Genomic DNA, 56857 nt, shown 5'->3' with positions numbered 1-56857 from the left:
AAGAATTTTTATTAATTCCAATCACCATGTTTATTTTCTCAGTGCTTGGAGCAACCATGGGTATGTCAGAGGAGAGTATTATTTTTGTTCCGATTGGGATTGCGATTGCCCGTGCGATAGGATATGACGCGATTACTGGTACTGCAATGGTCAGCCTCGGAGCAGCGAGCGGATTTATAGGTGGTATGCTGAATCCATTTACTGTTGGAATCGCACAGGGCATTGCTGAGGTTCCGATCTTTTCAGGATTTGGTTTTCGCTTTGTGGTATACATTTTTATTCTTTCAGTGGCAATTTTTTATGTAATGAGATATGCAAGAAAAGTAAAAAATGACCCATCTCGCAGTGTCATTGCTGATCTTGAATTGAAAGCCAAAAAAGATGCGGAAGAGAAAATCAAGGAATCCGGACTTCCTTCATTTTCAACAAGGCATTTATTTGTATTTTTAATTATCATTGGTGGTTTAATTTTTAACGTCTTTGGTGTTTTTCAGTGGGGATGGTATTTAACTGAGCTTGCTGCATCATTCATTATTATTGGTTTGCTTTCTGGATTTGTAGGCGGGTTAAATGTGAATCAGGTATTTGATGCTTTTGTCGATGGTATGAAGCTTGTGGCATTCGGTGCGTTGATTGTAGGTTTTGCTCGTGCGATTCTTGTTGTGATGGAAAATGGCGTCATTATTGATACACTTGTCAATTCACTTGCAGCATTGATCAGTCAGCTTCCTCAAACGGTGAATGTAGTGGGAATGCTGGTGGTACAGACAATTACAAACCTGTTTATTCCCTCAGGAAGCGGACAGGCTGCCACTACAATGCCAATCATGACGCCTTTATCTGATCTGCTGGGCATTAACCGGCAAGTTGCGGTGCTCGCATATCAATATGGCGATGGTATCTCTAATTCAATTATTCCAACCTCTGCATCATTGATGGGCTATCTTGCTGTTGCTGGTATTCCCTATGAACGATGGGTTAAATTTATTTGGAAATTAATCCTTGGCTGGTTCTGTATCGCAGTTATTGCATTGATTGTTGCAGTACTGATTGGAGTCTCATAATGGATCAGCTGTGGCTTGAAAAGTTGTATAAAGAATTACATGAGATGGCAGAGGTAAGCTTTAAGGAAAAGAAAACAACAGCATACATTGCATCAGTGTTATCGAAATTTGACATACGCTTCCAGACATTTGAACATCATACTGGTTTGATTGCTGAAGTTGGAAGCGGCAATCCAGTGATTGGACTGCGTGCCGATATTGATGCGCTGTGGCAGGAAGTTGATGGCAAGATGAAAGCCAACCACTCCTGTGGACATGATGCTCATATGACCATTGGCATTGGTACGCTCCTTACCCTAAAAGAAAAAGAGTCACAATTAAAAGGAACTTTCCGTTGCCTGTTCCAGCCTGCCGAAGAACAAGGAAATGGTTCATTGAAAGTGATCGAAGCAGGTGCTGTTGATGACATGGAGACTTTGTTTGGTATTCACTTGCGGCCTAAAGATGAAATCAGATTTGGAAAAGCAGCACCTTCAATTCGTCACGGTGCAGCAATTTTTTATGAAGGTAAGATTCTTAGTGCCGATGCACATGGTGCGAGACCACATCAGGGGGTCAATGCAATTGATGCAGGATTTGCTATTCAACAGCGCCTTAATCAAATCAGGCTGTCTCCTATGACACCCCATTCAGTAAAAATGACTAAATTATTAGCAGGAGGAAATAGCCCGAATATTATACCAGGAAATGCATTATTCAGTCTGGACCTGCGCGCTCAAACCAATCATGGACTTCAGCAGCTTAAAAAAGAAGTGTCGATCACGCTAGAGGCAATAAAAATCATGTATCAGATAGAAATAGAAGGTGACTGGATTGATTACACACCGGGTGCAGAGGTTTCAACAGAAGCAGAAAGTATATTGAGCCTTGCGATTAAGGATGTACTGGGGGAAGATAATTGTGAAGCACCCATCATTACTCCGGGAAGTGATGATTTTCACTTCTACACAATTGAACGCCCGCAACTTAAAGCATCTATGCTCGCCCTAGGAGCTGATCTGACACCAGGGCTTCATCATCCACACATGACCTTCAACCTGAATTGTCTGAAAGTCGGGGTTGAAGTGTTAGAGAAAGCGGTGAGGGAAGTGATGAACAGTAGCAGTTAACTAAATTGAGTAATATAAAGAAAATGGACAGCTGGCCGATTCTGAAATGGAATACCTGCGCTGTAAAAATTGATGTGAAGAACCTCCTGGAGATAGGAGGTTCTTTTTAAATTGATCATATTAACCACCCATCCTATGTTAAGTTAAACATCATTCCCGTACGATTTAATATATGATATAAAATTAAACATAGTTGCGTAGAAATTGAATCTGGCATAGGGAATCGTTAAAAGAATTGTGTAAACCGACACAAACATGTGATGAAAAAGGTGTAGAACAGTTCTCCAGATGATCAGCTTATTTTTCTTTCTCACCTAGTTTTGTCCATATCGCGTGGCTCTCCCATTTCACCTTTTCAACTCAGGTGCAGATTGATCATATAATGCAAGCTTTTCTTTAATTTTCTTCAGATAATTGATTTGTAAACTGATATTCTCTTCCACTCTTGTTTTATGATTTTCTAACAGGTCTCTTCTTAATTGAAAAGACTGATCGCCATCTTCATACAGTCTGACATACTCTTTGATTTCTCTGACAGGCATATCTGTAGATCTTAATGCCTTGATAAATAAAATCGACTTGATATCCCGATCGCTGTATAATCTTAATCCGTTTTTGTCTCTTTTCACATAAGGCAGCAGTTTTTCTTTTTCATAATAACGAAGAGTCGGTGCTGATAAGCCTGTTTTTTGTGTAACCAGCTTCATTGAATACATATAATCATCCTTTAAAAATTCATTTTACTCTTGTGTTAAAGTGCACTTTAACAATTATAGTGTAATTGATCAAATTGATCACCTTTCATTTTATAAGCTCGAATCTTGCCTGAATTTAATAGCAGGCATAATACTCAAAAAAAGGATGATGAACATGAAAAGTAAAGTTGCAGTGATTACAGGTACTTCAACAGGTCTCGGTCTTGGATTAAGTAAAGCTTTAGCGGAAAACGGATGGAAGGTTTACGCTACCATGAGAGATGTCTCTAAAAGAGATAAAGTAACTGCTTTGAAGGAATCGGGTCTGGATATTGAGATCGTTCAATTAGATGTTCAATCACAAAAATCTGTTGATCAGGCGGTTCAATTCGTCATCGATAGAGAAGGCCAAATAGACTTGCTTATCAATAATGCAGGTGTTGGATTTATCAAAACAACAGAGCAAAGTACAGAAGAAGAATATCAACATGTATTTGATATTAATACGTTCGGACAGATCCGTTGTACAAAAGCAGTGCTGCCGCATATGAGAAAAAGAAATCAAGGGAGAATTATCTCCATTTCTTCAGTGGGTGGGCTGGTTGGACAGCCGTTACATGAGATCTATTGTGCATCGAAATTTGCAATTGAAGGATATTATGAGAGCTTAGCCACTTATGTGACGCCGTATTTTGGGGTTGAATTTATGGTCGTAGAGCCTGGAGGGATTTCTTCCGAATTTGCAAATTCAGTACTGGCAAACGTTGAAAAGTCGGGAGGATTTCCTCAAGATGATTTTGAACAGGTGTTAAATGATTTCATGGGGCAACGAACAAATCAGGACGAAGGTGTTTTCCAAACCCCTCAGGAAATTGCCGAAGTCATCTTAGATCAGCTGAATACAAAAAGGCTTCCGCTTAGAATGCGAACATCTGAATGGGCTTCAGGCTTTACAAAATATAAAACAGAGGCAGATCCAACCGGTCTATTGCAAACTGATTATGTCATATCCCGTATTTTGGGCAAGTAAGGTGGTAAAGGCAGATGGAGATGCCTGAATATTACTGGGTTATGATTTCACTTATATCAGGAATGCTGTTGTTGAGCGCATGGACATATCTATTCAGTCCAATCACAATTGAGGGAATCAGGGAATTGAGAATACCTGATTATATTCGTATCCAGCTCGCTGTTTCCAAAGTGATTGCAGCTGTCATTCTTTTAATTCCAATAGCACCGGATTTATTAAGACATTGGGCTTTTGCAGGTGCAGGGTACTTTTTTATAACATCAATTGTGGCACATATTGTGAACAGAGATACGATTGTCTATACGATGATTAACGTCATTTTTTTAGGGTTGGTTGCAGCCGCTCAAATCATTTTTTACAACATCAATTTATAAAAAACAGGATGCTCATGATAGCTGAGCATCCTGTTTTCATTAAATACTTTTATCCGTTTTTTTCTTTCTTCTGCCGACCTCCTGATTAGCAGCACGGAAGAAGGAATATCCCATTAATAATATGACGACTGAAAATGGAAACGCTGCAATAATCAATACATTCTGCAGACCTTGTGTGCCGCCAAAGTAGACAATAATAGCAGCCATTGAAGAAAGTGAAAGTCCCCAGAGAATCTTAACAGGGCCTTCCGGATTCATGGAGCCGGATGTAGATAACATCCCGAGTACAAATGTAGCAGAATCCGCTGATGTAATGAAAAAGATTGCAATGACCACGATTGTCAGTAATGACATGAGTGTGCCAAGTGGATAATGCTGCAGTGTTGCAAATGTAGCCGTTTCAATTGGGAATGACGAAATCTTTTCGATTCCAAGCTGTTCCAGATTGATTGCTGAGACACCAAACACTGAGAAAAAGATAAAGCAAACGATTGCAGGTACAAATAGTACACCAAGCATGAACTCTTTCACAGTACGGCCTTTTGAAATTCTGGCAATGAAAATACCAACAAACGGTGACCATGAAATCCACCAGGCCCAGTAGAATATCGTCCAGGCTTTAATCCAGGATTGATTTTCTTCATTAAGAGGTGCAACTCTTAAGCTCATATCAAAAAAGTTTGCAATATAACCTCCAAGAGAATCTGTAAACATATTGAATATGTATAACGTTGGACCGACAATCAATAAAATGATCATTAATAAAAATCCAAGAAACATGTTTATGTTACTGAGGTATTTGATTCCTCTACTGACACCAGACCATGCTGAGAAAATAAATAAAGCCGTAGAAATCGCTAAAATGATTAATTGAACTGTAAAATTACTTGGTGTATTAAATAAAAATGCCAGTCCCTCATTGATTTGAGCGGATCCAAACCCAAGTGTTGCAGCGACGCCGACAACTGTTGCTACAACTGCAAGCGTATCAATAATCGTTCCGGGCATACCGTTCATTCTTTTTTCACCAAAGACAGGAATGAGCGTGGCGCTGATCAGTCCGGGATACCCTTTATGAAACTTAAAATAAGCAAGTACAAGCGCGACGATCGCATAGACAGCCCATGCGTGAACACCCCAGTGGAAAAACGAAAATTGAAGCGCTTCTTTGACTGCCTGACTGCTGCCTTCTTCAGAAATCGGACTTGAAGTAAAAGCGTGAGAGATCGGTTCAGCTGTAGTCCAGAACACAAGTCCCATTCCCATTCCGGCACTAAACAGCATCGCAAACCATGTAGAAAGCTTAAATTCAGGCTTGTCATCAGATTTGCCTAATTTAATATTTCCAAATCGTGAAAAAATTAGATAGACACAAAAAATCAACATGATCATAACGATTAGTAAGTAATACCATCCAAACCAGGTAGATAAAAACCCTGTCACTTCAGCTGTGACTGTCTGAAGGTTAACCGGCGCGAGCACGCCCCATAATACAACGATCAGGCACACACCTAACCCATACCAAAAAACTGTTGAAACACTTCTCATAGATTCACCTCTTATTAAATTTCCGTAAACATGGTTGTAAGAAGGCCAAATTTACAGACTATGTTACTATTACATACCCTTAAAATGAAATGCAAATCAATCTAACGGCAATAGATGATTAATATTGAACATTACATATGAGTAGATGTAATCATTTTATTTATTTATAAAGAATACAAATTTCTCAACTTTGTGCTGCACAAAGTTCCTTATAAACAAACAAAGTTGTATCTGTCGCAGGGAGTAATACTGCCATACTAGATTAGTAGATTGTGCAAAAGGAGTAGTGTTTGAACCGACTTTTTTATGTTGAAAAACGTTTTGTTTTATTACGCTCATAATGAGCTCTAGCTTTTAAGCGATTTCCACAGGTCTGCATTGAACACCATTTCCGGCGACCCTTTTGATTAATAAAGTAGGCAAAGCATTCTTCATTTTGACAGGCAGATACTTTGCTTAATATACCCTCTTCTTTGTTTTTAAGCATATAAAAAGACAATAAAGCCATCAATCCCTTATTTCCTCCATTTACAGGTACAGGTAATAGTTTGCCCTCAGAAATTTCAAAAAATAGCTCCCCGCTGGTTAGCCTGCTAAGGTCATTCATAAATTGATCCTCGGGTATTTTTTTATCTAAATAAAGTCGGCATTGATCTCTAAACCTTGTGAGTTCATCTGCAGAAAATGATTTCTGCTTTAAAAAACTGAGTTGTTCGGTTGTTATTATTTCCCGTTGGTTAAGATAAATCAGCCAATCTATAATATCGTTTTCTGTTAAAAGCAAATCGTTTCTGCGCTTATGCTGATAATTAATTGTATTTACAAAATGAATAAATAGATATGGTGATTGAGCTGAACTTTCTAATGGAAGGGTCAATGTAAATCCTCCTCAAACTTTTTCGTTGACTATCAGTTTAACATAGATTAATATTCTAACCGTAATATATCAATTTAATGGTTAGGAAATAGATTGGAGGAGTTAACAATGTCAGTATTAAATGTAACTGATGAAAGTTTCAAAAATGAGGTCAAGGAAGGGTTAGTACTCGCAGATCTTGGAGCGCCGTGGTGTGGTCCATGCAAAATGATCGCACCGGTACTTGAAGAATTATCTGACGAGCTAAATGGGCAAGCTAAAATTGTGAAATTAAATGTTGATCAAAATCCTGAAACAGCACAGGAATACGGAGTGATGAGTATTCCAACTTTATTATTTTTTAAGGATGGAGAACTGGTTGACAAGAAAGTCGGTTTCAAATCGAAAGAGGAATTATCCGAAACGCTAGATCAGTTATAAATCTTAATTTTAATCAATACATTTATACGCAAAGCGGGAGATAACAATAGGTTAACTCCTGCTTTTTTGTGTGCTCTGATATTGAATAAAGTCATTAGACAAAGCTTATTTATATCAAATCGCTTAATGAATATTTTGTGACATGGTTGAAACTTGAGATAAAATTATATAAAGTGGACAAATAGTATCTATAATAGATAATTGACATCCACATTATGAAGAGGTGACGTAGATGAAATTAACAAATGGCGTAGAGCAGGCGATCTGCATTTTAGTGCTGCTTGCCACCCAGGAGAAGCAGATCCCTGTGGCAACGGATGTGATCAGCAAAAAACTTGAGGTATCTCCATCCTACTTAAAAAAAATCATGAGAAAGCTGGTTGTCAAAGACATTATCAAATCCGTTCCCGGTTCGAAAGGTGGGGTAACGCTTGCTAAAGATCCGGGAGAGATCACGATGCTTGATATTGTTGTGGCGATGGAAGGTGAGATGAAAATGTTTCCTGATAAAGGGCTCATTGAGAAAGTATTCAATGATAGTGAGAATGCTGGCAGGGGTCAGGAGATTTTCAGAAATGTATTTCACGGAGCAGATCAGCAGCTGGTTGAATATTTTTCTTCTATTACAGGTGAGGATCTGCTTAAGCAGGGCTTTGGTGATATGGAACCGCCGCACCTGGACTGGAATGAATTGACGGACGATGAGAAGAAATCAGGTGAATCGAAGTGAATATGTTTAAGTATGACTGGCAGTCTTTATTTAAAAATAAGAAAATGCTTGGGACTGCGATTGTCATGATGTTTATTCCGGTGATTTATGCCGGCATTATTTTGTCATCATTTTGGGATCCATTCAATCAGACAGATCATATGGCAGTCGCGGTGGTTAATGAAGATCAGCCGGCTGATGTTGAAGGGACAACACTCTCGATTGGTGAAGATCTCGTGGACGAACTGAAGACGAATAAAGATTTTCAGTGGCATTTTATCAGCAGGGATGAAGCTGAGAAGGGCTTTGATGACAATGATTATTATATGATGGTCGTCATTCCTGATGACTTTTCATCAAGTGCAGCGACTGCGCTCGATGATGAGCCTGAGAAAATGAATTTAACCTATAAGATCAATCCCGGGCGCAATTATTTTATTGAGAGTATCAGCAGTAATGCAGCAGATCAGCTGAATCAGAGCATTTCAGACCGCGTCACGGAAAGCTATGTCAAAGTACTGTTTGAAAATATTAATGAGCTTGGAAATGGTCTTGCAGAAGCAGCTGATGGTTCAGGCCAGCTTGAGGATGGTACGAATACCGCCAAAGAAGGTGCTGCTGAACTGACGAAGCAGCTTGCAAAACTGACTGATGGAACGCTCACGTTTCAGGATGGTGCAAATGAGTTACGTGTTGGGCTGAAGCAATTTGCAGATGGGGTGAACCAGTTGAACGCCGGAGCATCAGATCTGACAAACGGCATTCATCAATTTGCTGATGGAACAGGCGAGCTTGCCTCAGGCGCTTCAGCTTTAAAAGAAGGAACGACTGCTTATACAGCAGGTGTGGCGCAGATTGCTGAAGGTGCCGGCGCACTTTCTGAAGGAACGTCACAGCTATATGAGAAGTCTGCGTCACTTGTGAGCGGCGCAAATGATATAGCATCAGGTGTTCAGTCAGTTGATGAAAATATCAATAGAATACAACAGGAAGGCAGTGAACCGCTTGCTGCAGGCCTTGAGGAAATGCGGCAGCAGGCTTCTGTATTATCAGACAGTGAAGGGGTTTCTGCACTGACTGACGGGATTGGCAGCTTACAGAGTGGGTTGTCTCAGATGACAGAAGGGAGCAGCAATTTGACAGCCGGTTTGACGCAGATGCAGGAGCTTTCCGCAGCGCTCAGCCTGGCGATCGCAGAAGGTAACATGGAGCAGGCGGCCGCTCTATCTGATCAGATTGCAGCGCTCAATCAGCAGCTGATTCCAGGTGCTGAGTCTATTGAAGAAGGCATCAGCGGGATTGCGTCAGGCGGGACCGCACTCAATAATGAGCTGACTGCTTTTGCCGATCAGGTGCCTGTACTGATCAATGGATTTAATCAGGCAGCAGACGGCGCACAAGCGCTGAATGATTCATTGAGTCAGCTTTCAGATGGTACAGGTACGCTTGCAAATGGAGCTGAGTCGCTAAAAGAAGGCACAGTTGCTTATACGCAGGCAGTAGGAGAAATTAATAACGGCGCTGCAAACCTGACATCAGGTGCCCAGACACTGAACGGGAAATCCGATGAACTAAGCAGTGGAGCGCAGCAGCTTGCTGAAGGGTCAACTAAGCTGAATGAAAATACAGGCGCACTCGTTGATGGCTCAGACCAGCTGGCGTCAGGACTTGGTGTGTTGGCAGAGAATACACCTGCACTCACAGATGGCTCGACGGCTCTTTCGTCAGGCGCAGCAGATCTTTCAGATGGAGCGACTCAGCTGACAGACGGTTCGCGGGATCTTGGTGAAGGACTCTCTGAACTGAGCAGCGGTACAACAGAGCTTGCTGCAAAGCTGATTGATGGAGCAGAGGAAGCAGGGGGTGTTCATGCAGACGACAAGACGTATGCCATGATGGCTTCACCTGCTGAAACCTCCGTTGAAAAAGTGTCCAACGTTCCGAACTATGGACATGCACTCGCACCAAACTTTCTATCAATCGGACTCTTTATCGCAGCACTAGCATTTAACATGATCTTCCCGCTCGGTGAAGCTAAAATTCTTCCTGCATCAGGCAGGGAATTTTGGGTCAGCAAAGCAAGTATTGCAGCGGTTCAGGCAGTGATGAGTGCGCTGATCCTGGATGCAATCGTCATCTACGGACTCGGTCTTGAAATCGATCATATCGGTCTCTTCATTGCGATCTCAATTGTCTCGTCTCTCGCTTATATGTTCCTTGTCACGCTGCTCGTTGTCGGCCTTGGAAATCCGGGACGTTTCATTGTAATGGTCGGTCTCGTCGTGCAGCTCGCAGCAAGCGGCGCTATGTTCCCGAGAGAACTGACAGCACCATTTTTCGAAGCAATTAATCCATACTTGCCAATGACCTATGTCATTTACGGGTTCAGAGAAGCGATTTTCTCTGCAGAAGGTATGTATATGTATGACTTGAGCATTGGCATATTAGTGGCTTTGACTTTACTTTGCAATGTACTGTTATGGCGGGTATTTTCGAGAAAGACACACAGACTTGAATCAGCCGGAGTAACAGTTTAAAAATATAGAGTATTAAACGCCCGTATCAGATACATGATGTGGGCGTTTTTTAGTAAGAATTAGTGTTGAGTCCATTTAATGGGGAAGTTTACAAGCACCAGAGGTTCATCTACAATAGGGTTAATTTACAGGTATACAGGATTTTCCTGAGGTGAAACCTTGAAAAGTTTACAGGAGGAAAAGTAATGAACTTTAGAATAAAAAACAGTACTCTTTTGCAAAACGGAGTGAGCTCATGACTGAACGCAGGGTACTAATCGCAGGTGTATCAAGCGGTGTAGGCAAAACCGGTACCACCATCGGATTAATGGCAGCTTTGATAAAAAAGGGTCTGACCGTGCAGGGATTCAAATGTGGTCCGGACTATATTGATCCGTCTTACCACACCGCTGTCACGGGGCGTCCGTCGCGCAACCTGGACAGCTGGATGCTTTCAGCGGATGTGATGAAGGAAGTGTTTGTGAAAGGGAGTAAAGGCTCCGACGTTTCGATCATTGAAGGCATGATGGGGCTTTATGATGGTGAGTCCCCAACGTCTAACCGGGGATCAGCAGCGGAGGTCAGTACGATACTGGACTGCCCGGTGATTCTGATAGTAGATTGTTCCGCCATAGCCCGCAGTGCAGCGGCAGTTGTAAAAGGATTTCAGAGCCTGGATCCAAATGTATTGCTTGCAGGTGTCATTGCAAACAGGGTTGGAAGTGAAGGTCACTACAAGCTGATTAAGGAAGCAGTGGAACAGGAGTGCGGCATTCCGGTCTGCGGTTATCTCACAGAAAATGAAAATATGAACATGCCTGAGCGTCACCTTGGTCTCGTTCCATCAATTGAGCGTGGTGAACTTAATGATCAGCTTGAAAAATTAGGTGAAGCAGTTGCGGAAACAATTGATATAGAACGGATTTTTCAGATCAGTCAACAGCCGCCTTTTGCAATTGCAAATACGCTATTTAAGCAGAAAGATCCGATATCTGTCAAAGTAGCCGTTGCCTATGACCAGGCATTTAATTTCTATTATCAGGAAAATATTGAATTAATCGAAGCATATGGCGCTGAAGTGATTTATTTTTCACCGGTAAATGGAGACGTGCTCCCGCCCGAAGCAGACGGTCTTTATATTGGCGGTGGCTTTCCGGAGCAGTTTTTAGAAGAGCTTTCACAAAACAGTGAAGGTAAGCAGTCGATTAAAGAGGCAGTTGAAAAAGGACTCCCAGTACTCGCGGAGTGCGGCGGCTTAATGTATCTATCTGAATCAATCACAAATCTGGAAGGAAAGACTTATCCAATGACCGGCGTACTGCCCGGTAAAACAGAGATGCAGACGAATTTTGCAGCGCTCGGCTATCGTGAAATCTCAGGCGCTGAAGGCAATCCTTTTTTAAAAAGTGGAACGAGCTTACGCGGTCATGAATTTCATTATTCGACCTTTACACCATATGAAAAAATGCCGAGTGCTTATCATGTAAGCAGTCACTTTGGTTCAGGGGAAGAGGGATACTTATATAAAAATGTTGTGGCCGGATATACGCACCTTCATTTTGCGTCTGACCCTGAGGTGCTTGAGAATTTTTTAGTGGAATGCAAAAAGAGAAAATGTTAATAAATGTTTTTTGTATAACTATAAACCCGGACTCATTTTTGAAAGCAAGATTTTTAGCTATCAGAACAGAATGCAATATAAAAAATAGATTTTCTAATACTATCATGCTATACTCAAATTAATTAAAGATATCAAGAGTCTTTAATATCTCTTTTAACCCCCGGGAGGTTTATCATGAAATATTCAAATGCAACGAACTATGCACTCCATACAATGGTTTATTTAACGACTCAGCAGGGAGAAAAGCTTGTAGGTGTGCAGGAGTTAGCTGATATGCAGAAGCTTTCTCCAACTTATCTTTCAAAAATCTTAACAAAGCTTGCGAAGGCCGGACTGATTGAGTCGACACCTGGCGCGAAGGGAGGTTACAAAATATCAAGAACAAAGCAGGAGATTTCTTTTCTGGATGTCATTCATGGAATTGAAGGTGAGACGAGTTTATTTGACTGTACGATTCACCATGAGGGCTGTCTGATTGAAAATGTAATGAGAGAAGCGGAAGAGAATATGAAGTCTGAATTGCAGTCAAAGCTTTTAGTTGATATTGCGAAAGAGGCTGAAATGAATCAAAAAAATTAATTCATTAAAAGGAGTGTAGCGCATGATGTTAGATTGTGCTGTAATTGGCGGTGGACCAGCCGGACTGAATGCCGCTTTGGTGCTTGGCCGGTCCAGACGTAGAACAGTTTTGTTTGATGATAATAAACCGAGAAATGCGGTCACACAGGAATCCCATGGGTTTATTACCAGGGATGGTATCGACCCGCAGGAATTTAAGCGGATTGGGCAGGATGAATTAAGCAACTATTCTGATGTGCGCATTGAAAAGCAGCGGGTGCACAGGATTAAGAAAGAAGATGGGCAATACAGTGTGGAAACAGAAAGTGGAGAGGTATTTTATGCCAAAAAAGTAATTCTCGCAACAGGCTTTAAGGAAAGCCTGCCTGATATCCCGCGTGTTCATGAGTTCTATGGTAAGAGTCTGTTCGGCTGTCCTTTCTGTGATGGATGGGAAATAAGAGACCGCCCGCTTGCTGTGATTGCAGAGGATCAGAAGGCAGTTCACATGGCAAAGCTGGTGTCCAACTGGACAGATGATTTAATTGTATTTACGAATGGGCATCACGTTATATCTGATGAAGAAAAAGATTTACTAAGCAGCGTTGGAATTACAGTTAATGAAAAGAAAATTGTTTCGTTAATTGGTCAGGGTGGACAGCTTGAAAAAATTCAGCTGGAGGATCAGACAGAAGTGTTGCGTAAAGGTGGATTCATCGCTTCAGAATGGATACAGGCAGCAACGTTCGAATCTGATCTTGGCTATCAGTTAAATGAACAAGGTGGCATTGAAACGGACAGCATGCAGCGAACGAAAACGCCAGGCGTATTTGCATGTGGAGATACAAGAATTGCCGGGGCATCTCAGCTTATCATGGCAGCGAGTGAAGGCAGTATGGCTGCAATTGCTGTGAATGCAGAGCTGTTAGAGGAGAAATTCAACGGAATGAAGATGTAGAGAGGATGAGGTATATGCATCACGGGAAAGTATCTTATCTAGAAAGCGCTGAACGCAGAAAGGCATTTTCACCAGAGCATCTGCTTGATATGATTCCTTTAAATGAGTCGGATCACATGTTAGACTTTGGAGCCGGAACAGGTTACTTCACGATTCCTGCTGCAAAAAGGTTAGAAGGGAAAGTCTACGTAATGGATATTGATCCTGACATGCTTGAGATGATCAATGAAAAAGCGGTGAAGGCACAGCTCGATCATATTGTCACTGTAGAGGGTAGTATTGAAGCACTGCCATTACCAGCCGGTTCAATTGACGTCGTCATTGCTTCACTCGTCTTACATGAGATCCAGCCACTTGCACCATTACTTAAACAAATGAGAAATGTTTTAAAGAACAATGGTTATCTTATTTGTCTGGAACTTGAACCAAAGAAAAGTTCAGGACATGCACCGAGGATTACACAGGAGGGAATGAAGCGGGAAATGATTGAAGCAGGTTTTGAGATAAAGGAAGTATATGAACCGGCAGACTCTTTGTATTTGGTGATTGCACAAAAAGCTAAATAATTTTTTTATTTAATTAGAGATATTAAGTATCTTTAAAGTATTTAATAAGAAAACTGCAAGGGATGGGGGCCCTTGCAGTTTTTTCTCTATTTATTCGTAATTCGTCGCAATCTCTTCCTCAATTTTTCCTACGCCTTCTTCAAGCGCTTCAGCCGGGTCATCACCCTGCATAATAAAGGTCAGTGCATCAGCCATTGGCTGCCACACAGCTGATAGCTCTGCGATATTCGGGAATGGGCGTGCGCGCTCAAGCTGTACGGCAAACCCTGCAAGCATTGGATCTTCTGTGAAATCCGGACTGCTCAGAATTGCTGAGTTTGCAGGGATTTCTCCTGTTGCTTCAAACGTTTCTTTTAGTGATTCCTCACTTGTCAGATGGACGGCAAGCTCTGTTGCTTCTTCAGGGAACTCTGAGTAAGAAGAGAGCATCCAGCCTTTTGTGCCAAGGAATGTCTCAGGGTATTCACCGTTTTCAAGCTCTGGAAGTGGAGCGGTACCAAGGTCATCACCTAGCGCTTCTTCAAAATCATATCTTGCCCATGGTCCGTTGATAATGGCACCAGCCTGGCCATCCATAAATAATCCATTAGCTGCATCAATCGTAATACTCGGCGGTATGTATCCGCTCTCAAACCAGCCCTGAATTAAAGATGCGCCTTGTACTGACCTATCATTTGCGAGACCAACATCATCTTTTATATAACCATCACTGTCTTCATTAAAAATGTAACCGCCATACCCGGCCATAAATGGGTAAGAGAAGTAAAAATCATTTGCCGGATAAAGGAATCCAAACTGGTCATTCGCGTCATCAGTCAGATCAGCCATCGCAGCTTCTAAATCCTCAATAGTTTCAGGCGCCTCCGGAATCAGTGCCTTGTTGTAGTATAGAGCAAGTGATTCAACCACTGCAGGCAGACCATACAATTCACCATCATAGCTAAGCGCTTCAAGCGAACCTGCAGAATATGTATCAAGAATTTCCTGATCCACTTCAACAGGATGGACAAGTCCCTGAATAGAAAGATTCCCTACACCCGGCTGATAAAAGAGGTCAGGTCCATTTCCTGATGGTCCATCAAGTACAATCGCTTCAGTCTGATCATCCTGTGGCATAGACACAACCTCAATAGGAATGCCGGTTTCATCAGTGAACGCTTCAACCTGTGATTCAATTGCACTTAATTCAATGTCAGGCGCCCACACTAATAGCCCTTCTGATGATACATCTGAAGAAGCGGTGCCCTGATCCTGTGAACGCTCTGGCGCACAGGCTGCTAATATTAAAACCAATGACAAACTCCCTGCAGTTAATGTTAATTTATTCATTATATATCCTCCAAACATCAATTTTTTGAAACAAAACAGCGGAGAAAATCACCTCCTTAAAGATTTAGTTAATCGGTTAACCAATTATAAAAATATTCAACAAAAGATGTTAGTTTTCTTTTGTTGAACCACGTACGACTAACTCCACTGGCAGTTGAATAAGTGTTTTACTATGTTCAGATTGGTGCTGGTGCTCAATCGACTGAATCAGCTGATCAGCAGCGATTGATCCTTTTTCAAAAATGTTCTGCCGCACAGTCGTTAATTCAGGTGTGATGTACTGACTGATCGCCAGGTCATCAAAGCCGATGATTGAAAAGTCGTCCGGCACAGAAACGCCATGCTTGCTGAGACCCTTCATGGCACCGATCGCAATATGATCAGAAACCGTTACAGCGGCTGTACATGAGAGCTGCTCTTGAACAAATCTTACACCCCAGTCATACCCATTTGAAAATGTGAGATCCTTCAGTTCAAAAACCAAGTCTTCATTTACGTTTACATTAAACTCTTCAAATGCCCGCTGAAAGCCTTTAAAACGCATCTGCTCCACTGAACTGTCCTGCAGTGAGGTTGCCAGAAATGCAATCTCGCGGTGACCAAGCTCAAGCAAATGCTTAGCAGCCAGATAACCGCCAGCCTCATCATCAATTCTCACATTCACATATTGTTCAGCGTGCTCTTCATAAATATCAATACAGATAATCGGCAGCTCTACTTTGCGGATCACCTGATACAGCTCCTCTGAAAGCGAACCGATCAAAATGAGTCCATCGAGATTTCTCTTCTTTACCCAATTAATACACTCAACAGGATCCGTCACACCGGAAATCATCGTATCAAAGTGATGAGCTCTCGACACGCTCTCAACTCCGCTTAGAAAATGATCATAATACTGATTATTTTCAAAGACTGAAGCAGGAGCGTTGCTGATAAAGGGAGCCACAACCCCAATTAAATTCGATTTTTTCTTAGACAGGCTGATCGCTGTATAGTCCGGATAATAACCAAGCTCCTCAACCGCTTCATGTATGCGGCGGGAGGTTTCCTCAGATACTTTTTTTACATTATTTAATACATAAGACACCGTAGCCCCGGAGACTCCGGCAGCCCGGGCCACATCCCGAATCGTTACTCTATTCTTCATAAAACCTCCGTTTAACCGGTTAACTAGTTTTATTTAGATTATTTTATTTGATGGAGAATGTCAATATGAAATGTAAGGGTTTTCAAAAAGAGGTAATTCAAAAGTGGTACGTGTATAAATTTTTAACAAAATAACCTGATATAATGAAGTTTTTATTGCAAATACAACAAAATTAATTTAAATTAAAGGTATAGAAAAATATTGTATATGCAATAAAAAAGGAGACCCATATGACAGAAATTCTACGTGAAATAGGAATGATTGCCCGGGCTTTGGATTCCATCAGCAACATTGAATTTAAGGAATATGATCTGACAAAAGGTCAATATTTGTACCTGATCAGAATATGTGAAAATCCTGGTGTTATTCAGGAACAGATCATAGAAATGATCAAGGTGGACCGTTCTACTGCAAATCGTGCAGTTCAAAAACTTGTTGATAATGGGTTTGTTGAAAAAAGAGAAGATGAACATAATAAAAAGATTAAGAGACTTTATCCCACAGACAAAGGAAATACGATCTATCCATTTATAAAAAATGAGAATGAGTATTCTGAGAAGATGGCTTTGAAAGGATTGGCAGAAGATGAAGTAGAAATCGTACAAAAGTTATTGCAGCAAATTAGAAAGAATGTTGAAAAAGACTGGGATTTCGTTAAGAAAGGGAATAAACGAAACTATTAATCCTTGAAAGGAAGTGTTGATATAAAAATGACTATTGTGATAAGGAAATGTAGTATAGACGACTTGCAGGAACTTCAGAAAGTTAGCATTGAGACATTTACTGAAACATTCAAAGAACATAACTCTCCAGACCAATTAGAATCATATTTAAAGCGGGCGTATCAAATAAATCAGTTAAAAACTGAATTAGATAATCAGTTTTCACAGTTTTATTTTATATATTGTGATCATGAAATAGCCGGATATTTAAAAGTAAATGTTCAGGATGCTCAAACAGAAAATATGGGTGCTGAATCGCTTGAAGTAGAAAGAATTTATATAAAGAAAAAGTTTCAGAAAGCCGGGCTTGGAAAACAGTTGCTTAATCAGGCACTTGAAATAGCCAGCAATCAAAATAAAGAAAAGATTTGGCTGGGAGTCTGGGAAGAAAATAAAAACGCAATTGGCTTTTATAAGAAAAAGGGATTTGTAATAGCGGGAAGTCACTCCTTCTTTATGGGTGACGAGGAGCAGACTGACCTGATTATGGTGAAGGATCTTTAATGATGATTTGAAAGGTGATGGTGTCATATGTATATTCCAAAACACTTTAAGGTTACTGACTTCAGTGAAATAGAAGCATTTATTGAAGAACATTCATTTGGAACGCTTATATCCACAAAAAAGGGCAAGCCTATTGCAACACATTTACCAATGCAGTTATACAAAAAAGAAGATATATATTATATTACAGGGCATATGGCATATGGGAACCCTCAATGGAAAACATTCAAAGCCTGTGAAGACGTTCTGATAACGTTTCAGGGACCTCATGCTTATATCTCATCATCATGGTATGAAAAAGAAAATGTGCCCACATGGAATTATCAGTCTGTCCATGTATATGGTAAAGCATATTTATTAGAAGAAAAAGAATTAAGAGACGACCTGACCTATTTACTTCAAAAATATGAAAAGCATCGTCCGGATCCTGTCTTATGGGAGACGCTTTCCCCTTTTTTATTGGAAAAAGAATTAAAAGGAATTGTAGGTTTTAAGGTTCAGGTGAATGGAATACAGGCTGCTTATAAAATGAGTCAGAACAGAAATAAAGATGATTACGAAAACATCATTAAGCAATTGCAGAATGAAGGGAATCCGGAATCGAGTGGACTGGCTGAGCGAATGAAGAATAAAATTTGAACATGACAGAATGATAATTCAAAAGATGAAGAGGCAAACAAGGGGGATTTTAATATGAACGAATACGGCACTTTACATGAATCAGAGGGTCGCTATGTTATAAAATTTGCACGAGCTTTTCCCCAAAATATATCGGAAGTTTATCGTTTCCTTACCAGGCCTGATTGTTTTGCTCAGTGGTATCCATTTGCCACAGGCGAGATGGAGCTTAAAACTGGTGGTGAAATTGGCTTCGATGATGGAGAAGGAACAACTTATAAAGGAGTTATTGCAGAGTTAGAAAAGCCGGTACTTTTGAGTTTCGTGAAGAAGGTGATCTGATAAGGATCTCTTTAGAACAAAAAGAGAACGGTTCCCAAATGACTTTTACTCATACTTTTGATGACCATGCCTGGGCAGTTAATACTGCTGCCGGATGGCATCGCTGCCTGGATGTATTTGATCAAATCGTTAATGGGCATCACGTGGAGTGGAAAGAGAATGCCGTTGAATTAAGAGAGTATTATCAAACAGCATTCAATGAAAATTAAAAGACCGGGCCAAAACCCGGTCTCATTCAGTAATCCGATCAGCATGACTATAAATATTCAAACTGTTCCCTCTGATAAACCCACACGCCGTAATCCCGAGATCATGTGCAAGCTCAATCGCAAGCGTAGTCGGCGCTGATTTTGACAGTACGATTCCGACGCCGATTTTTGAAACCTTCAGGAGCACTTCAGAAGAGATCCTTCCGCTGAATACGATGACTTTTCCCCTTAGTGGAATCCGGTTCTTCAGGCAGTGACCATATATTTTATCAAGTGCATTGTGGCGTCCGATATCAGAGTGGGCGATGACGATATCATCTGTTGTACAGAGGGCCGCGTTGTGCAGCCCTCCTGTTTTTTGAAAATCGGTCGAGCTTTCCTGCATTTTTTTCATGAGCGTGAGACAATTTTTAACGGGAATGGTGGACTTCTTAGCAATGGTTTTCGCTGTTTTCACGTCATTCTGGAAATAGAATTGTCTGCTTTTACCGCAGCACGAGCCGATAAATCGCTTCGAGTGAAACTCCCTGCCTGCAGGGGTTTTATTCACAAGCTCAGTGTAGGCAAAACCGCGATCCTCATTGATTTCAAGCGACTCGATCTCATCCACTCTTCTGATCATGCCTTCTGAAGCGAGAAATCCGATGACCAGCTCCTCAAGGTGAGAGGGAGTGCAGACCATCGTTGCGAACTCCTCGCCATTTACATAGATCGTCATCGCGTATTCAGTCGCAATCTGATCATTTGTTTCACTCAGCGACTCACCATTATAGCGGATGATCGTTCTTTGCTCCATGACTTCTTCATTCACAGAAATCACCTCTTTAATTTGCTTCAGTTTCAAGGTCGTCAATGCGCTTTTCAAGATACTGTGTATCCTTGCGTGCATTGAAACGCTCAGCCTTTTCAACCGTTACAGTGATGTTATAATCCGGAATCCCTGCGTACTTCTCATAGCGTCCGCGTGGAAGGAGGAAGTTACCTTCTGGGAAATGGACTTCAAGATTGCCTTTTGCAATATCAACGAATTTCGCACGGCCCTGGAATACGCCGAATCCATTATAGACGACAATGCCTTCGCCTTCAGCAATACTGAGTCGTCTTCCATCCTCAGCATTCATTAATACGTCATAACGACCTGCGTTGTTAAACGGATCCTTTTCTTTATAGACCATTGAGTTGAACTGCTTACCGCGGCGTGATGTGACAACGAACTGTCCGTCTTTTTTGCCGAGGTCAGGAATATCAACAGAGATCAGATTCCCTTTACCGTCAGGCGTTGGGCAGATCCCGTCTTCACATAACCAGGCGCCGCCCCACTGGAACACGTCTCCCTGCTTTTTCAAATGCTGAACGCCATCATAGTTTGTGTTGGCTTTTGCGATTTCTTCACGGATTGACTGTCCATCTTTGAAATCAACGAGATGAGCTGTTTCAGGCTTCACGCGTTTTGCAAGATCAATATAGATTTTCCATTCAGCGCGCGCTTCTTCGACCTGATTTTTATTACCTTCAATCTCAGGTGAGAAGTAGACCATGCGCTCAGTTGACGTGCTCGTTCCGCCGCCTTCCTGTTCATAGCGCGTTTTAGCAGGGAGGACGATGACGGCTTCTTTCGCATCAACAAGCGTACTTGTATTTAAAATAATATCCTGATGCACACGGATATCGAGTTCGGATAGTGCCTGTTCAACAAAGTCCGGATCAGGCATTGTTTCAAGGAAGTTCCCGCCTGAAAGGTAATACATTTTAATTTTGCGTTCGTGATCCTCAGGGAGTACAGCATTTTCAAGCGTCACGCCGACAATGTCACCCTGCCATTTTGGGATCTCGAAATTCCACAGCTTTTCCATGCGTTCAATATTGGCATCGTTAAAGTCACTGCCTGGCAGAACAAATGGATCGGCGCCCATTTCACCGCTGCCCTGAACAGATGAGTGGCCGCGGAATGGCATCAGACCGGCATATTCACGACCGAGATGACCACGAAGCAGGGCAAGATTTGCTACCTGTGAAATGTTATCTGTTGCGAAAGAATGCATCGTTAAACCGAGTGCCCATGCATAGACTGCATTTTTACTGTTGGCAAGCAGTGTAGAAAGCTCGATGATACGCTCTTTTGGCACACCTGATGAGTCAATGATGTCTTCCCATGACTGATCCATCACTGTTTGCTTAAGTTCGTCATAGTTATTTACATGATCCTGGACAAATGAGTGGTTGATCGCAGAACCTTCTTTTTCCTGCTCCATTTCAAACCAGTGCTTCATGATGCCGTGCATAAAGGCGATATCTCCGCCGATATTGACCTGATAAAAGTCATCGGCAATCTTTGTGCCAAACATGGCTGATTCCATATTTGATGGGACCCAGTAATTATCCATTGCAGGTTCGCGGTAAGGGTTGACAACAATGATTTTCGTTCCCTTTTTCTTCGCTGCAAGCATGTATTTTGTTGATACAGGTGACGAGTTTGATGCAACGCTGCCCCAGAATAAAAGGACGTCTGTACCGATCCAGTCAAGATAGTTAGACGTACTCGCACCGACTCCGATTGAACGCTTGAGTGCTGTCTTACTCGGTGAGTGACAGATTCTTGAGGCATTGTCGATATGATTTGTGCCAAGGAAACGTGCTACTTTTCCTGCTACGTAGTATGACTCGTTTGTAATTCCGCGTGCAGTCAGGAAGAATGCATACTGCTTTGGATCAAGTTTTTTCATTTTTGCTGCGATCATATCCATTGCATCATCCCAGCTGAGACGGGAGAATTTGCGTTCACCCGGTCTTCTGATCAGCGGGTAGGGGATGCGGCCGAGTTCACGCAGCTCTGCGCTTGAATACTGTCGCAGCTCATCAATGTCTGCGTGCAGAATGTCAGCCTTCACTGCCGGCATGGTGTTCAGTCTGAGTACATTCAGGCGGGTTGTGCAGACGTGGGGGCCTTTCAGTGTCTGGTCGTAGAGACCGGATACGCCAAGCGCACAGCCGTCGCATACGCCTTTTGTAATGATGGATGTTGCATAGCCAAGGTTATCGCGGTTTTTCCATGCGATTTTTGCTGTATCTGTAAAGTGGTGCGGTTTAATTTTGCCTACTCCGAATGGGACCTTACTGACCCAGAGTGACGGATCTGGTTTTTTCGAAATTTTTACCGGTCCCGGATGCTGTGTTTTTCCCATTTTAATCATCCTTTTTCTAAGTTTTGAAATAAAAAAACCACCTGAAACACCGTTCAGATTTGAACGGTGTTTCAGGTGGTTAGTCTTTAACAGGATCGCTGCCAAGCGCCAATCCACGTTTGTATGCAATTAGTTGTCTCGAAATTTATCTTCAAGGTTTTCATCAAAAATGAATATGGACATACCTGCATCTTTTTCTATATTGATGTCCACATACAGATCAACGAATTTTGCGCCGACCAGTTCTTCCATTTCAACCGGTCTGTGTTTTTGATAGAGGTCTTTGACCATTTCAGTTCTCGCTGCACGAAGCATCTGTCTTCCTTCGTTTGCCCCTGCGATGAACTTTTCAACTGGTGAAAGATTGCCTTCCATTTCACAGATGGCCCAGTTCTTACAGAATGTCGTTTTAATCTGACTTGGGCCTTTGCCCATATGACGCTTTCTGAATGCTCTTACTAGGTTGCTGAATTCCGCTTCGTATTTACCCAAAGTTGCGACAATCCCTCTTCATTTATTTATCAATATTTATTATGATGGCATCGCAGTGAAATGTACACCAATTTTTTTACCCTGCAAGCTTGTCTGCTTCCTTCGCACTGTTCTCACGCTTCAGCTTATTAATATCTATGCGCGTCAGGAATGTAATGACAAGTGCGACCAGAAATAGCGCAGCAAAGAAGTTCAGGCTGTTTGCATAACTGCCTGTTGTATCCTTGATCCATGCGGCAAATAGTGGTCCTGCAAGACCGGCTGCTGCCCATGCAGTCAGGATATAGCCGTGAATCGCACCGAGCTGCTTTGTGCCGAACATGTCTCCGATGTAGGCAGGAATCGATGCAAATCCTCCGCCATAACAAGTATAGATTACTGCAAGCATGATCTGGAATAGGATCGCTTCTGATGTCATTGGCAGAAGGAAGAATAGGGCTGCCTGCAGAACGAAAAATGTTGTATAAGTATTTGTTCTTCCAATGAGATCCGATATTGAAGCCCAGCCAATTCTGCCAAGTCCATTAAAGATACCGAGCGCCCCGACAAGAATCGCTGCTTCTTCAACTGATAAGCCAATGCTTTCTTCAGCGAGTGGTTTTGCTGCAGAAAGAATTGCAATTCCGCACGTAACGTTAATAAATAACATTACCCATAAGAAGTAAAAGCGCTTTGTTTTGATCGCTTCATTTGCTGTAAGCTGTGAAAGATCCTGCGGTACTTTTTTCTTTTTATCCGGATTGTCAGCGTTAAAACCTTTTGGTGCCCAGTCAGCTGCCGGACGCTCAAGGTAGAGCGATGACAGGAACATCACAGCGAAATAAATGATTCCTAGAGTAAAGAATGTGCCTGCAATTCCAATTGATGTGATCAGACTGTTCATGACAGGACTAGCGATTGCTGCTGCGAAACCAAAGCCCATGATCGCAAGGCCTGTTGCAAGCCCACGGCGGTCAGGGAACCATTTGACGAGTGTCGATACAGGAGCAATATAACCAACCCCAAGCCCGATTCCGCCGAATACCCCATAGAATAAATATAGCAGCGGAAGTGAGCTGAGCTGGACGGCGAATCCTGAACCGGTTACACCAATTCCGAAAAATACTGCTGCGACAATCCCTGCTTTTCTTGGTCCATGCTTCTCAACAAAGTGCCCCATAAATGCTGCTGAAAGTCCGAGGAAAAGAATCGCAAGGCTGAATGTAAGTTGAACCTGGCTTGAACTCCAGCCGAATTCATTGATCAGCGGATTCGTAAAATTACTCCAAGCATAGACTGAGCCGATTGAGATGTGAATCCCCACAGCTGACAGTGCAATCAGCCAGCGGTTTTTTGTCTTTTTCATCTTTCATACCCCTTTATGATTTTTTTGACATAAAAAACCGCCACAACGGTTTCCCGGCACGGGTGCCTGGGAAAGTGTGACGGTAGCTAAACGTACAGGTTCGCTGTAGATAACCACTATGATCTTTAAAGCGCTTTCATATTTGGACTGACAGAGGAACAGGATCGCTATTCGTAGCAGTCTGAGATGTGAGGGCGCTAAAGAAAGTTCAAAATTTGTTCATAATTTTCTGTTTTATCATATAAAAAATGTTGTAAGAGGTCAAGCTTTTTCAAAGGTTAATTAATAAAAAATATTCAGCCTAATGATTATTTTTAACTAGTAAAAATAAAGGTGTTAAAGGAACTAAAAATTATTTTATTTAGCGTTCAAATATATGTTTGCCTGACGATATTATTTTTAAGTACATTTAAAAGGTGGATAGGATATGAAATTTAAATTAAGTTCAAAGATTAACACATTGATGATTGGAACAATTTTATTTGTGACGATTTCACTTGGATTACTGGCAGTCTACCAAATTACTTCAGGCATTAAGACTTTTGCAACTGAAAAAGCATCCAGGGATTTGGCGATGAGCTACAGCTATATTGATGCTGCTTATCCGGGGGACTGGGAAATCCGGGATGATCAATTATATAAAGGTGAACTTCTCTTAAATGATAACAATGAACTAGTTGATAAGATTGGTGCTGACACAGGTGATACAGTCACGTTTTTTATGCGTGATACACGTGTTGCGACGAATGTAATGAACAATGGAGAGCGTGCTGTTGGAACAACTGTATCAGACATGGTAGCGAATGCTGTATTGGAAAACAATCAGACCTATTATGGAGAAGCCGACGTTGCAGGAAACATTTATCAAAGTGCATATATGCCGATTGTGAATGCGGCTGGCGAGACGATTGGCATTTATTACGTAGGAGCGCCACAGAAATTAATTGATGAGACAATCTCAACGTTTTTAATTACATTAGCTGCTGTAGTTGCGGTTATTCTTGTCATTGTCCTTATCATCGTTTATCTCTTTACACGCCGATTGAAAACACGCCTTGTGACAGTAGGTGGAGCCATTAAAATGGCCGGAGAAGGTGATTTTACACAGGAATTGACAGATACCGGAAAAGATGAACTGGCTGATCTTGCTGAAAGCTATAATAAGATGAGAAATAATCTGGGTGCTATGGTACTTGAAGTTTCTCAGATTTCTGAACAGGTCGCTGCTGCTTCTGAAGAGCTGAATGCAAGCTCTGAGGAAACAAGTAAGGCAACAGAAGTCATCTCGCATACCATTCAGGAAGTAGCAGTAGGAGCTGAAGATCAGTCAGATAGTGTAAGTCAGGCGGAACAAATGATGATGGATGTGACAAAAGGCGTTCAATCCATTGCAGACAGTTCGTCTGACATCTCAGATAAAAGCAGACACGCCACCGAAAAATCACGTGAAGGTGACCGGATGGTGGAAAAGACATCGAAACAGATGAATGCGATTCACCATTCCGTTTCCATGAACAGTCAGGTTGTCCGTTCGCTTGATGAGCGCTCAAAACAAATCAGTGAGATCTCACATGTCATTTCTGATATTGCTGATCAGACAAACTTACTTGCACTGAACGCTGCCATTGAAGCTGCAAGAGCAGGTGAGCATGGAAAAGGATTTGCGGTTGTAGCAGATGAAGTGAGAAAACTGGCAGAGGAATCTCAACAGTCTTCTGCACAGATCAATACACTGATTGCAGATATTCAATCAGATATTGCGCAGTCTTCCGCATCTTTTGATCAGGTATCAGAAGAAGTGGATGAGGGGCTTTCGCTTATTCAGCATACAAGAAATAATTTTACAGAAATCCTTGAATCAATGGAAAATATTCGTGAGAGCATTTCTTCTATGAACGCTTTTACCAAAGAGGTATCTGATCATACTATCAATGTGAATGGTTCAATCCGGGATATTACTTCAATCTCACAGCGGAACAGTGACCACTCTCAGACAGTCGCTGCCTCAGCGGAAGAACAGCTGGCATCCATGGAAGAAATCAGTGCCTCTTCTGCCGTTCTATCAAAAATGGCGGTTGATCTTCAGGAGCAGATTTCAATGTTTAAAGTTAATAGAGATTAAAGCATATAAAGTGTCCCTGCGCTCCATTCATTTTATGCATCAGCATGTTGCGAGTGGGACCGGGGGCGTTTTCATTTTATTTAAATGGTGTTCAGTGGTGTTTGGGGTAATATGTATTATTAAGTGTTTTTTTACTGGCAGTGAAGTCAGATCTTATCTTTGTTTCATCCTCTCGAAGATTAAGAATGCTAAACCATTTAACCTTAGAAATTCCACCTGAAGTTTAAAAACGCCTGCACGATTCAATTGAATGGTGCGGGCGTTTTTTGTCGTTGTTCCTTCAATAATTCCTCACAACTCTCCCGTTAAAGGCAGACTCAATATCTGTGTATTCGCCTGTGGATTCTACCAGTCTTGTTAACATGTTTTCTTCGATCATTGAATTAAGATAAAGGTGCGGCTCATTCTCTGAATTTCCTTCATGTTCAATTTGAGATCTCATCTCATAAAAATCCAAGACCTCTTTTATAAAAGAATAGAGATTTCCTTGCCAGTTTTCTTTCGCAAAATGTTCAAAGTTCATGTGATCCTCCCCCCTTAAAATGAAGTGATACATATAGTGCTATTGTATAGGGAATACTCAACGGTAGCCAATCACTGAAGCGCTATGAGGGTCTGACCCAGACTTCAGTGTGACTGTGGCATGATCAATTAATTCTCAATTTACGCAAAAAGTACAACCCACCTGCGACAATCATCCCCACCAATGTCACTTTCACAAGTGAAATATGCTCAATTAACGGCGTATGCGTGCTGCGGTTTGAATGAAAGATAGACCACCAACTCGGATCAGGATACAGGTGAGAGACGATTAACCAACTTAAAAACATCACCATCATCAGTGCCCAAAAAAACCTCAATGTCATCCCTCCAGAGATCCGAATTTTTTCTAATTTAGCTTACAATTCTTTTAAGTATCAGGAAGATCCATGGACTCAAAATAAGCAGCGCGCTTGCAATCAGGAAACTGACAAGACCGCAAATGAACGTGGTAATGATTGTATCGACAATTCCGTATTCACGAAAAATTGGGCTGGCAAATGATAATACGCCGATCCTAATGATCAGCCAATAGAATATGTATAGTAATCTGTTCGTTTTCATAACTGGCATTCCTTTTACACTAAAATTATTGCTTTTAATCCATTATATGGTTTTTTTGGTATAGTGTAAGGGTAACGTTTATTAAGGTATGAGTGAGGGGGCGTTATTCGTGAATAAACTGATTCAATCAGGGTGGAAGTTAAGTGTATATGCTGTTGCGACAATGCTTGGTACGTTCATCGGTATTTTTGTCGTTCTGCGTGAACTGAACCTGACTTTTGTACTGATCTATCTGGCTGTGGTTGCTTTCATTATTGCTGGTAATGCGATTTATGTTTTTATTAAAAGTAAAAAAAATTAGCATTACATACCAGGGTAATTGAAATGACAATATTTCAACATAAGGGGAGATTCTCATGAAGACGATAAAAACGTGTCTATTCATAATCATGGCTGTTATTTTCCTAAGCGCTTGTGTGGACGGAAGCGCTGCTGAATCAGGTGAAACATTTCACCTTTCGGAGGTGAGCAGTTCGTCATTTGAAAGTGTGAAAGAAATCGACATTACTGATGGGACGATGGGAGAAAAGCTGACGATTTCAGCAGCTGCTGATATCGCTGACCTGCTTAATAAATTAGAACAGATGGAGTTGACTGAATATGAAATGGATGAGCCAGGTGAAGGGTATTTGTGGTGGGTCAAATTGATCTCTGATGAAGCGGAATTTGATATGACAGATAACAGGATGGGGGACAGGTATTTCGAAATGGAGCCTTCATTTAACGAGATTATCTCAGGTTTTGTAACCTCACAGAATCCATAACCCTGTGTGGACACAATTTCCGCACAGTATCATTTAACCGAAATGTGTAGAAATTGTATGTGACACAGGGAATTGAAATTTATGATTGTAAGTCGTATAACAAAAGCTTTCATTGACTTAAGTCAAGAGAATGGTGATTTTGATAAAAAAAATGAGGCTGTACCATTTAGCTGGTACAGCCTCAGTCAACATTTGATAGATATCATTTGCAGCATAACCCTGTATTTGACGCAGGGCACTAAGAATATTTCTTCCCTAATCTGGTCGCCCACGACTCACACCAGAAAGTATCATACGGTTTCAAAGTATGGCCTTTTTTGATTCGAGATCTCCGGTAATGATAACGGATCGCAGAAGGAACGGTGACAGCAACGATCATGACAGGACCTAACAGCAGGTTTTGAAAGCTGTGTCCATATTCATGAGCTTTAAGCCTGGTGGGGGCTTGTTGCTGCACAAAAAAGAAACCGCCCAAATTCACGCCACCCCAATTTTCCCCAACTTCAAAGTAAATGGCATGATGGAATCTGTGTGGCCGGATACCCATACATAATAAAACAAGCGCGAGTAACATACCGATCAGGTTGATCAGCAAGCCCCAGGTTAGCTGAATGATCCAGAATAGGTAGATATTCATGTTTCGCTCCTTTGTCCTCAGGCACTCTTTAAATGAGTGAGGTTGTTAATGTCATTGTATATGCAGAAGTGAAAAAAAGCGAAATTGGGAAGATGGGGTGAACTGCACGGAAAACCGGTGAAATGCAACAAAAAACCCCCTGAACCGCACGAAACGTCGTGCAATCCAGAGGGAGCGAAGTCTGGGTCAGACCCAGACTTCGCTTTCTTAGTTCACCTTCGCAAATCCAAACCCGGAAGCTAAGTCATCACCAACAGCAGCGCTGCGTCCGCCAAGGATGTCGTTTGCTTTTGCACGGTTTTGAAGCTCAGTGCGGAGCTGGACGTGAGAGAAGCCAGGGTTTTCTGCCCATACTTTTGCTGCAAGTCCTGCTACGTGTGGAGATGCCATTGATGTACCGCTGATTGTGTTATAACCGCCATTTGGCCAAGTTGAGAAGATCGCTGCACCAGGTGCTGAGATTTCAACGTCGCCTTCCTGGATTAGGTAGTCGCCATCTCCTTTACGTACACCTCTTGAAGAGAAATCCGCAACACGGTATGTGCCGTTTTCAAATCTGTTTTCAAGCGCTGCAACTGCCACAGCATTTTCAAGTGCGCCAGGGTAGCCGATTGAACCAACACGGAATCCTGAGTTACCCGCTGCTGCTACTACAAGAACGCCTTTATCATATGCATAGTTTACTGCGTCTTCAATCAGCGGGCTGTTTGCTGATGAACCAAGTGACATGTTGATCACAGTATTTGTGCCGGTTGCCACTGACTGATCAGCTGTGTGGCGGATAGCCGCTGCGATGTCATCAGAGTAACCTGAACCGTCATCACCAAGTACTTTGTATGCCCACAGATCAGCATCCGGAGCAACACCGTATACGCCTGAACCGTCACTGCCGCCATCTGCAAGAACAGAACCTGCAACGTGCGTACCGTGACCATCAACGTCGTTACATGATCCGTTTACAAGCGGAGTAGCCTGTGTGAAATCTTTACACTGCTCAACTGTGCCCTGAAGGTCATGGTGACCGGTGAATACGCCTGTGTCCAGTACAGCTACATTGATGCCTGAGCCACCTGATGTAGCACTTACATTAGCGTCATTATAGATCGCTTCAATGCCCCATGGTGTCTGGTCAGCCGGTGCTGAGAATGCGGTTGTTACGTTTTCTTTGTTTTTTGATGCATATACAGAAACCTCATCCACTTTTGTCAGTGTAAGATTTTTATTGTTTTGAAGCGCTCTAAATTGTGCCTCATTCATATCAGTTGAAAATCCGTTCGCACTCAGCTCCCAGCGAGAATCATATTTCTTTTGCAAGGAAGCTTTCGTTTTTTGAGCTGACTCTCCCGATACTTCTACGTAAACACGGAATTTCTCAGCATTGTTCGACTGCTGATCCGGCGCAGCGCTTGCCCCAGCTGGTACTGCCAGACTTGCTGCAAGTAATAGACTCATTGCGATACTTCTTGATTTCTTCATTTCCCCGACTCCTTTTGTCGAAATATTTTGTGAATAGACTTATCCTAACAAAAGGTGTGCGTCTTGTTTATCGGGAAAATCAGCGAAGTGTTCATACGCTTTAGGGGTATAATTCCCTTTATCTGTATCGGGTTGTACGGAATATTGCCGCTTGGCACTTTTGTAGGTTGGGAAAATTGTAGAAACAGAAGGGTATTCAAGCTTTTTTCTTCTAATAAAAAAGTTTAATTGACCGTATAACTCTCTTCTAAAAAAGTTGGATTTTACATGTATTCACATTTATTCCTTTAAAAAGTGAGTGTAAATCAGAATAAATGTAAAAAGAAACATTGATAAAAAGAACGTTTGTTCGTATAATTTTCTTGAAAGTGGGTATAAGTATAAAAAGAAACTCACGCTGAAAGGGAGTGAAGGTGATGGAGGTTGACTATTCGCTTGAAAAGAGAAAGGAAATTCTCTGTGTAGATATGCGAAGCTTTTATGCCAGCTGTACGGCAGTTGAACTGGGCCAGGATCCTTTAACATGTAAAATTGCGATCATTGGCAACCAGGAGCAAAAGGGCAGTGTCGTGCTTGCTGCTTCTCCGCGCGCAAAAAGCGAGCACGGTATCAGAACCGGCACAAGGCGTCATGAGATCCCCGACATACATGATCTTCAATTAATTGAACCGGATATGGGACAGTACCTCAGGCTGTCCACTGAAATCACGAAGATTTTTACAAGGTTCGTTCCAAAAGAAAATATACACGTTTACAGCGTAGATGAAAGTTTTATTCAGGTGGATGGCACTTCTTCATTATGGGGAGGGCCGCATGCTGTTGCCCAAATGATCTCTGACGATATGATGCGTGAATTTGGTCTGCCGTGTGCAATCGGCATTGGACCCAATATGCTGGTCGCAAAGCTCTGCCTTGATCTGGAAGCGAAAAAGAAAGGCATCTGTGAATGGACTTTTGAAGACATCCCGAAGAAGCTCTGGCCGCTTCAGCCGCTTTCAGCTATGTGGGGAATTGGACGCCAGCTTGAAAAGCGGCTAAACAGAATGGGCATTTACTCAATTGGCGACCTTGCTGCCTATGACCTGAGCCGGCTGGAATCCGTTTTTGGTGTGATGGGCAATCAACTGTATTATCATGCACATGGCATTGACCGCTCTGAGATCGGTGCGCCGATTATTCAGGGACAGGTGAGCTATGGAAAGAGTCAGATCCTTCTCAGAGACTACAATAAAATAGAAGAAATTGAAGCAGTTTTATTAGAGATGTGTGAGGAAATAGCGAGAAGAGCGAGAAATAAACACTTAGGCGGCCGCACGATTCACTTGGGTGTCGGCTACAGCAAACGCACGCCAATTAAATCATTCCACCGCTCAAAGTCACTGGATAAGCCGACTTCTATTACGATGGAAATTTATGAGGTGTGTCTTGAGATTCTTCATGAAAACCTGCAGCCATTCCCAGTCAGAAAAATTTCAATATCACTGACCAACCTGGCAGATGACTCAGCACTGCAGCTGGACCTGTTCAACCCTGGACGAGAAAAAGTTCACCGGCTCGGCTACGTCATGGATGATGTCCGCCAGCGCTTCGGCTCAACCGCCCTGCTCAGAGCCATTTCCTATACAGAAGGCGGCACAACGAGAAGAAGGTCCAGGTTGATAGGCGGGCATATTTCGAAGAAGGAGTCTATGAGTTGAAGTTAATTATTTGAGTTTAACCAAGCAAAGAAGATTAGCTTACGTAGAAAGATACTGTTAAAAGTTTTGATTTGTAATGTAAAATAAGATTTAGATTAAAATCATAGTGCAGCGGAGCGTAAGGCGGCGACTCCACCGGGATGCGACGGACAGCTGAGACCCCGCAGGCGCGAAGCGTTGAGGAGGCTTGATTGAACCGGAGCTATAAACCAGCTCACGGGGAAAGGGCCCGCCTGAAACGCAGCGAAACGATTAAAAAAGCCGAAACAATATAGATTGTTCCGGCTTTTTTCTAGTAATCCTGCAACAACTCAACCGCCTCAACAATCTCCCCATAAGGCACATCCACAGACATCTCATACTTCTCTAAAATCCGGTCGCCAACCATCAGATAAAGGGAAGTACTATGCACAAACTGATCAGATCCTTCCACCTGTGCAGCAGGGGATAGGAAACCTCTATTTGCAAAGAGTTCAACCTCTTCCTGAGCATAGCCGGAGACAAAATCCCAGTTAGCAAAATCAACTTCAAACTGCTCACCATATGACTGCAAAACTTCAGGTGTATCGCGTTCGGGGTCAATCGTGAAAGAGACAAACTGATAATCCAGCTCTTTTTCATCCAGTTGGTCCTGGAGCTCTGACATGTTATAGGTCATCGGCATGCAGACCGTATCACAATTTGTGAAGATGAAAGCGGCAAGCCAGATTTCATCTTCCATATCATCAGTATGAAAAGGTTCTTCGCTTTGAGTGACTGCCTGCAGGTCAGTGACTTCTCCATTTAGAGAAAAATGTTCATCCAGGTTAACCCCGGATGAACATCCCTGCAGGATCAGCAGTGCAAAGCATGTTGTGATCCATTTTTTCATATTTACTCAGCACTTCCTACTTCAGTGTCCTGTGGAACAACCAGTTCATCAAACTCAGGCTTTTCTTTCAGGAACTGAAGGTCATGTGAAGAGTCAGCGAAGGCCTGGATCACATCTGCATTGACTTCAGTTGTATAAGTGACGCGCTCCCATGCACTTGCGATGATTGACTCATCCATGCGCTGATTGGTGATTTCTTCAATCGAATCCACTGCGATTGTTTGCGCTTCTTCAGGGTTTTCGTTAATAAATGCGATGCTCATTTCATGTGCTTCTGTGATCTGATCAACAAGTTCACTTTCTTCTTCAAGCAGCTTTCCGCTTGTTACAAGTACCGTATTCGGTAGAGTTGTTCCGTAAGCAATTTCGTCTGTATCAACAATAATCTTTGCGCCATTTGCTACAAGAGTAGAAGCCCATGGCTCAGGTACAGCTGCAAGGTCGACTTTACCTGATTCAAACATTGCCTGATACTGAGCAGGGTTACCAGTTACGTGCTTCAGCGTTCCACCAATACGGGCTGATGTGATGCCTTGTTCTTTCAGGAATGTTTCCATCTGAACGTCATGTGTGCAGCCTATTCCAGGTGTAATAAATGTATGGTTATCAAGGTCTTCTAAGCCTTCAATGCCGCTTTGTTCACTTGCTACTACCACTGTGCCGCCTGAAGATGCGCCGGCGAGAATCTTAACATCCGCACCGTTTGCGTAGTTGTTCATGACGGGACCTGGCCCAACAAAGCCTGCATCAATATCACCAGTTTTAAGGGCCGTCATAAATGCACCGCCGTCAGGGAATGTTTTGTATGACACTTCAACGTCTTCACCAACAGCCTCTTCAAAGTACTGCTTTTCTTTTGCGATCATTGCAGGAACGTGGTCAATATTCGGGAAGTACCCAATGACAAGTTCATCTTTGCTGCTACCTGACGAGCTGTCAGATCCGCAGGCTGATAACACCAATATTGCTGCCAGTAAAAATAGTGCACTAAGATTTTTTTTCATTCTCTACGCCTCCAAGTTTTTATTCTGTTGCGAGTCCCCATTTTTTAAGGACTTTCTTTTCAATACGTTGGAAAAACAGTAAGTCGACAATAATACCAATCAGCATGATCAGGAGCATGATCGCAATCACACGGCTCATATCCCCAAAATCTGATGCGAAACGCAGTGAATAACCAAGTCCGGGGCCTGTGCTTAATAGTTCACCGGCCATCAGTGCGCGCCAGGCAAATGCCCACGCGAGCCGCATGCCGGTTACGGCGTACGGGATAGAAGCGGGAATCGTTACTTTGCTGAATAACCTGAAACCCCTGTAATTCATTGTCTTTGCAGCTTTTATGAAAAGCGGGGGAACATTGATGATCCCCGTGCGGACATTAATCGTCATCACAATCGTTGCACCAAGTACAACAATAAAGATCACGGCCATTTCATTCAGACCAAACCACATAATCGCAAGTGGCAGCCACACAATACTTGGTACCGATTGCAGTGCAAGAATCAGAGAGCCAAGTGTTTCGTCAGCAGTTTTTGATTTTGCTAAAAGCACGCCGAGTAAAAGTCCCAGCACAAGTGCAATCGCTAGACCGATAAATAATCGTCTAAAGCTGGCTACGAGGTCATACACCAATGTAAGGTTACTGAAGCCTTCATATAATGAAGCGAAAACATCTGTCGGTGCTGGCAGAAGGGACGGTGATACATCAAATACGTAGACAGCACCCTGCCAGATGGCAAAAAGTAATACGTAAAAGATCATTCGTTTAACGGCTGGCTGCATTTTTCTGCTCCTTTTCCGTTACCTTATCAATTTCAGATTTCAATACCGCCTGTATTTTTTCTTCGTAATAGAGAAGCTCTTCCTTTGATTGTGAGCGCGGTCTCGGGAAGTTGAGGTCGATTACTTCTAAAATTGTGCCGGGCTGTGTCCCCATAACAACAATCCGGTCAGACAGCTTCAGCGATTCTGCAATGCTATGAGTGACAAATAGGATCGTCTTTTTAGTCTCAAGGAAGATCTTTTCCACAATCTCATGCAGTCGTGAACGCGTTTGCTCATCAAGTGCCCCGAACGGTTCATCCATTAAGAGAAGTGCCGGATCCATTGCAAGTGCCCGTGCAATCGCTACACGCTGCTGCATTCCGCCTGAAATTTCATGTGGTGAATGCTTTGCGTAAGCACCGAGCTGTACCATTTGCAGATATTGATGGGCTTTTTGCTGCGCTTCCTTTTTGGACATATCAGGTAAAAGAGGGAACATCACATTCTCTTCAACCGTCAGCCAAGGAAATAGTGCTGCCTGCTGGAACACCATTCCGCGTTCCTTACCGGGACCTTTAATCGTTTTACCTTCCAGCTCAATCGACCCTTCAGTCGCATGGGCAAGGCCAGCGACAATTGATAATAGCGTTGATTTACCGCAGCCTGATGGACCAAGAATTGAGACGAACTCGCCTTCCTTTACATCAAGCTGAATATCAGAAAGTACAAGTTCAGTCTTTCCATTATTCGTAAAAGACTTATGTACATGATTCATTGATAAAAACACAACATCACCTACTTATCTCTTTAATCCTATAAAAATAATCGGAATTGAATGTAAGTATAGCTGAAGTAGATAAAAAGTCAATACTTTTTCGTTTAATTCTTTAACGTGGTGGTGAGGTAGAGGGAAAACTGAAAATGAGCCTTACTTTCAGTTTATGCAGTTATTCGTGGAGAGTGATAGAGGAAAAATCCTATCGCTCATTTATGTAATAAGATGCGCTAATAATTGAAGAAAATTAAGCATGCACTTACAATAGTCATGTAAGCGGATTTATCTCTGGGAATTGTTTTAACATTACTTTGAAACAGGAGTGAATGAAAATGAAACGATTTGACGGCAAAGTTGTATTGATTACAGGTGGGGCATCAGGTCTTGGCTATGCTTCAGCACTGCAGATGGCAAAAGAAGGTGCCAAATTATCACTCGTTGACTTAAATGGTGACGCACTTGAAGAAGCGAAAAGTGATATTTTAGCAGAAGTACCTGAAGCGGAGATTATCACAATTACAGCAGATGTGGCGGATGAAGAAGCAGTTAAGAAATACGTTGATGAAACAGTATCCAAATTCCAGCGGATAGATGGGTTCTTTAACAATGCCGGAATTGAAGGAAAACAGAATGAAACTGAAAACTATGGTTCAGATGAGTTTGAAAAGGTTGTTTCCATTAACCTGAACGGTGTATTTTATGGCATGAAGTATGTGCTGAAAATAATGAAAGAGCAAGGGCACGGTTCAATCGTAAATACTGCATCAGTTGGCGGGATCCGCGGCGTTGGAAATCAGTCAGGCTATGCGGCAAGTAAACACGGGGTAGTCGGATTGACGCGTAACTCTGGCGTTGAGTACGGACAATATGGCATCAGCATTAAAGCGATTGCCCCAGGCGCGATTATGACGCCAATGGTAGAAGGCTCACTTCGTCAAATGGGTGGCGATGACTGGGAAGCAGTTGGTGAGGAATTCGTAAAGTCTAATCCAATGCAGCGCTTCGGTAAACCTGAGGAAATCGGCTATCTCGTTGCATTTCTGTTGTCAGATCAGGCCGGTTTTATCAACGGAGCAGTGATTCCGATCGATGGCGGTCAGTCATATAAATATTAATCAAAAAGCAGATCCGGGGCGAAACCGGATCTGCTTTTTAAATAAGATACTTTTCTTTTAAAGCCTTAAGGTGATGCAGTTCATGACCGGCAGATACATATGCCAGTGCGCGTGCTGAAAAGGTATTTTCACCTAAGCGCCCCTCATTCAGCCAGTTTTCTTCTTTCACATTTTCACTTGTAGTAATCATCAGTTGTCTAGTTTCCCAAAAATAATGGATCAACCGGTCAACCGGAATCGAATCATAGTCGAAGTGCCCAATGGCTTTTTCTCTTTCAAAAAACGGAAGGGAGTCTTCAAAGCCTCTGGTGATGCGGAATATTCGATAAAGCATGTTTGTCTCATTATCAATCATGTGACCAAGCACTTCCTTAGCATTCCATTTATCCTCAGCGTAGCGCTTATGCCAGTCAGCAGAAGGAACGGATTTAAAAAACTCATTTGTTGTCTGCTGGTGGAACTTCAGCAGATCAATTAGGTTTCCGGCGGGCACAAGGTCAATATATTGTCCAAAAGGCTTAGCGTATTCGTTTTTCTCCGGTCTGTTCAGCATCTGCATCATTCCTTTCTATTGCTTCATTAAGTATAATGGCTTTTCAATGAAGATACATGTTTTTAGTCAGACTGCTTCACACTCAGTAACGTAATTGTCGCAATGATCAGTACCATGCCCAGTATTTGAATCCAATTAAGATGATCTCCAAGCAGTAATACGCCAAACAATGAAGCTGTAACCGGTTCGAGCATTGCTACCATTGAAGCGTTAGTTGCGGTTGTATGACGCAGACCAATTACGTATAAAATAAATGATATACCTGCCCCGATCACACCAAGCAATAGAAATAGCAGTGTATCATCAGATGAGATTGCGCCTGCAAGATCCTGTTTATCACTAGTGAAGAAAAGAATGATACAGAATACAAAGAAAGCAACTGTCAAGGATGACTGCGGTCTTCCATGTGAAGACGTATTTTTAAAGCCAAAGATAAATAGTGCATATGAAACCCCTGCTGCAAGTCCGGCAATTGCCCCTTTAACACTAACGGATATAGATGTGAAATCATAAGCGCCAGTCAGCAGGACAATTCCAGCTAACACGCCAAAAATACAGCCCCATTTAAACCAGGTTGAACGCTCGATCCGTAAGATAAAAGAAATCAGCAGAACGAAGACTGGTGCTGTGTACATTAACGTAGAAGCAATTGGTATACTTGAATGCTCAATGCTGAGGAAATAGAATGTAAAGTTACCTGCAATCCCAATGCCTGCAAGTGTGGCCCAGGTGAACAGGCGCTTATTAAATGTCCAATTCTGGTTGAGACGTGAAACAAACCAGATAAAGAAAAAGACAAGCCCTACTGCACCCCTGTAAAAAGAAATCACTGTTGGGTCCCATCCGTTTTCCATTAAAATATCTGCGATTCCCCCGCTGATGCCCCAAAGCATAGCGGCCAGCATCACTAGAACTATACCTCTCACCTTCATTTTTAGCCTCCTTGCTAAAAAATATGTAAAGTTGTCATAATAACCACTTATTTAGTATTTTAGGTAATTCCTTCTAAAATTGTTGGTTAAACATAGAAACTTGAATTTATGTAGTAGTAGTGATAAAAAATTCAATAAAGCCCATTTTCTCAATAATTCAATTGAGAAAATGGACATTATTAACTAGAAAATAAAATAACTATACTTACGAGGATTATAAAATCTGCTGGAAAATCCATTGTTCAAGCGTTCGAACTGCGTTTTTGAAATTCAAAAAGACCGCTGAGTGTCATGGCCTCTTAGCGGTTAGAAGAACGTAAAGGGAGATGAGGCTGACCTGATTGCTAAGTATGCTATAAACGGCTAAGCTGATCATAAGGAAAATGAGTATGAGTCTGAGTTTTTCGTCATCCCCTCTAGGTCAGCTTGACTGAAAAGGAAAATATTTCCATCATATATAATAGACGATTTTTTCCTTAAAAGGAAGTTCGAAAAATGCTTACTGATGTGATTGCGATCGTTTTTGTATTTATCATTACCTTCTTTATCAGCGCAACTCTCAACATCTTCTTAAAGACAACAAGTAAAATTGACTGGGCCATCACATTATTACTTTGTGTGGGACTATCTATCACGTTAGCAAGGATTTTAGGATGAATGTATTAATCCACAATCACCAGTCCAAGCAATGCTGCAAACTGTATCGCCTGCTGAGTCGAGACTTTACACCCCTTTAGATCCTCAAGTGAGAGACTCAGTGACTGGAACGTTGAGGTACTGATATCAACGTTTTTTAGTGGTTTTCAAAGTTAACACTGTTCAGGTTACATCGATTAAATTCAACCCTCCTTAATACACACTCATAAAAATCGGCACTTTCTAATGAAGCCGATTTAACCCTCACTTTTTCAAGCTTTGAGCTTCCGAATGCAGATAGACTTAAAATTGAATATTCAAAAAATACATTTCCCAGTCTTGAATGAGTCAGATCAGTTCCGGTAAATTTACAGTTTTGAAAATTGACTCTATGAATAGAAGCTTTACCTAGATTTGCATTAGAGAAATCACAGTTTTCAAACTTCACTTCTGTCATGCTGATCGACGTGAAGTCAGTCCCATTAAAGCGACAGTTCTTCAGGATCATTCCTGACAGATTTACTCTATGTAAATCTTCATTTTCAAAATCAATATCACTGATCAGACAACTGTCGAGCTCCGGATAATCTTCATGAAAAATATCTTCAAACCTTTTCTCTGTCAGCTCAGCACGAATTTTTGGTGAAGCCAGTTTCATTGATATAACCTCTTTCAATTGTTTACTAAGTTCAGTGTAGGGAAAGTGGAGAGAAAAAACAGGCTATCTTTTTTGCCGAGGTTGTATGCAACGTGTAAAAATTCAATTTCAGCTGAATCTTTTCAGATCAATGCCTGTAGCAGGTTCATTCTTTTTGGCGAACCTGACAGATGTTTACATCCCATTATGTGAGGAATAGAGTGGTATATACAAGATAAAGGAGCTGAATAAAATGGATATTCAACAACGACAAAAAGGCGGTCAACCGGGGCAAACTCAGGCAGAACAGCCCGGAATTGAGTCGAAAATGGACCCGCGTCCACTTCAGCCACTTGATTACAAAGGTAGTGAAAAGCTGACTGACCGGATCGCGCTCATTACAGGAGGGGATAGCGGAATTGGTCGCGCCGTCGCGATCGCTTATGCCCGTGAAGGTGCACACCTTGCAATCAATTATCTGAAAGATGAGCAGAGTGACGCGGATGAGACGAAGAAACTAATTGAGCAGGAAGGCGTAAAGTGCCTGCTGATTCCAGGCGATGTGTCTAAAGAAGAGACTTGTAAGGAATTAATTGAAAAAACGGTAGATTATTTTGGGCGTCTGGATATTTTAATCAATAATTCAGCGGTACAATACCCGACCTCTAACCTTGAAGATATTTCATTTGAACAGTGGGATAAAACGTTCAAAACAAATATGTATTCAGTCTTTCATATGACGAAATTTGCATTACGTCACTTAAAAGAGGGCGGCGCAATTATTAATACGACGTCAGTCAATCCGTATAAAGGAAACCCGCAGTTGATTGATTACACGTCTACAAAAGGTGCGATTGTCGGTTTCACGCGCAGTATGGCAGCGAACCTTTCTGATAGAGGCATTCGTGTGAATATGGTTGCCCCGGGACCGATCTGGACACCACTCATTCCATCAACATTTGACGAAGAGAAAGTGGAAGAGTTCGGTACAGATACATTAATGGGACGTCCGGGTCAGCCGTCAGAGCTGGTCGGACCTTATGTGCTGCTTGGTTCTGACGATGGTTCTTATATGACGGGACAGTGTATTCATGTGAATGGTGGACAGGTGATGTCGTCATAGAATTGATTTATCCCCTTAGGCTTATGTATGCCTAAGGGGTTTAAAATGTAGCTGAGTGCAGTGTTTTCTCTGTTGCCGTAGGTGTCCCGGCATTTGACGTAGCTATACACCCGGTTTGAGGCAGGTAATAGCTCAGTTGATTGCCGTGAAAATACAATTGACGTAGATAGACGGCGCTATTCACGTTTGCCATGACGCAACCTTCGATCAGTTTAGCCTACCTCTCAGCGGGTAGAGACATGATAGTGATCTAATCTGCAGAAGAGGTGTTGTGAATGAAAAACGATCTTAACATTAAGCATAAACTCGGTCTTGGAACCGCGCCGCTCGGCAATATGTTCAGAGATGTGCCTGAAGAAGAAGCGATGAAAACGATTCAGTCTGCGTGGAATGAAGGGATCCGCTATTTTGATACAGCGCCGTTTTATGGAGCGGGACTGGCTGAGATCAGACTTGGTGAGATTCTATCCGCTTATAACCGCGATGAATACCTGCTGAGTTCAAAAGTAGGCAGGATTGTCCTGGATGAAATGGAAGAGAAAGAAGGCCTTTTTGAATATGGTCGTAAAAATAAGATCAAGACGGACTATACAGAGGAAGGGACACTCAGGTCTATTGAAGACAGTCTGAAGCGCCTGAAAACGGATCGTCTGGATATGGTATATGTGCATGATATTTCTCCTGACTTTCTCGGGGACGAGTGGGTCACGAAATTCGATGAAGCACGTAATGGTGCGTTCAAGGTACTGGACCGTTTGAGAGATGAAGGTGTGATTAAAGCGTGGGGTCTTGGTGTCAATACGACAACGCCGATTGAAGTAGCGCTTGAACTTGAAGAAGCACATCCTGATCTCAGCTTATCCGCGACACAATACACGCTGCTTCAGCATGAGCGCGCACTTGAGCGGATGATGCCGCTTGCTGAAAAAAGCGGTGGCGGACTTGTGATTGGATCGGCATTTAACTCAGGGGCATTGCTTGGTGGAGACCACTTTGACTATCAAAAAATCACACCTGAAATTAAAGCGCGTGTGGACAAATTCAATGAAGTCGCACTGAATCACGGTGTGAAGCTGAAAGATGCAGCGCTGCAGTTTTCAACAGCACATCCGGCAGTGAAAGCAGTGGTAACAGGCTCTACAAGACCTGATCGTATCAAGGAGGACCTGCAGGCGCTGAAAGCAAATATTCCAGGCGATTTTTGGAAAGAGCTTGTGGAGAGAGGGCTTGTATCAGCGAGAGCGCCGATTCCTAAAAAGTAAATACTAATAAACTAACAAAAAGTTCCGGTAGATGCCGGAACTTTTTTGATTGCAGATTAAAATAATCAGAATTTTAAATATTCTTATTGACGAATATTCTTTTTATGGTATATTTAAAATAAGAAGGTGATTTAAATGTCTAATGCGAATCATATAAAGATGTTCCAGGCGGTTGGAGACGAAAAACGTCATAAGATATTAGAGCTTTTGCAGGGAGGAGCCAAAACGGTTGGTGAGATCGCTGATGAGCTGGGTTATCTTCAGCCTCAGACCTCCAAACATTTAAAAATTCTGCATGAGGCAGGCTTGGTCCGTGTTGAAGCCGTTGCAAACAAACGGTTTTATCATCTGGAGAAAAGTGGGTTTATCGCTTTACAGAATTGGCTGTCATCATACATTCAACAGTGGGAAGACCAGCTTGACAGACTGGAGGCGCATTTAAAAGAGGAGGAATCATGATGAACGTGAAAACAGAGGGGACCAAACTGATTATTGAACGTACTTTTTCCGTATCGCAGGAGCGGCTGTTTAAGGCTTTTACAACTTCCAGTGAATTAGAAGCATGGTGGGGGCCAAAAGGATGGAAGACGACAAACAAGCGTTTTGAATTTAAACCGGGTGGACTCTGGCATTACTGCATGAAGTGTGAAGATAAAAGTCAGGGTGATTTTTATGGAATGGAGTCATGGGGACTGGCAAAATTTAAGGAAATTCAGGCGCCTGAACGATTTCTTTATGAAGATATGTTTTCTGATGAAGAGGGAAATGTAAACGGTGAGCTGCCGGGAATGGATATTGAGGTTCTTTTTGTACCTGCAGAAGACGGGACAAAATTGATCACCACGACGTTCTTTGATTCAGAAGAGTCCCTCAACAGGCTGAGTGAAATGGGCATGGTAGAAGGAACAGCCTCACAGATGGACCGACTGGAAGAATATCTTAAATAAACGATTCATGGGATAAAGCAAGTTCTGTTTTAAAATAGAACATGTTTTTATCCCTGATTAAATTTTGTAAAAAAAATCATCTTGATTGTGGAGGGGACTAAAATGAGTAAATACAGCTTGTTTGGTAAGTTCACAGTGCAGGAAGGGAAGAGGGATCTGCTGGCTGATATTCTTGTAGAAGCGGCTGAATCAATGAAGGATCTTAAGGAATGTGAAGCCTATATCGTGAGTACGTCTGAAAATGAGCCCGATGCGGTCTACGTGTATGAAACGTGGGAAAATGAACAGGCGCATCAGGCATCATTGTCACTCGAAGCAACTCAGACGCTGATCAGCCGTGCCAAGCCGATTATTACGGGAATGGAGAGGATTAGTACGCTTCAGACTGTCGGGGGTAAAGGGATTTAAATGATTCCATGGGTATCGGTACAATTTTTCCCTCTTATATAAGATAAAGGAATTGTGTTAATATTGTGTTCAACATAGGAAAAGGAGCCGCAATATGACACAGATTTTCCTCGGATTACTACTGGTGTTTTTTAAACTTAACATCAGCTTTCTTGATATCAGTCTTACATATTCATTAACAAACCTGATTGGCTATATACTCATCTTTTTTGGCGTAAAGAAGGTTTCACGCAAGTATGAAGGTGTGGGAAAAGCACAGCCTTTAGTGAGCTTTATGATTTTTCACAGCCTTGCTTTTCTCATCTTAAATGCATCCGGCAACTCACCGCTGGAACTTCCGCTAGATACTTATCTGGCTATTATATCTTTTGTGGGACTCGGTTTTGTTATCGCGGGAATGTTCATGGTATTTGTGATTATTTCCAGGTTGACTGAAGGGCTGGAAGAGGATGCAGGTGTCACAACTCATACAAAACGGTTAAAAAAATTGTGCGCCATCATGATGGCTGTATACGTTTTGGCCGGAATGTTTTATTTCATGTTTACGATGGTCCCGGCAATCGCAGAGGTTTTAATGGGTGCTTTATTACTCTTAAAGCTGATCTTCTTAATTGAGTTTTATAGTATTTTTCTAACGAGTAAAAGTAGCGTAGCAGCTGAAAGGTAGAGGAGGGACAGACCCTCCTCTACCTTTCCTGCTATAATAAGGATGTAACAACAAAAAAACAAAAGGAGAGACAACCATGAGCAAAAGCAAAGCAAAAAAACAGCGGCTGCACGCGGTGAGAAATGGAAAGTTTGACGTTGATTTGAAACGCGGCACACAGGCTGAGATCAGTACACATGTCAGAAAGACAAAAACAAAAAAGGAGAAGCTTGATCAGCTGAGAAGTAAACACAAAAAATCAACATCAGGGTGGAGGATAGAAAAAGTTGCCTGATGGAATAAGGAGAATTGAAAACAGGTCCTCTCGGCGCAATGTGCTGAGAGGACCTGTTTTTTTAGAAAGAAAATTCGTCTGGTTGTTCCGGCTGAATGCTGTGAAACGCCCCGCGACGTTCATAAGTGCCAGGATGGATGCCGTGATACCGCGGAAGGTAGACCCGGGTCTGTCCCTCCTCTACTCAAACGATCAAACAACTATTTGAATATGTCATTGACATCCCCAACCCCACACGCATACACTATAACTAAACAATCAAACAACTATTTGAATGAGGTGCAAATATGGTTAAATCAGCGAATCAGACATCACAGGATACATGTGAAACGTATTGTTATGACGAATCTGTTGTGAATCGGGTGCAGCCCAAAATACCTGAAGCAGAGGGTGTTGAGCTGATTTTTAAGGCATTGGCAGATGCGACGCGCGTAAAAATCACGTATGCGCTCACACTAGAGGAAGAGCTTTGCGTCTGTGATATTGCCAATATTATCGGCTGCTCAACAGCAACTGCATCACATCATCTGCGTCTGCTGAGAAATATGAAGCTTGCGAAATATCGTAAGGAAGGCAAGCTGGTATTTTACTCACTTGCTGATGATCATGTGCGTCAGCTTGTGTCGATCGCGTTAGTTCATGCAAATGAGGAATAGGGGTGTTAGAAATGCAAAAAACTGAACAGGAAACAAAGTCATCCTGCTGTTCTATAGAAAATACGCAGGAAGAAAAAGAAGCGGCTGGTTCATGCTGCTCAAATAAAAGTCCGGAACCTGAACAAACCGGTGAAATGAATGAGAAATCTATCAATCATGTGCAAACTTTTAAAGTGAGCGGCATGGACTGTCCGTCATGTGCATCAACTCTTGAAAAGGGTCTTTCAAAAAGAGAGGGTGTTCAATCAATCAGTGTCAATTATGCGGCAGGTAAAATGACTGTTGGTGCTTTGAATAATGACATTTTCGCAGCGATTCCAGAGGATGTGAAGAAATTTGGCTTTGAAGCCGAACCGGAACGTCCGGTAAAAGACGCTTACATTTACCAGGTAAGCGGAATGGACTGCAGTTCATGTGCTGCAACGCTTGAGAAGCATATGACAGGTAATGTGGGTGTGCAAAGTGTCAAAGTTAATTTTTCAACCGGTAAAATGCATATTTCCCACACGCTGAGTGATGAGCAGGTTGTCAAAGAAGTTCAGAAGTCAGGATTTGATGCTAAGCTTGCGACTTTGCGGAATCAAAAGAAGACCGACGAAAAGAAGATAAAAGCGTTTCCGGTTACGACGGTTTCCGGACTCCTTTTAGCAATTGGATTTATCGGATCATTTACTGCCATTCCAGAATGGATGATCACATTATTTTACGCATCTGCTATTGTGATCGGTGGATATAAGCCTGCGAGAAGCGCATTCTATGCAGTCAAAAGCCGCTCGCTTGATATGAATGTGCTGATGGTGACTGCAGCAATCGGTGCAGCACTGATTGGCGAATGGTTTGAAGGGGCAACAGTTGTCTGGCTGTTTGCGCTTGGGAATGCACTGCAAAACCGGTCTATTGAACGCACGAGAGATTCGATCCGCAGCCTGATTAATCTGACGCCGTCTGAAGCTGTGATTAAAGCAGCGGATGGAACGGTTGTAAAAGATGTAGAAGACGTTTCGATTCATGACATTATGATCGTGAAACCGGGTGAAAAAATTCCGCTCGATGGTGAAATTACTGCCGGACGATCAAGTCTGAACCAGGCGCCGATCACTGGTGAGTCGCTGCCGGTTGATAAAGAGCCGGGGGATAAAGTATATGCCGGGACAGTGAATGAAAGCGGCTCTTTAGAAGTAAAGGTCACGAGACTGTCAGAGGATACAACGATCGCACGAATCATTCATTTAGTAGAAGAAGCGCAGGAGAAAAAAGCGCCGACGCAGGCCTTCATTGACCGGTTTGCAGCGGTCTATACGCCGATTGTATTTTTACTTGCACTGCTTGTGATGGTGGTTCCACCCCTTGCCGGGTTCGGCGCGTGGGGTGAATGGTTCTATAGAGGGCTTGCACTATTAGTCGTTGCTTGTCCGTGTGCACTTGTCATTTCAACGCCGGTTGCGATTGTCTCAGCGATCGGAAATGCTGCTCGTAACGGCGTGCTGATTAAAGGTGGGACGTTCCTTGAAAAAGCAGGCGCTATCAAAGCCATCGCTTTTGATAAAACGGGTACGTTAACTGAAGGAAAGACGAAAGTCACGCAGGTTATTACACTTGAAGGTGACAGTGAAACGCTTGTCAGTATCGCAAAAACGATTGAAGAGCATTCAACACATCCAATTGCACAGGCTGTGATCAGCTATGCCAATGAACGAAACATCTCAGCAAAAGCGGGTAATGGTTTTAGTGCGATTGCCGGAAAAGGTGCGACTGCATTCATTGACGGCACTGAATATTTTGCGGGTAAACCGAAGCTCTTTAAAGAGAACGGTGTATCAACTGCGCATCTTGATGAACAGATAGACGTGATGGAAAATGAAGGTAATACGCTTGTGGCAGTGGGTACACGTGATCAAATTCTCGGACTCATCGCAGTTGCAGACACGGTCCGGGATATCACTGTCCGTTCGATTGAGAAGCTGAAGCAGTCGGGCGTCAGTGAAATGGTGATGCTGACTGGTGATAATGAAGGTACAGCAAAGAAAATGGCTGCTGAAACCGGATTGGACCGCTATTTTGCCGAGCTGATGCCTGAAGATAAGGTAACGGCTGTGAAGAAGCTACAGAATGAAGGGAAGCAGGTTGCGATGGTTGGAGACGGCATTAATGATGCGCCTGCACTTGCCACTGCTGATCTTGGAATCGCAATGGGCGGTGCCGGAACCGACACGGCGATGGAAACAGCGGATATTGTATTGATGGCAGATAATCTTGAAAAACTGCCGTACACGATCAGCCTGAGCCGAAAAGCGCTCACGATCATTAAGCAGAATATCTGGTTTTCACTGATGACGAAACTTGCAGCGCTCATGCTGATTTTCCCGGGGTTCCTGACGCTGTGGATGGCTGTACTGAGTGATACGGGTGCTGCACTGATTGTCATTTTGAATAGTATGCGTCTGTTGCGGATGAAATAAGAAAAAGCAGATCCTGTTGGGTCTGCTTTTTTGTAGTTCGGAGCTGACAGAACACGATAAGTGTAGTGTCCTGTCAGCTTCTAAAATCAACTCTGCTGCGCCTGATACACTTCCTCATAAGGCTGCACCACAACAAATCCATTCCCCGAAAACTTCATCTGTACTGACTCTCCGCTGCCACGGCCAAAGAAGCTCTTCAGCTGAACGTCTGTGACAAACTCAGGCTCGAGATTACCTGACCACGCAACCGTTGCGTTCGGGTCGGTGAATACAGGTTTGTTCGGTGTGACATGTAGCGTGAGTGGCTCATAATGTGAAGTAAAGGCAACAAGCCCCTGGCCTTCAAGACGAACGTTGAACAATCCGCCAGCCATCATCCCCGCTACACGTCTCATCAGCTTGATATCCCATTCCAATCCGTCCTGAAAAGCAAGCAGGTCATTTCCGTTAATAAAAATACTCTCGCCTTCCAGGTCAAGCACAGTAATTTTCTTCCCCATATCCGCGATGTAAAGTCTGCCCTGCCCATTGGCCTTCATTAATTGAGCACCTTCACCACTAAATGCCTTCTTAACGAACTTCCCAAGTCCATGTTCAAGCATACCCTCACGTTCGAATTTAATATTTCCATCATACGAAATCATTGAACCCGCTTTTGCCCAGACACGTCCATTCAAGTTCACCTCAAGCATACGGTCGGTTTCCAGCTCAAAAAAGTTACGCGCGCTGTCTTCCTGCTGCGTTTCCTGTACGAATTGTCTGATTGAGTACTTAGACATCACAATTCCTCCTTAGTTCAGATAATCATTTATACGGTTGATAAAAGAAATAGTTTCAAATGGAGGAAAAAGGGTTATTACCAAACCTCCGTGATTGAGATGGTCTGTACGATCAGTTAAGTTCATGTATTAATATGAAGCGCATCGTCTAGTAGCGATGGAAGCGATATGTATAAGCAGGGCTACGATGGAGTTTGCACCTTCATATGCGATGAAGTCAAGGTCAGTCTTCAGTTTGACTCAGACCTTGAATATCTTGAAGTAAGACACCTCTTGAATAATAAAGCATTGCAACGAGCTCACCCATTTTCCCTTCAAAACTTCCTTTTGCTTAATAGTAAATGGCATGGGGGACCTCCTTGAAACGCAGTGTACATTTAATCTTAGCAGTAAAAAAATGCAGAGCAAGAGTTGTGCTGCGGCATAGTTCATTCAGTCACCCTTTAAAATAAATCTATCAGCAATTGAATGATTCGACCATCAATCGTGTGGATTCCATCAATAGTGAATTGGGGGATGATGGATTTGTCATTAATTAAATTAATTCGATCGGCAATCAGATTTATTCTATCCCTTTATGCAGAATTGGTTGGGGCTAGTACTACCCGTGGATATTCCAATACCATTTAAAAACAGACCCGGTATAAAACCGGGCCTGACAGATTAATGCGCCATCATCTCATGTGCAATGTCTTCACCTTTCATATCTGATGGATAATATGTTGGCCAGTTCACGACTTCATCAAGTAATGCTTCACGGTCATCGCCCCAGTACAGGTGGTAGTGATGCGCATCTGTTGGGGAAATGCTGTGGTCACTGAACTGAATGTAGGCAGGCATTGTGCCTTCCTGTGTTTCTTCAAGCTTAAAGATGTAGCGTACACCACGGTTTCCTGCTTCATAATTCAGGATCTCATATCCATCATAAGTGTAGACACCGGTTGATGGTTCGCCGTTTTTATAGAGAGTAAATATGTCATTTTCTATTACAATTCGGTCTACATCTGTTACATACCCTTCAGTATAGTATTCCTTATACTCCTCAGCTGTTTTATCACCTTCTTCAGCTTTATGGGCAAATACTTCATCAAGCGTTCCGTCCTGAAGGTAAGGATAAACTGACTGCCAGTCACCTTCCCAGTCAGACAGCGAACGGTCTTCTATCTGATGATCTTCAAAATAACCATCATAAATTTTTTGTGCTTCTTCATCGTGGTCGTGACCGTGATTGTGGTCATGTTCGTGATCGTGGTCGCGATCATGATCTTCCGGCTCGACAGCAGGTGCAGCAGACAACGCGATGTTCAGCTGCTCAAGGTTGTGCTTCATAAGAGAGAAATAGTCTTCACCGTTCTCAATATCTTCATCAGTTAAAACAGAAAGATTATGCAGCTTGAGCGTTTCTGCGCTAATTTCTTCTCTAATAATTTCAGCAATCTTTGTCGTTATGTTCTGTTCGAAAAAGACATGATGTAATCCATATGCTTCAGCTGTTTCTACAATTGATTGCAGCTCTCTTTGAGAAGGTTCCTGTGTAGGGCTCAGACCTGAAATTGCAATTTGATAAACATCATATGCTTCTTCCCAGTATCCATAAGCGGCATGCGACACGATAAAGTGATTGCCGGGTGCAGCTTCGATTCCAGTTGAAAACTCCTGATCTAATGCTTCAAGTTCAGCTTTTAATGACTCGAAGTTTTCTTCAAATAACGCTTCATTTTCGGGCTGCATATCTGTCAGCAAATCCTTAATGTTTTCAGCCATGTCAATCGAGCGGATCGGATCTAGCCAAACGTGAGGATCATAGTCCCCGTGGTCATGATCGTGCCCATCGCCATGGTCATGCGCACCTTCACTTAACTCAATACCTTCAGTTGCTTCTGCAATTGTTACATTTTCAGACTCAATCGCCTCAGCAATGCTGTCCGCGTAACCTTCAAGACCAGCACCATTCATAATAAATAGATCTGCTTCAGCGATCGCCATCACATCTTTTGAAGTAGGTTCATATGTATGCGAGTCAGAGCCGGGTGGGAGAATTGAATTTACCTCTGCTTCATCACCGGCAATACGTTCTGCGAAATACTGTAGTGGATAGACTGTCGTGTAAATTGAAAGGGGATCAGTATCAGATGATACAGCAGACGAACCACCGTCATTTTCATCATTGCTATTTCCGCACGCAGCAAGAGCGATAATACTTAATAAACTTAATGATAGTAACCATTTTTTATTCATTGTTTGCCTCCTTAATTTAAATCACAGTGAATAATATATCGTAATCATTACGATATGTAAATAGGAATTGTTACGATTTGCAAAATGTTGTAGGAATGAAATTGCATAAGAGACGATTTAATACCATTTTAATTGGTATTTTACGATCGGTGGTGAAGTGATGGTTAGAATAGCTGATACATTTAAAATATGTTCCTGGATTTATTCTCAAAGGGGAAGGGTTTTGTCAACGGTTTTGTGATGATTGGCTTATTGATATTAATTGGCGGGGTTCTAATTTATGGGGGACTGTACATAAAAAATATTGTTTTTTAAATCACAAAGAAACCGGGTGCCTTGCTGATCATAACAGGCATCTGGTTTCTTTGTATATGACTATTCAAATGTCGTGGAGTTACGTTGTTGATTAAATCTTACACACTCATCTTCAATCTCTCAGCATACCCATCAATCTTCGCAGCAATTTCAGTCAGCTCCTGAAAATCACTAATGGTTTCGCGAATTTGAGAAGAGCCTTTTTGAATGACTTTCTCCACCTCCTCCGTTCCATTACTGATCTCTTTAACCTCGGAACTGATTCCTTCTGCAGAGCTTCGGACCGTTAAGATCGATTCTTCAACTTTACCTGCAAGCTTTTTCACTTCTTTTGCTACAACATCAAATCCACGACCATGTTCCCCGGCGCGTGCAGCTTCAATTGCGGCATTCAGTGCGAGAAGGTTGGTCTGTGAAGCGATCTCTTTGATGGCAAAGGTCAGCTGCTGGATATTTTCTGCCTGCATCATCAGCTGAGTAAGTGTTTCAAGGTTCTTTCTAGAATATTCAAGCGTATGATCAATACTCTCACGCAGCTCATCACTTCGTTTAATCCCATGCTCTGCTTTATCAGTCATGCCTCCTGAAACGTCTGATAGCGAGGAGACCAACTCAGAAACACCAATCTGTCTATTCGTAATATCAGTGGCAACTTTTACGACGCCAATGACTTTGTGATCCTCGAAAATTGGCATATACGTCGCCTCAAGCCAGATCACTGAGCCATCACGTTTCTTCCGTTTGATTTTATCCTGAAATTGAATACCTGCTGATAAATCTCTCCAGAAACGTTCGTAATCAGCTGATTTTGAGAAATCCTCGAAACAAAAGATCTGGTGGTGACACCCAATCAATTCTTCCGGACGATATCCTGCAGCACCGGCAAACAGTTCATTTACATACGATACTTTTCTATTAAGGTCAAATTGAATCATCGCAAGATTCTTTTTAAAAGCCCCCATTACATTACTTTCTGCAACCATATTCATTTTATCCATCCCTCTTATACATATTATCCATTTATAAGCCTTATTACCTAAAAATCCATTCGTTAAACTTAATTCTCGGATTAAAGATATGTATCATCACTCTATAACATCCGCCTTTAACTAACTAATGTTATTATAAATGAAGAAAATATAAATCAATAGTTCAGAATAAAAAATTGAGCAGGATAAACTTAGATCAGTAAAAAATAAAATGGGGGAGTAGATGTGATCAAATGTATGATACTGGATTTTGATGGATTGGTAATTGATACAGAAACCAGTGAAATTGAATCTTTTGAAAAGCTTTATGAAACATATCAGGTGCAGTTCCCTGTTAAAAAGTGGCTGGAGGGAATAGGAAGTGCTTTAAGTTTTGACCCTTATGAATCTTTGATGTCAGAGGTCCCCGGGGTTAAAAGAGAAGAATTGAGACCGCAGTGGGCACAAGTGTTTGAATTGAACATCACGCTCGCCTCAAGTTCTTCTAAAAGATGGATTGACCGGCATATGGAGCAGCTGGATATTAGACAGTACTTTGATTTTATTTGTACAGCTGATGATGTTGAGCATGTGAAGCCGGAGCCTGATTTATACTTAAAAGTTCTCGCTCATTTTAATATAAAGTCCCATGAAGCGGTTGTTTTTGAAGACTCACCAAACGGAGCACTTGCGGCTATTCGCGCGGGTATTCAGTGTGTTGCCGTCCCTAATCCGACTACTGAGTCATTGGGATTTGACCCGGGCATTGCGCTCCGTCTTTCTTCAAAAGAGGAGATGAGTCTGGATGAAGTGCTGAGTAAAATATAAATTTTCAGGTTTCCATGATCAAATTAAGACGGGCGAACTACCAAATCGGTAAGTTTGCCCGTCTTAATTTATTTATTCACATCGACCAGCTCAAATCGTTCACAAACCAGCATCATATCTTCAGTGAACTCAAGTCCGATCTCATTTAATTCTTTTTTGAAAAAGCGCTCGTGTGCTTCCTTCCAGTAGCGGTACGTCCTGTCACCTTCACCCTCAGCAATCGCAAACTCCTCAGGGACTTCATTCATCGGCATCTGCTCCACCTGAGATGTACGGATAATTGCTAATGGCTCATCCTTACTGCTGAGAATAATGCTGTAATCATCTACTGCCGGCAGCGGTTCATTTTCAAGCTCATAGAAAACAAGGCCCGAACAGGTAGCTGTTTTTACTCCATCGATTACTAACTGTGCCAGCTGATCAGGCACTGCGCCAAATTGCCATGCAGTCACAGATGCCGGCTGTTCCTTACCCTGAGTATTCCAGAATTCGGTCCAATATTTTTGCGATGCTTCATTCATCTTCAATTCTCCTATGACTGTACAGTTTTACATTCATTATAGCATGACAGAAGAGGGCGCTTTAACCTCCGCCCCCAGCATGTAAATGCATGCACCTAGTACCAAGCTTCTTATCAGTGCACATGCCCATCCTGATGGCAGCACATTACGGTTTCATCATGCGGATGCGCCTCATCCTCAAGCTGAATGGTCACGTGACCGATCTTTTCATGGGCAAGTTTGTGTTCAACTTCCCGCAGCAGCTTCTGGCATTCATTGATGGAAAGGCTGCCTTCCACGACGGCGTGGCAGGAAAGGGCGTTGTTGCCGCTTGTGATGGACCAGACGTGCAGGTCGTGGATGTCTTTGATGCCGCTCACGCTTTTGATTGTTTTAATGACCTGCTCGAGATCTACATTTTCAGGTGTTCCCTCCATAAGTACGTGAATCGAATCCTTTGATACGCGCCAGCCGCTGATCAATACAAGAGCTGCTACAATCACACTTGCCAGCGGATCTGCCCAGCCCCAGTTTAAGAATATAATCAGAAGGGCGGCTACAATAGCGCCAACTGATCCAAGCAGATCGCCAAGTACATGAAGGAATGCAGCGCGCAGATTGAGATTGTCTTTTGTATCACCTTTACGCATCAGCATCCAGGCGACCACAATATTCACAATCAGTCCAAGTGTGGCAATGATTAACATGCCGGTTGAGGCAATTTCGGGCGGGTTGCTGAAACGCTGAAAAGCCTCGTAAAAAATATAGAATGCAATTAGTACGAGCGTCACACCGTTAAAAACAGCTGCCAAAATTTCAAATCGTTTATAGCCATAAGTTTTACTTTGGTCAGCAGCCCTTTCACCCAGCGTAAAGGCGAGTAGCCCAACACCAAGCGAAATCGAATCGCTCAGCATATGACCGGCGTCAGATAATAGTGCAAGGCTGTTAGTCAGAAAACCACCGATCGCTTCGACAATCATAAAACTGGTAATGATGATAAAGCTGATTAGTAAAGCTTTTTTATTGGAAGTGTGCGCATGATCATGTCCGTGTCCCATTATTTCACCTCCGCAAATTTTAGTGACGGGCGTGTTCTATCATTTGTTCGAGTATCTTCATTACGTGTTCATCGTCATGGGAATAGTATAGCGTTGTCCCTTCACGGCGATACTTTACAAGCCGGAGATTTTTTAAAAATCTCAATTGATGGGAGACGGTAGATTGTCGAAGGCTCAACGCTTCAGAAATCCCGTTCACAGAATATTCATTTGCAAACAGCAGATGTAAAATCCTGATTCTCGTCGGATCACCGAGTGCTTTGAATGTCTGTGATACGACAAAAAGTGTTTCTTCATCAAGGTTTTCCGGATGATGATTATTCAAAAGACCACCTCCACTCGAAGTATGTATATATGTGTATGTATTCATATATTAAAACCGGAAAGTAGAATTGTCAATCGGGTGGAAATGTTCATGAAGCATAGTAAATTCAGTTATGAGTACACCAATCAGCAGTCCGATTAACATTGAATCAGACTGCTTCTTTGTTGTTCAGCGATGTTGGACTTAAAAGAAACAGGTGAAATTTCTTTGCATCTTCATGTAGTGAAGGATGATCATGGCATGTCGTCCTTCTGGCGTTCGGAATGATTGGAGGGAAGAAAGTCTTTGGATCAATGCTTCATCACAGGCACACCGGTTTCCTGTATCTCTATAACATTCGTCGTGGGCTTTACATGCGGCATCAATTGGATTGATCGGATCCCCCGGGCCACTGCAGCCGGGTCCACACCACCGGTAGCCGGGAAATACACAAAACCTTATACGTCTGCATCTACTCCTGCGGCGCACAAACAGTCATCTCCTTATTCAATATTAAATAACCCGAAGAGGATCTTACTCTTTCAGATTATGTATCAGCCCACCTCATGTAACTGCGCCGCAAACCCGATCGGGAAAATCTTAATACACTAATAAGTTATGCAAAAATGTCATATCATGTATGGTTTAGTGTCTATTATTCTAAGAAAAATCGATTATGAAATTGACTCGTTTAATCAAAAAAGATGCAGCCCAAAGGAGAGCTGCATCTTTTTTTCTATAGGAAAATCACGACAAATCCCTGTAAATAAATCTGTACCATTAAATAAAATGCAATGGCAAATTTATAGTTAAATAGAAAACTGTTCTTCACAATGCTTAGTCCATTTACCGAACTCAGCACAATGGTTGGAAGAATTAGCGGTGAAATCATAATAGAGATGACACTTCCTGACGTGATACCCAGCAGGACAATTTCAGGCGGATAGGGAACATCTACGCCTTGCAAAATGCCTGATACGAGAACAATCACTGTCAGTGGGCCGAGCCCGATAAAGCCAAGGATAATCACAACAAATGGCAATACCCACAGGAAATTCAGAAATGGAATGGTGCCTGACACTAAAAACAGACCATCCACGATATATTCACCGTAGCCTGACTGACTTACAGCATCAATTAAAAATCCGGCAGCCAGTAAAATAGAGAATTGCTGCGCTTTATTTGGAATACCTGACTTCGCATAGGCTTTACCATTTTCAATGATCCTGCCCGGTTTTCTACGAATGAAGAAGTTAATGATTACCCAGGCAATAATCACGAGTGGAATGATTAGCAGCAGGCTCGCACTCCAGAGAGAATTAAATAGAAAGATAGATCCGAACAGCGTCACAAATAATAGGACGAATTCAACAACTTCTTTATTGCCACCCGGCTGCTGATGGCCAGCAATTTTAGCCAGCTGCTCCTGAATACCTGCAGTCAGATTCACACCATATCTGCGTTCGCGGATATAAGAAGTGAAGACAGATAAGAGAATGCCGGCAAACGAAATCATAAAGCCTTGTAAAATCGACAGACCGAGTGAAGCACCAAGTGCATCCACGGCAAAAATAAAGCTTGGAATACTGATGACCCACATCGTCGTCAGAGCGAAACCGCGCAGCAGGGCAGTGCCTTTATAATTCTCCCAGGCCTCCCCATGCTGATCGCTCAGGAAATTGTTAATCATACCATATAGCATTGGAATAGCGCCAAATAATAAAAAGTATGAAATGATCTGTGTCATCATGATCATGCCAAAGTAAAATTTTCTGCTTGTGTTCAACAGCCTTTGGGCAAAATGAATAACAGATTCTATATAAGGCTTTTCTTCAAGTACCCAGCTGATGATCGGAACAATTAATAGCAGTGCAATCAAACCGCTCATCACCGTAAATCCGGACACACTCGCTTCTAAAAGAGAGGTGCCGGCAGTAAAGTGGATCATGATTGCAATGGCAAGCAGCATCAGTGAAATGGATGCCTGTTTTAAAGGCAGAAAAAAATAACCGATCGCAAAAGCTGCAAGGCCGAATAAAGAAAGCGGGGTTGTAAGCGAATCAATCTGGACCAGTGAGACAATAAAGTGTGTTATTACATATAAAAGAATAAAGAGGGTGTAACCCCATTTAGCAGTTTGCTTCATCACAGATACTCCCATCTGCACAAGATATGTCTGAACATATCGTAGCATAGGGAGGAGGGCATGGTAATTGTTATGCTTATAGATAAAAACCCGACTCCTGAAAAGAAGCCGGGCCTCCAATCAAAACACTTTTTTCTCTTCACGATCCTCTGTAATCAGCATGACAGATTCCTTAAAGCGCTGAGCATGAATAATTTCCCGTTCCCTTAAAAACCTGAGACCATCATTTAAATCAGGGTCATCTGACTGGTCAATGATCCACTGATAGGTGGCGCGTGCTTTTTCTTCTGCCGCGATATCTTCATAGAGGTCAGCGATCGGATCGCCCTTCGCCTGGATGTAGCTTGCTGTAAATGGGACACCGGCTGCGTTGCTGTAAAAGAGGGCGCTGTCATGACTGACGTAGTGTTCTGCCAGACCTGCTGCACGGAGCTGGTCCGGCGTGGCGTCTTTTGTGAGCTTGTAAATCATCGTTGCGATCATTTCAAGATGGGCAAATTCCTCCGTCGCAATATCATTTAACACACCAATGACTTTATCCGGAATCGTATAACGCTGATTCATATAACGAAGGGCAGCTGCAAGCTCGCCATCAGCGCCTCCATACTGCTCCATTAAGTATTTTGCAAGGGTGGGGTTACAGGTGCTGACTCTTACGGGATACATCAGCCTCTTTTCATAGCTCCACAAATTGAATACCTCCTTAAAGTAAAAGCGTAAGGCGCTTGTTCAGCTGCGACAAGCATAAGACGCGGAACGAAAAAGGGCGATTTTTCCCTTTATCGTTCAGTGGCTTATGACACGAGCAGCTAGCGCCTGAAGCTGGATAAAGTAAAAGCGTAAGGCGCTTGTTCAGCTGCGACAAGCATAAGACGCGGAACGAAAAAGGGCGATTTTTCCCTTT

General features: G+C 42.4%; 60 protein-coding genes and 1 pseudogene (1 of these 61 cut by a window edge). 31 read left to right on the top strand and 30 right to left on the bottom strand.

Going from position 1 to position 56857, the window contains the following annotated elements; all coding sequences use genetic code 11:
- A protein-coding gene (locus tag ACH6CZ_RS13915) for a YfcC family protein (RefSeq protein ID WP_374098068.1) crosses the window boundary here: on the top strand, positions 1-1064 show its 3' portion. Its footprint begins 337 nt before the window's first position; the window shows 1064 of its 1401 coding nt (coding positions 338-1401); the start codon falls outside the window, past its left edge; its stop codon occupies positions 1062-1064.
- Entirely contained in the window at positions 1064-2173 is a 1110-nt protein-coding gene (locus ACH6CZ_RS13910) for an amidohydrolase (protein ID WP_374098067.1), read from the top strand. Before ACH6CZ_RS13915 ends, ACH6CZ_RS13910 begins: the two co-directional genes overlap by 1 nt.
- A 347-nt stretch (positions 2174-2520) precedes the next feature.
- On the opposite strand, the gene ACH6CZ_RS13905 is transcribed toward ACH6CZ_RS13910, so the two are convergent.
- Positions 2521-2889: a MerR family transcriptional regulator gene (locus tag ACH6CZ_RS13905; RefSeq protein ID WP_374098066.1), complete on the bottom strand. Its 369-nt coding sequence runs from the start codon at positions 2887-2889 to the stop codon at positions 2521-2523.
- Positions 2890-3043: 154 nt separating this feature from the next.
- On the opposite strand from ACH6CZ_RS13905, the gene ACH6CZ_RS13900 reads away from it, so the two are divergent.
- Both ACH6CZ_RS13900 and ACH6CZ_RS13895 read left to right on the top strand, forming a co-directional pair.
- Entirely contained in the window at positions 3044-3898 is an 855-nt protein-coding gene (locus ACH6CZ_RS13900; protein WP_374098065.1) for an SDR family oxidoreductase, read from the top strand.
- 14 nt (positions 3899-3912) lie between these two features.
- A complete protein-coding gene (locus tag ACH6CZ_RS13895; RefSeq protein WP_374098064.1) occupies positions 3913-4272 on the top strand; it encodes a DoxX family protein in 360 nt (119 codons plus the stop codon).
- A 39-nt stretch (positions 4273-4311) separates the two neighbouring features.
- Here ACH6CZ_RS13895 and ACH6CZ_RS13890 read toward each other — a convergent pair whose 3' ends face one another.
- Positions 4312-5820, bottom strand: coding sequence for a BCCT family transporter (locus ACH6CZ_RS13890; RefSeq protein WP_374098063.1), 1509 nt, complete (start codon positions 5818-5820; stop codon positions 4312-4314).
- Between the two features lie 304 nt (positions 5821-6124).
- Positions 6125-6697, bottom strand: coding sequence for a CGNR zinc finger domain-containing protein (locus tag ACH6CZ_RS13885; protein ID WP_374098062.1), 573 nt, complete (start codon positions 6695-6697; stop codon positions 6125-6127).
- Positions 6698-6805: 108 nt separating this feature from the next.
- Here ACH6CZ_RS13885 and trxA point away from each other — a divergent pair, with 108 nt between their 5' ends.
- The 7 genes from trxA (at position 6806) to ACH6CZ_RS13850 (ending at position 14045) form a co-directional block, all read left to right on the top strand.
- Positions 6806-7117: a thioredoxin gene (gene trxA / locus ACH6CZ_RS13880; protein WP_374098061.1), complete on the top strand. Its 312-nt coding sequence runs from the start codon at positions 6806-6808 to the stop codon at positions 7115-7117.
- A 232-nt stretch (positions 7118-7349) separates the two neighbouring features.
- Positions 7350-7847, top strand: a complete 498-nt coding sequence (locus tag ACH6CZ_RS13875; RefSeq protein WP_374098060.1) for an RrF2 family transcriptional regulator — start codon at positions 7350-7352, stop codon at positions 7845-7847.
- A 2-nt stretch (positions 7848-7849) separates the two neighbouring features.
- Positions 7850-10363: a YhgE/Pip family protein gene (locus ACH6CZ_RS13870; protein ID WP_374098126.1), complete on the top strand. Its 2514-nt coding sequence runs from the start codon at positions 7850-7852 to the stop codon at positions 10361-10363.
- 235 nt (positions 10364-10598) lie between these two features.
- Positions 10599-11963: a cobyrinic acid a,c-diamide synthase CobB gene (locus tag ACH6CZ_RS13865; RefSeq protein ID WP_374098059.1), complete on the top strand. Its 1365-nt coding sequence runs from the start codon at positions 10599-10601 to the stop codon at positions 11961-11963.
- A 174-nt stretch (positions 11964-12137) separates the two neighbouring features.
- The gene (locus tag ACH6CZ_RS13860) at positions 12138-12542 is read left to right on the top strand and encodes an Rrf2 family transcriptional regulator (protein WP_374098058.1); all 405 of its coding nucleotides are present in this window, start codon (positions 12138-12140) and stop codon (positions 12540-12542) included.
- A gap of 22 nt (positions 12543-12564) precedes the next feature.
- Positions 12565-13479 (top strand): NAD(P)/FAD-dependent oxidoreductase, encoded by a 915-nt coding sequence (locus ACH6CZ_RS13855; RefSeq protein WP_374098057.1) that lies wholly within the window; start codon positions 12565-12567, stop codon positions 13477-13479.
- A 14-nt stretch (positions 13480-13493) separates the two neighbouring features.
- Entirely contained in the window at positions 13494-14045 is a 552-nt protein-coding gene (locus tag ACH6CZ_RS13850; protein ID WP_374098056.1) for a class I SAM-dependent methyltransferase, read from the top strand.
- Between the two features lie 90 nt (positions 14046-14135).
- On the opposite strand, the gene ACH6CZ_RS13845 is transcribed toward ACH6CZ_RS13850, so the two are convergent.
- Complete coding sequence (locus tag ACH6CZ_RS13845; RefSeq protein ID WP_374098055.1) at positions 14136-15374, bottom strand: sugar ABC transporter substrate-binding protein; 1239 nt, start codon at positions 15372-15374, stop codon at positions 14136-14138.
- Between the two features lie 109 nt (positions 15375-15483).
- Complete coding sequence (locus tag ACH6CZ_RS13840) at positions 15484-16521, bottom strand: LacI family DNA-binding transcriptional regulator (protein ID WP_374098054.1); 1038 nt, start codon at positions 16519-16521, stop codon at positions 15484-15486.
- Positions 16522-16751: 230 nt separating this feature from the next.
- On the opposite strand from ACH6CZ_RS13840, the gene ACH6CZ_RS13835 reads away from it, so the two are divergent.
- Genes ACH6CZ_RS13835 through ACH6CZ_RS13815 form a run of 5 tightly spaced genes read left to right on the top strand, consistent with a single transcriptional unit; the run spans position 16752 to position 18916 of the window.
- Positions 16752-17204 (top strand): MarR family winged helix-turn-helix transcriptional regulator, encoded by a 453-nt coding sequence (locus ACH6CZ_RS13835; RefSeq protein WP_374098053.1) that lies wholly within the window; start codon positions 16752-16754, stop codon positions 17202-17204.
- 27 nt (positions 17205-17231) lie between these two features.
- Positions 17232-17747, top strand: a complete 516-nt coding sequence (paiA, locus tag ACH6CZ_RS13830; protein ID WP_374098052.1) for a spermidine/spermine N(1)-acetyltransferase — start codon at positions 17232-17234, stop codon at positions 17745-17747.
- 27 nt (positions 17748-17774) lie between these two features.
- Positions 17775-18386 carry an FMN-binding negative transcriptional regulator gene (locus ACH6CZ_RS13825; protein WP_374098051.1) on the top strand — a complete coding sequence of 204 codons (612 nt, stop codon included), beginning with the start codon at positions 17775-17777 and terminating at the stop codon, positions 18384-18386.
- Between the two features lie 54 nt (positions 18387-18440).
- Complete coding sequence (locus ACH6CZ_RS13820; protein ID WP_374098050.1) at positions 18441-18707, top strand: SRPBCC domain-containing protein; 267 nt, start codon at positions 18441-18443, stop codon at positions 18705-18707.
- A gap of 38 nt (positions 18708-18745) precedes the next feature.
- Entirely contained in the window at positions 18746-18916 is a 171-nt protein-coding gene (locus ACH6CZ_RS13815) for an SRPBCC family protein (RefSeq protein ID WP_374098049.1), read from the top strand.
- Between the two features lie 22 nt (positions 18917-18938).
- Here ACH6CZ_RS13815 and fdhD read toward each other — a convergent pair whose 3' ends face one another.
- The 4 genes from fdhD to ACH6CZ_RS13795 form a co-directional block, all read right to left on the bottom strand.
- Positions 18939-19727, bottom strand: a complete 789-nt coding sequence (fdhD, locus tag ACH6CZ_RS13810) for a formate dehydrogenase accessory sulfurtransferase FdhD (RefSeq protein WP_374098048.1) — start codon at positions 19725-19727, stop codon at positions 18939-18941.
- A 13-nt stretch (positions 19728-19740) separates the two neighbouring features.
- Positions 19741-22098 (bottom strand): FdhF/YdeP family oxidoreductase, encoded by a 2358-nt coding sequence (locus ACH6CZ_RS13805; RefSeq protein ID WP_374098047.1) that lies wholly within the window; start codon positions 22096-22098, stop codon positions 19741-19743.
- Positions 22099-22227: 129 nt separating this feature from the next.
- Positions 22228-22590: a Na-translocating system protein MpsC family protein gene (locus ACH6CZ_RS13800; protein WP_374098046.1), complete on the bottom strand. Its 363-nt coding sequence runs from the start codon at positions 22588-22590 to the stop codon at positions 22228-22230.
- 76 nt (positions 22591-22666) lie between these two features.
- Positions 22667-23935 carry an L-lactate MFS transporter gene (locus ACH6CZ_RS13795; RefSeq protein ID WP_374098045.1) on the bottom strand — a complete coding sequence of 423 codons (1269 nt, stop codon included), beginning with the start codon at positions 23933-23935 and terminating at the stop codon, positions 22667-22669.
- A 427-nt stretch (positions 23936-24362) separates the two neighbouring features.
- Between ACH6CZ_RS13795 and ACH6CZ_RS13790 the strand changes: the two genes are divergently transcribed.
- Positions 24363-26057, top strand: coding sequence for a methyl-accepting chemotaxis protein (locus tag ACH6CZ_RS13790; RefSeq protein WP_374098044.1), 1695 nt, complete (start codon positions 24363-24365; stop codon positions 26055-26057).
- A gap of 280 nt (positions 26058-26337) precedes the next feature.
- Here the strand turns inward: ACH6CZ_RS13790 and ACH6CZ_RS13785 are convergent, their stop codons facing one another.
- The 3 genes from ACH6CZ_RS13785 to ACH6CZ_RS13775 form a co-directional block, all read right to left on the bottom strand.
- Positions 26338-26580 carry a DUF6407 family protein gene (locus ACH6CZ_RS13785; protein WP_374098043.1) on the bottom strand — a complete coding sequence of 81 codons (243 nt, stop codon included), beginning with the start codon at positions 26578-26580 and terminating at the stop codon, positions 26338-26340.
- Between the two features lie 124 nt (positions 26581-26704).
- Positions 26705-26917 (bottom strand): hypothetical protein, encoded by a 213-nt coding sequence (locus ACH6CZ_RS13780; protein WP_374098042.1) that lies wholly within the window; start codon positions 26915-26917, stop codon positions 26705-26707.
- Between the two features lie 34 nt (positions 26918-26951).
- Positions 26952-27161, bottom strand: a complete 210-nt coding sequence (locus tag ACH6CZ_RS13775; RefSeq protein ID WP_374098041.1) for a hypothetical protein — start codon at positions 27159-27161, stop codon at positions 26952-26954.
- 109 nt (positions 27162-27270) lie between these two features.
- On the opposite strand from ACH6CZ_RS13775, the gene ACH6CZ_RS13770 reads away from it, so the two are divergent.
- Positions 27271-27462 (top strand): hypothetical protein, encoded by a 192-nt coding sequence (locus ACH6CZ_RS13770; protein ID WP_374098040.1) that lies wholly within the window; start codon positions 27271-27273, stop codon positions 27460-27462.
- Positions 27463-27517: 55 nt separating this feature from the next.
- The gene (locus ACH6CZ_RS13765) at positions 27518-27925 is read left to right on the top strand and encodes a hypothetical protein (protein WP_374098039.1); all 408 of its coding nucleotides are present in this window, start codon (positions 27518-27520) and stop codon (positions 27923-27925) included.
- A 238-nt stretch (positions 27926-28163) separates the two neighbouring features.
- Here the strand turns inward: ACH6CZ_RS13765 and ACH6CZ_RS13760 are convergent, their stop codons facing one another.
- Both ACH6CZ_RS13760 and ACH6CZ_RS13755 read right to left on the bottom strand, forming a co-directional pair.
- The gene (locus tag ACH6CZ_RS13760) at positions 28164-28562 is read right to left on the bottom strand and encodes a hypothetical protein (RefSeq protein ID WP_374098038.1); all 399 of its coding nucleotides are present in this window, start codon (positions 28560-28562) and stop codon (positions 28164-28166) included.
- A gap of 207 nt (positions 28563-28769) precedes the next feature.
- Positions 28770-30038 carry a S8 family serine peptidase gene (locus ACH6CZ_RS13755; protein WP_374098037.1) on the bottom strand — a complete coding sequence of 423 codons (1269 nt, stop codon included), beginning with the start codon at positions 30036-30038 and terminating at the stop codon, positions 28770-28772.
- A gap of 416 nt (positions 30039-30454) precedes the next feature.
- On the opposite strand from ACH6CZ_RS13755, the gene ACH6CZ_RS13750 reads away from it, so the two are divergent.
- Positions 30455-31735 (top strand): Y-family DNA polymerase, encoded by a 1281-nt coding sequence (locus ACH6CZ_RS13750; protein WP_374098036.1) that lies wholly within the window; start codon positions 30455-30457, stop codon positions 31733-31735.
- 292 nt (positions 31736-32027) lie between these two features.
- On the opposite strand, the gene ACH6CZ_RS13745 is transcribed toward ACH6CZ_RS13750, so the two are convergent.
- The 4 genes from ACH6CZ_RS13745 to ACH6CZ_RS13730 are packed head-to-tail and all read right to left on the bottom strand — an operon-like array spanning position 32028 to position 35157.
- Positions 32028-32606 carry an SCO family protein gene (locus ACH6CZ_RS13745; protein WP_374098035.1) on the bottom strand — a complete coding sequence of 193 codons (579 nt, stop codon included), beginning with the start codon at positions 32604-32606 and terminating at the stop codon, positions 32028-32030.
- Between the two features lie 2 nt (positions 32607-32608).
- A complete protein-coding gene (locus tag ACH6CZ_RS13740) occupies positions 32609-33610 on the bottom strand; it encodes an ABC transporter substrate-binding protein (protein WP_374098034.1) in 1002 nt (333 codons plus the stop codon).
- Between the two features lie 19 nt (positions 33611-33629).
- Complete coding sequence (locus tag ACH6CZ_RS13735; protein WP_374098033.1) at positions 33630-34388, bottom strand: ABC transporter permease; 759 nt, start codon at positions 34386-34388, stop codon at positions 33630-33632.
- The gene (locus ACH6CZ_RS13730) at positions 34372-35157 is read right to left on the bottom strand and encodes an ABC transporter ATP-binding protein (RefSeq protein ID WP_374098032.1); all 786 of its coding nucleotides are present in this window, start codon (positions 35155-35157) and stop codon (positions 34372-34374) included. Before ACH6CZ_RS13730 ends, ACH6CZ_RS13735 begins: the two co-directional genes overlap by 17 nt.
- A gap of 320 nt (positions 35158-35477) precedes the next feature.
- On the opposite strand from ACH6CZ_RS13730, the gene ACH6CZ_RS13725 reads away from it, so the two are divergent.
- The gene (locus tag ACH6CZ_RS13725) at positions 35478-36260 is read left to right on the top strand and encodes an SDR family oxidoreductase (protein ID WP_374098031.1); all 783 of its coding nucleotides are present in this window, start codon (positions 35478-35480) and stop codon (positions 36258-36260) included.
- A gap of 37 nt (positions 36261-36297) precedes the next feature.
- Here the strand turns inward: ACH6CZ_RS13725 and ACH6CZ_RS13720 are convergent, their stop codons facing one another.
- From ACH6CZ_RS13720 to ACH6CZ_RS13710, 3 genes and pseudogenes are all read right to left on the bottom strand, one after another.
- Positions 36298-36813 (bottom strand): DinB family protein, encoded by a 516-nt coding sequence (locus ACH6CZ_RS13720; protein WP_374098030.1) that lies wholly within the window; start codon positions 36811-36813, stop codon positions 36298-36300.
- Positions 36814-36875: 62 nt separating this feature from the next.
- A complete protein-coding gene (locus tag ACH6CZ_RS13715; protein WP_374098029.1) occupies positions 36876-37745 on the bottom strand; it encodes a DMT family transporter in 870 nt (289 codons plus the stop codon).
- 662 nt (positions 37746-38407) lie between these two features.
- Positions 38408-39039: pseudogene (locus ACH6CZ_RS13710) on the bottom strand (pentapeptide repeat-containing protein).
- Positions 39040-39271: 232 nt separating this feature from the next.
- Between ACH6CZ_RS13710 and ACH6CZ_RS13705 the strand changes: the two are divergent.
- The 9 genes from ACH6CZ_RS13705 (at position 39272) to ACH6CZ_RS13665 (ending at position 46814) form a co-directional block, all read left to right on the top strand.
- Entirely contained in the window at positions 39272-40141 is an 870-nt protein-coding gene (locus ACH6CZ_RS13705; protein WP_374098028.1) for an SDR family oxidoreductase, read from the top strand.
- 275 nt (positions 40142-40416) lie between these two features.
- Positions 40417-41403: an aldo/keto reductase gene (locus ACH6CZ_RS13700; protein WP_374098027.1), complete on the top strand. Its 987-nt coding sequence runs from the start codon at positions 40417-40419 to the stop codon at positions 41401-41403.
- 135 nt (positions 41404-41538) lie between these two features.
- Positions 41539-41862: an ArsR/SmtB family transcription factor gene (locus ACH6CZ_RS13695; RefSeq protein ID WP_374098026.1), complete on the top strand. Its 324-nt coding sequence runs from the start codon at positions 41539-41541 to the stop codon at positions 41860-41862.
- Positions 41862-42350: an SRPBCC family protein gene (locus ACH6CZ_RS13690; RefSeq protein ID WP_374098025.1), complete on the top strand. Its 489-nt coding sequence runs from the start codon at positions 41862-41864 to the stop codon at positions 42348-42350. The genes ACH6CZ_RS13695 and ACH6CZ_RS13690 overlap by 1 nt, the downstream gene beginning before the upstream one ends.
- A gap of 102 nt (positions 42351-42452) precedes the next feature.
- The gene (locus tag ACH6CZ_RS13685; RefSeq protein ID WP_374098024.1) at positions 42453-42758 is read left to right on the top strand and encodes a putative quinol monooxygenase; all 306 of its coding nucleotides are present in this window, start codon (positions 42453-42455) and stop codon (positions 42756-42758) included.
- Between the two features lie 94 nt (positions 42759-42852).
- Positions 42853-43425, top strand: a complete 573-nt coding sequence (locus tag ACH6CZ_RS13680) for a hypothetical protein (RefSeq protein WP_374098023.1) — start codon at positions 42853-42855, stop codon at positions 43423-43425.
- Between the two features lie 76 nt (positions 43426-43501).
- Positions 43502-43699 (top strand): hypothetical protein, encoded by a 198-nt coding sequence (locus tag ACH6CZ_RS13675; RefSeq protein WP_374098022.1) that lies wholly within the window; start codon positions 43502-43504, stop codon positions 43697-43699.
- A gap of 287 nt (positions 43700-43986) precedes the next feature.
- Positions 43987-44355, top strand: a complete 369-nt coding sequence (locus ACH6CZ_RS13670) for an ArsR/SmtB family transcription factor (RefSeq protein WP_374098021.1) — start codon at positions 43987-43989, stop codon at positions 44353-44355.
- 11 nt (positions 44356-44366) lie between these two features.
- On the top strand, positions 44367-46814 hold the full coding sequence (locus ACH6CZ_RS13665; RefSeq protein WP_374098020.1) for a heavy metal translocating P-type ATPase: 2448 nt from the start codon (positions 44367-44369) through the stop codon (positions 46812-46814).
- 86 nt (positions 46815-46900) lie between these two features.
- On the opposite strand, the gene ACH6CZ_RS13660 is transcribed toward ACH6CZ_RS13665, so the two are convergent.
- The 3 genes from ACH6CZ_RS13660 to ACH6CZ_RS13650 form a co-directional block, all read right to left on the bottom strand.
- The gene (locus tag ACH6CZ_RS13660; RefSeq protein ID WP_374098019.1) at positions 46901-47593 is read right to left on the bottom strand and encodes an AIM24 family protein; all 693 of its coding nucleotides are present in this window, start codon (positions 47591-47593) and stop codon (positions 46901-46903) included.
- A gap of 663 nt (positions 47594-48256) precedes the next feature.
- Complete coding sequence (locus ACH6CZ_RS13655; protein ID WP_374098018.1) at positions 48257-49831, bottom strand: metal ABC transporter solute-binding protein, Zn/Mn family; 1575 nt, start codon at positions 49829-49831, stop codon at positions 48257-48259.
- Between the two features lie 413 nt (positions 49832-50244).
- Positions 50245-51135 (bottom strand): methyl-accepting chemotaxis protein, encoded by an 891-nt coding sequence (locus tag ACH6CZ_RS13650; protein WP_374098017.1) that lies wholly within the window; start codon positions 51133-51135, stop codon positions 50245-50247.
- A gap of 225 nt (positions 51136-51360) precedes the next feature.
- Here ACH6CZ_RS13650 and ACH6CZ_RS13645 point away from each other — a divergent pair, with 225 nt between their 5' ends.
- On the top strand, positions 51361-51942 hold the full coding sequence (locus ACH6CZ_RS13645) for an HAD-IA family hydrolase (protein WP_374098016.1): 582 nt from the start codon (positions 51361-51363) through the stop codon (positions 51940-51942).
- 68 nt (positions 51943-52010) lie between these two features.
- On the opposite strand, the gene ACH6CZ_RS13640 is transcribed toward ACH6CZ_RS13645, so the two are convergent.
- From ACH6CZ_RS13640 to ACH6CZ_RS13615, 6 genes are all read right to left on the bottom strand, one after another.
- Complete coding sequence (locus ACH6CZ_RS13640) at positions 52011-52463, bottom strand: ASCH domain-containing protein (RefSeq protein WP_374098015.1); 453 nt, start codon at positions 52461-52463, stop codon at positions 52011-52013.
- Positions 52464-52576: 113 nt separating this feature from the next.
- Positions 52577-53503 carry a cation diffusion facilitator family transporter gene (locus ACH6CZ_RS13635; RefSeq protein ID WP_374098014.1) on the bottom strand — a complete coding sequence of 309 codons (927 nt, stop codon included), beginning with the start codon at positions 53501-53503 and terminating at the stop codon, positions 52577-52579.
- A gap of 19 nt (positions 53504-53522) precedes the next feature.
- The gene (locus ACH6CZ_RS13630) at positions 53523-53828 is read right to left on the bottom strand and encodes an ArsR/SmtB family transcription factor (RefSeq protein ID WP_374098013.1); all 306 of its coding nucleotides are present in this window, start codon (positions 53826-53828) and stop codon (positions 53523-53525) included.
- Between the two features lie 183 nt (positions 53829-54011).
- Positions 54012-54296: a phospholipase gene (locus ACH6CZ_RS13625; RefSeq protein WP_374098012.1), complete on the bottom strand. Its 285-nt coding sequence runs from the start codon at positions 54294-54296 to the stop codon at positions 54012-54014.
- A gap of 247 nt (positions 54297-54543) precedes the next feature.
- Positions 54544-55953 (bottom strand): hypothetical protein, encoded by a 1410-nt coding sequence (locus ACH6CZ_RS13620; RefSeq protein WP_374098011.1) that lies wholly within the window; start codon positions 55951-55953, stop codon positions 54544-54546.
- A 120-nt stretch (positions 55954-56073) separates the two neighbouring features.
- Positions 56074-56643, bottom strand: a complete 570-nt coding sequence (locus ACH6CZ_RS13615; protein WP_374098010.1) for a manganese catalase family protein — start codon at positions 56641-56643, stop codon at positions 56074-56076.
- Positions 56644-56857: the final 214 nt, after the last annotated feature.

It is taken from the genome of Jeotgalibacillus sp. JSM ZJ347 (genome assembly GCF_044383825.1).
GTDB lineage: Bacteria > Bacillota > Bacilli > Bacillales > Jeotgalibacillaceae > Jeotgalibacillus.
This window is presented reverse-complemented; position numbering and strand designations above follow the sequence as displayed.

Excerpts from the sequence above, each read along its gene's own strand:
- ACH6CZ_RS13910 (WP_374098067.1), top strand. The coding sequence starts at position 1,064 with ATGGATCAGCTGTGGCTTGAAAAGTTGTATAAAGAATTACATGAGATG.
- ACH6CZ_RS13905 (WP_374098066.1), bottom strand. The coding sequence starts at position 2,889 with ATGTATTCAATGAAGCTGGTTACACAAAAAACAGGCTTATCAGCACCG.
- ACH6CZ_RS13900 (WP_374098065.1), top strand. The coding sequence starts at position 3,044 with ATGAAAAGTAAAGTTGCAGTGATTACAGGTACTTCAACAGGTCTCGGT.
- ACH6CZ_RS13895 (WP_374098064.1), top strand. The coding sequence starts at position 3,913 with ATGGAGATGCCTGAATATTACTGGGTTATGATTTCACTTATATCAGGA.
- ACH6CZ_RS13890 (WP_374098063.1), bottom strand. The coding sequence starts at position 5,820 with ATGAGAAGTGTTTCAACAGTTTTTTGGTATGGGTTAGGTGTGTGCCTG.
- trxA (WP_374098061.1), top strand. The coding sequence starts at position 6,806 with ATGTCAGTATTAAATGTAACTGATGAAAGTTTCAAAAATGAGGTCAAG.
- ACH6CZ_RS13875 (WP_374098060.1), top strand. The coding sequence starts at position 7,350 with ATGAAATTAACAAATGGCGTAGAGCAGGCGATCTGCATTTTAGTGCTG.
- ACH6CZ_RS13870 (WP_374098126.1), top strand. The coding sequence starts at position 7,850 with ATGTTTAAGTATGACTGGCAGTCTTTATTTAAAAATAAGAAAATGCTT.
- ACH6CZ_RS13865 (WP_374098059.1), top strand. The coding sequence starts at position 10,599 with ATGACTGAACGCAGGGTACTAATCGCAGGTGTATCAAGCGGTGTAGGC.
- ACH6CZ_RS13860 (WP_374098058.1), top strand. The coding sequence starts at position 12,138 with ATGAAATATTCAAATGCAACGAACTATGCACTCCATACAATGGTTTAT.
- ACH6CZ_RS13855 (WP_374098057.1), top strand. The coding sequence starts at position 12,565 with ATGATGTTAGATTGTGCTGTAATTGGCGGTGGACCAGCCGGACTGAAT.
- ACH6CZ_RS13850 (WP_374098056.1), top strand. The coding sequence starts at position 13,494 with ATGCATCACGGGAAAGTATCTTATCTAGAAAGCGCTGAACGCAGAAAG.
- ACH6CZ_RS13845 (WP_374098055.1), bottom strand. The coding sequence starts at position 15,374 with ATGAATAAATTAACATTAACTGCAGGGAGTTTGTCATTGGTTTTAATA.
- ACH6CZ_RS13840 (WP_374098054.1), bottom strand. The coding sequence starts at position 16,521 with ATGAAGAATAGAGTAACGATTCGGGATGTGGCCCGGGCTGCCGGAGTC.
- ACH6CZ_RS13835 (WP_374098053.1), top strand. The coding sequence starts at position 16,752 with ATGACAGAAATTCTACGTGAAATAGGAATGATTGCCCGGGCTTTGGAT.
- paiA (WP_374098052.1), top strand. The coding sequence starts at position 17,232 with ATGACTATTGTGATAAGGAAATGTAGTATAGACGACTTGCAGGAACTT.
- ACH6CZ_RS13825 (WP_374098051.1), top strand. The coding sequence starts at position 17,775 with ATGTATATTCCAAAACACTTTAAGGTTACTGACTTCAGTGAAATAGAA.
- ACH6CZ_RS13820 (WP_374098050.1), top strand. The coding sequence starts at position 18,441 with ATGAACGAATACGGCACTTTACATGAATCAGAGGGTCGCTATGTTATA.
- ACH6CZ_RS13815 (WP_374098049.1), top strand. The coding sequence starts at position 18,746 with ATGACTTTTACTCATACTTTTGATGACCATGCCTGGGCAGTTAATACT.
- ACH6CZ_RS13805 (WP_374098047.1), bottom strand. The coding sequence starts at position 22,098 with ATGGGAAAAACACAGCATCCGGGACCGGTAAAAATTTCGAAAAAACCA.
- ACH6CZ_RS13795 (WP_374098045.1), bottom strand. The coding sequence starts at position 23,935 with ATGAAAAAGACAAAAAACCGCTGGCTGATTGCACTGTCAGCTGTGGGG.
- ACH6CZ_RS13790 (WP_374098044.1), top strand. The coding sequence starts at position 24,363 with ATGAAATTTAAATTAAGTTCAAAGATTAACACATTGATGATTGGAACA.
- ACH6CZ_RS13785 (WP_374098043.1), bottom strand. The coding sequence starts at position 26,580 with ATGAACTTTGAACATTTTGCGAAAGAAAACTGGCAAGGAAATCTCTAT.
- ACH6CZ_RS13775 (WP_374098041.1), bottom strand. The coding sequence starts at position 27,161 with ATGAAAACGAACAGATTACTATACATATTCTATTGGCTGATCATTAGG.
- ACH6CZ_RS13765 (WP_374098039.1), top strand. The coding sequence starts at position 27,518 with ATGAAGACGATAAAAACGTGTCTATTCATAATCATGGCTGTTATTTTC.
- ACH6CZ_RS13760 (WP_374098038.1), bottom strand. The coding sequence starts at position 28,562 with ATGAATATCTACCTATTCTGGATCATTCAGCTAACCTGGGGCTTGCTG.
- ACH6CZ_RS13755 (WP_374098037.1), bottom strand. The coding sequence starts at position 30,038 with ATGAAGAAATCAAGAAGTATCGCAATGAGTCTATTACTTGCAGCAAGT.
- ACH6CZ_RS13750 (WP_374098036.1), top strand. The coding sequence starts at position 30,455 with ATGGAGGTTGACTATTCGCTTGAAAAGAGAAAGGAAATTCTCTGTGTA.
- ACH6CZ_RS13745 (WP_374098035.1), bottom strand. The coding sequence starts at position 32,606 with ATGAAAAAATGGATCACAACATGCTTTGCACTGCTGATCCTGCAGGGA.
- ACH6CZ_RS13740 (WP_374098034.1), bottom strand. The coding sequence starts at position 33,610 with ATGAAAAAAAATCTTAGTGCACTATTTTTACTGGCAGCAATATTGGTG.
- ACH6CZ_RS13735 (WP_374098033.1), bottom strand. The coding sequence starts at position 34,388 with ATGCAGCCAGCCGTTAAACGAATGATCTTTTACGTATTACTTTTTGCC.
- ACH6CZ_RS13725 (WP_374098031.1), top strand. The coding sequence starts at position 35,478 with ATGAAACGATTTGACGGCAAAGTTGTATTGATTACAGGTGGGGCATCA.
- ACH6CZ_RS13720 (WP_374098030.1), bottom strand. The coding sequence starts at position 36,813 with ATGCTGAACAGACCGGAGAAAAACGAATACGCTAAGCCTTTTGGACAA.
- ACH6CZ_RS13715 (WP_374098029.1), bottom strand. The coding sequence starts at position 37,745 with ATGAAGGTGAGAGGTATAGTTCTAGTGATGCTGGCCGCTATGCTTTGG.
- ACH6CZ_RS13705 (WP_374098028.1), top strand. The coding sequence starts at position 39,272 with ATGGATATTCAACAACGACAAAAAGGCGGTCAACCGGGGCAAACTCAG.
- ACH6CZ_RS13700 (WP_374098027.1), top strand. The coding sequence starts at position 40,417 with ATGAAAAACGATCTTAACATTAAGCATAAACTCGGTCTTGGAACCGCG.
- ACH6CZ_RS13695 (WP_374098026.1), top strand. The coding sequence starts at position 41,539 with ATGTCTAATGCGAATCATATAAAGATGTTCCAGGCGGTTGGAGACGAA.
- ACH6CZ_RS13690 (WP_374098025.1), top strand. The coding sequence starts at position 41,862 with ATGAACGTGAAAACAGAGGGGACCAAACTGATTATTGAACGTACTTTT.
- ACH6CZ_RS13685 (WP_374098024.1), top strand. The coding sequence starts at position 42,453 with ATGAGTAAATACAGCTTGTTTGGTAAGTTCACAGTGCAGGAAGGGAAG.
- ACH6CZ_RS13680 (WP_374098023.1), top strand. The coding sequence starts at position 42,853 with ATGACACAGATTTTCCTCGGATTACTACTGGTGTTTTTTAAACTTAAC.
- ACH6CZ_RS13675 (WP_374098022.1), top strand. The coding sequence starts at position 43,502 with ATGAGCAAAAGCAAAGCAAAAAAACAGCGGCTGCACGCGGTGAGAAAT.
- ACH6CZ_RS13670 (WP_374098021.1), top strand. The coding sequence starts at position 43,987 with ATGGTTAAATCAGCGAATCAGACATCACAGGATACATGTGAAACGTAT.
- ACH6CZ_RS13665 (WP_374098020.1), top strand. The coding sequence starts at position 44,367 with ATGCAAAAAACTGAACAGGAAACAAAGTCATCCTGCTGTTCTATAGAA.
- ACH6CZ_RS13660 (WP_374098019.1), bottom strand. The coding sequence starts at position 47,593 with ATGTCTAAGTACTCAATCAGACAATTCGTACAGGAAACGCAGCAGGAA.
- ACH6CZ_RS13655 (WP_374098018.1), bottom strand. The coding sequence starts at position 49,831 with ATGAATAAAAAATGGTTACTATCATTAAGTTTATTAAGTATTATCGCT.
- ACH6CZ_RS13650 (WP_374098017.1), bottom strand. The coding sequence starts at position 51,135 with ATGAATATGGTTGCAGAAAGTAATGTAATGGGGGCTTTTAAAAAGAAT.
- ACH6CZ_RS13640 (WP_374098015.1), bottom strand. The coding sequence starts at position 52,463 with ATGAATGAAGCATCGCAAAAATATTGGACCGAATTCTGGAATACTCAG.
- ACH6CZ_RS13635 (WP_374098014.1), bottom strand. The coding sequence starts at position 53,503 with ATGGGACACGGACATGATCATGCGCACACTTCCAATAAAAAAGCTTTA.
- ACH6CZ_RS13620 (WP_374098011.1), bottom strand. The coding sequence starts at position 55,953 with ATGAAGCAAACTGCTAAATGGGGTTACACCCTCTTTATTCTTTTATAT.